At 70.8% G+C, this 53,920-nt stretch carries 59 protein-coding genes, 3 tRNA genes and 1 pseudogene (2 of these 63 running past the window's edge); 26 read left to right on the top strand and 37 right to left on the bottom strand.

The annotated features are described in order from the left end of the window. The 3 genes in view from GT755_RS34880 to GT755_RS34870 are tightly spaced (at most 11 nt apart) and all read right to left on the bottom strand, a layout consistent with a single transcriptional unit that may run on beyond the window. A protein-coding gene (locus GT755_RS34880; protein WP_202610891.1) for an NUDIX hydrolase family protein crosses the window boundary here: on the bottom strand, nt 1–454 show its 5' portion. The gene continues 83 nt to the left of window position 1, outside the view; the window shows 454 of its 537 coding nt (coding positions 1–454); its start codon is at nt 452–454; its stop codon lies beyond the left edge, outside the window. After that, on the bottom strand, nt 451–654 hold the full coding sequence (locus tag GT755_RS34875; RefSeq protein ID WP_161483834.1) for a helix-hairpin-helix domain-containing protein: 204 nt from the start codon (nt 652–654) through the stop codon (nt 451–453). The genes GT755_RS34880 and GT755_RS34875 overlap by 4 nt, the downstream gene beginning before the upstream one ends. Before the next feature lie 11 nt (nt 655–665). After that, complete coding sequence (locus GT755_RS34870; protein ID WP_161483833.1) at nt 666–1,655, bottom strand: hypothetical protein; 990 nt, start codon at nt 1,653–1,655, stop codon at nt 666–668. Between the two features lie 19 nt (nt 1,656–1,674). Between GT755_RS34870 and GT755_RS34865 the strand changes: the two genes are divergently transcribed. Beyond that, complete coding sequence (locus tag GT755_RS34865) at nt 1,675–2,094, top strand: protein-tyrosine phosphatase family protein (RefSeq protein WP_161483832.1); 420 nt, start codon at nt 1,675–1,677, stop codon at nt 2,092–2,094. Here GT755_RS34865 and GT755_RS34860 read toward each other — a convergent pair. From GT755_RS34860 to GT755_RS34845, 4 genes are all read right to left on the bottom strand, one after another. After that, a complete protein-coding gene (locus GT755_RS34860) occupies nt 2,089–2,670 on the bottom strand; it encodes a GNAT family N-acyltransferase (RefSeq protein WP_161483831.1) in 582 nt (193 codons plus the stop codon). The two genes, GT755_RS34865 and GT755_RS34860, sit on opposite strands and share 6 nt — an antisense overlap. Next, nucleotides 2,667–3,365 (bottom strand): methyltransferase domain-containing protein, encoded by a 699-nt coding sequence (locus GT755_RS34855; RefSeq protein ID WP_161483830.1) that lies wholly within the window; start codon nt 3,363–3,365, stop codon nt 2,667–2,669. The genes GT755_RS34860 and GT755_RS34855 overlap by 4 nt, the downstream gene beginning before the upstream one ends. Before the next feature lie 150 nt (nt 3,366–3,515). After that, complete coding sequence (locus tag GT755_RS34850; protein WP_161483829.1) at nt 3,516–3,854, bottom strand: DUF5713 family protein; 339 nt, start codon at nt 3,852–3,854, stop codon at nt 3,516–3,518. 72 nt (nt 3,855–3,926) lie between these two features. Continuing rightward, entirely contained in the window at nt 3,927–4,805 is an 879-nt protein-coding gene (locus GT755_RS34845) for a DNA-3-methyladenine glycosylase family protein (RefSeq protein ID WP_161483828.1), read from the bottom strand. Between the two features lie 106 nt (nt 4,806–4,911). Here GT755_RS34845 and GT755_RS34840 point away from each other — a divergent pair, with 106 nt between their 5' ends. Both GT755_RS34840 and GT755_RS34835 read left to right on the top strand, forming a co-directional pair. Continuing rightward, nucleotides 4,912–6,942 (top strand): hypothetical protein, encoded by a 2,031-nt coding sequence (locus GT755_RS34840; RefSeq protein WP_161483827.1) that lies wholly within the window; start codon nt 4,912–4,914, stop codon nt 6,940–6,942. A 9-nt stretch (nt 6,943–6,951) separates the two neighbouring features. Continuing rightward, nucleotides 6,952–7,242 (top strand): hypothetical protein, encoded by a 291-nt coding sequence (locus GT755_RS34835; RefSeq protein ID WP_161483826.1) that lies wholly within the window; start codon nt 6,952–6,954, stop codon nt 7,240–7,242. Here the strand turns inward: GT755_RS34835 and GT755_RS34830 are convergent. Next, complete coding sequence (locus tag GT755_RS34830) at nt 7,229–7,714, bottom strand: carboxymuconolactone decarboxylase family protein (protein ID WP_161483825.1); 486 nt, start codon at nt 7,712–7,714, stop codon at nt 7,229–7,231. The genes GT755_RS34835 and GT755_RS34830 overlap by 14 nt on opposite strands. 84 nt (nt 7,715–7,798) lie before the next feature. Here GT755_RS34830 and sigJ point away from each other — a divergent pair, with 84 nt between their 5' ends. Beyond that, the gene (gene sigJ, locus GT755_RS34825) at nt 7,799–8,638 is read left to right on the top strand and encodes an RNA polymerase sigma factor SigJ (protein ID WP_328794724.1); all 840 of its coding nucleotides are present in this window, start codon (nt 7,799–7,801) and stop codon (nt 8,636–8,638) included. Then, nucleotides 8,632–9,000, top strand: coding sequence for a hypothetical protein (locus tag GT755_RS34820; RefSeq protein WP_161483824.1), 369 nt, complete (start codon nt 8,632–8,634; stop codon nt 8,998–9,000). The genes sigJ and GT755_RS34820 overlap by 7 nt, the downstream gene beginning before the upstream one ends. Here the strand turns inward: GT755_RS34820 and GT755_RS34815 are convergent. From GT755_RS34815 to GT755_RS34805, 3 genes are read right to left on the bottom strand one after another with little or no spacing between them, the layout of a single operon-like run. Further along, nucleotides 8,948–9,346, bottom strand: a complete 399-nt coding sequence (locus GT755_RS34815; protein WP_161483823.1) for a hypothetical protein — start codon at nt 9,344–9,346, stop codon at nt 8,948–8,950. The two genes, GT755_RS34820 and GT755_RS34815, sit on opposite strands and share 53 nt — an antisense overlap. A gap of 48 nt (nt 9,347–9,394) precedes the next feature. Then, complete coding sequence (locus tag GT755_RS34810; protein WP_161483822.1) at nt 9,395–10,786, bottom strand: LVIVD repeat-containing protein; 1,392 nt, start codon at nt 10,784–10,786, stop codon at nt 9,395–9,397. A 53-nt stretch (nt 10,787–10,839) separates the two neighbouring features. Next, complete coding sequence (locus GT755_RS34805; RefSeq protein ID WP_030455469.1) at nt 10,840–11,256, bottom strand: SsgA family sporulation/cell division regulator; 417 nt, start codon at nt 11,254–11,256, stop codon at nt 10,840–10,842. Nucleotides 11,257–11,713: 457 nt separating this feature from the next. Here GT755_RS34805 and GT755_RS34800 point away from each other — a divergent pair. Further along, a tRNA-Val gene (locus GT755_RS34800) sits at nt 11,714–11,785 on the top strand. A gap of 306 nt (nt 11,786–12,091) precedes the next feature. On the opposite strand, the gene GT755_RS34795 is transcribed toward GT755_RS34800, so the two are convergent. Then, nucleotides 12,092–12,544, bottom strand: a complete 453-nt coding sequence (locus tag GT755_RS34795; protein ID WP_161483821.1) for an SRPBCC family protein — start codon at nt 12,542–12,544, stop codon at nt 12,092–12,094. Continuing rightward, nucleotides 12,541–12,783, bottom strand: coding sequence for a hypothetical protein (locus GT755_RS34790; RefSeq protein ID WP_161483820.1), 243 nt, complete (start codon nt 12,781–12,783; stop codon nt 12,541–12,543). Before GT755_RS34790 ends, GT755_RS34795 begins: the two co-directional genes overlap by 4 nt. Nucleotides 12,784–12,893: 110 nt before the next feature. Between GT755_RS34790 and GT755_RS40220 the strand changes: the two genes are divergently transcribed. Together GT755_RS40220 and GT755_RS34780 are read left to right on the top strand one after the other, a co-directional pair. Next, nucleotides 12,894–13,886, top strand: coding sequence for a hypothetical protein (locus tag GT755_RS40220; protein ID WP_161483819.1), 993 nt, complete (start codon nt 12,894–12,896; stop codon nt 13,884–13,886). Nucleotides 13,887–13,956: 70 nt separating this feature from the next. After that, nucleotides 13,957–14,661, top strand: a complete 705-nt coding sequence (locus tag GT755_RS34780; RefSeq protein WP_161483818.1) for a sulfotransferase family protein — start codon at nt 13,957–13,959, stop codon at nt 14,659–14,661. On the opposite strand, the gene GT755_RS34775 is transcribed toward GT755_RS34780, so the two are convergent. The 7 genes from GT755_RS34775 to GT755_RS34745 all read right to left on the bottom strand — a co-directional run bounded on the left by GT755_RS34775 (nt 14,594) and on the right by GT755_RS34745 (nt 22,934). Then, entirely contained in the window at nt 14,594–15,790 is a 1,197-nt protein-coding gene (locus GT755_RS34775; RefSeq protein ID WP_161483817.1) for a sensor histidine kinase, read from the bottom strand. The genes GT755_RS34780 and GT755_RS34775 overlap by 68 nt on opposite strands. Then, entirely contained in the window at nt 15,787–16,446 is a 660-nt protein-coding gene (locus GT755_RS34770) for a response regulator transcription factor (protein ID WP_202610890.1), read from the bottom strand. The genes GT755_RS34775 and GT755_RS34770 overlap by 4 nt, the downstream gene beginning before the upstream one ends. Nucleotides 16,447–16,527: 81 nt before the next feature. Further along, complete coding sequence (locus tag GT755_RS34765) at nt 16,528–17,799, bottom strand: cation:proton antiporter (protein WP_161483816.1); 1,272 nt, start codon at nt 17,797–17,799, stop codon at nt 16,528–16,530. Nucleotides 17,800–17,803: 4 nt separating this feature from the next. Continuing rightward, nucleotides 17,804–19,057 carry a cytochrome P450 gene (locus GT755_RS34760; RefSeq protein ID WP_161483815.1) on the bottom strand — a complete coding sequence of 418 codons (1,254 nt, stop codon included), beginning with the start codon at nt 19,055–19,057 and terminating at the stop codon, nt 17,804–17,806. Continuing rightward, nucleotides 19,051–20,055, bottom strand: a complete 1,005-nt coding sequence (locus GT755_RS34755) for an alpha-hydroxy acid oxidase (protein WP_161483814.1) — start codon at nt 20,053–20,055, stop codon at nt 19,051–19,053. The genes GT755_RS34760 and GT755_RS34755 overlap by 7 nt, the downstream gene beginning before the upstream one ends. Beyond that, nucleotides 20,055–21,560: an NAD(P)-binding domain-containing protein gene (locus GT755_RS34750; RefSeq protein WP_161483813.1), complete on the bottom strand. Its 1,506-nt coding sequence runs from the start codon at nt 21,558–21,560 to the stop codon at nt 20,055–20,057. The genes GT755_RS34755 and GT755_RS34750 overlap by 1 nt, the downstream gene beginning before the upstream one ends. 24 nt (nt 21,561–21,584) lie before the next feature. Continuing rightward, complete coding sequence (locus tag GT755_RS34745) at nt 21,585–22,934, bottom strand: class I adenylate-forming enzyme family protein (RefSeq protein WP_161483812.1); 1,350 nt, start codon at nt 22,932–22,934, stop codon at nt 21,585–21,587. A gap of 90 nt (nt 22,935–23,024) precedes the next feature. Between GT755_RS34745 and GT755_RS34740 the strand changes: the two genes are divergently transcribed. Continuing rightward, a complete protein-coding gene (locus GT755_RS34740; RefSeq protein WP_161483811.1) occupies nt 23,025–23,714 on the top strand; it encodes a sulfotransferase family protein in 690 nt (229 codons plus the stop codon). Nucleotides 23,715–23,718: 4 nt separating this feature from the next. Here the strand turns inward: GT755_RS34740 and GT755_RS34735 are convergent, their stop codons facing one another. The 4 genes from GT755_RS34735 to GT755_RS34720 are packed head-to-tail and all read right to left on the bottom strand — an operon-like array spanning nt 23,719 to nt 27,076. Next, the gene (locus GT755_RS34735; protein WP_161483810.1) at nt 23,719–24,345 is read right to left on the bottom strand and encodes a DUF305 domain-containing protein; all 627 of its coding nucleotides are present in this window, start codon (nt 24,343–24,345) and stop codon (nt 23,719–23,721) included. Then, entirely contained in the window at nt 24,342–25,175 is an 834-nt protein-coding gene (locus GT755_RS34730) for an aminotransferase class IV (RefSeq protein ID WP_161483809.1), read from the bottom strand. Before GT755_RS34730 ends, GT755_RS34735 begins: the two co-directional genes overlap by 4 nt. Before the next feature lie 9 nt (nt 25,176–25,184). After that, nucleotides 25,185–26,183 carry a chorismate-binding protein gene (locus tag GT755_RS34725; protein WP_161483808.1) on the bottom strand — a complete coding sequence of 333 codons (999 nt, stop codon included), beginning with the start codon at nt 26,181–26,183 and terminating at the stop codon, nt 25,185–25,187. Further along, nucleotides 26,135–27,076: a LysR family transcriptional regulator gene (locus tag GT755_RS34720; RefSeq protein WP_161483807.1), complete on the bottom strand. Its 942-nt coding sequence runs from the start codon at nt 27,074–27,076 to the stop codon at nt 26,135–26,137. Before GT755_RS34720 ends, GT755_RS34725 begins: the two co-directional genes overlap by 49 nt. Before the next feature lie 127 nt (nt 27,077–27,203). Between GT755_RS34720 and GT755_RS34715 the strand changes: the two genes are divergently transcribed. Further along, on the top strand, nt 27,204–27,998 hold the full coding sequence (locus GT755_RS34715) for an NAD(P)-dependent oxidoreductase (protein WP_235968070.1): 795 nt from the start codon (nt 27,204–27,206) through the stop codon (nt 27,996–27,998). Further along, on the top strand, nt 27,995–28,384 hold the full coding sequence (locus GT755_RS40215; RefSeq protein WP_328794723.1) for a RidA family protein: 390 nt from the start codon (nt 27,995–27,997) through the stop codon (nt 28,382–28,384). The genes GT755_RS34715 and GT755_RS40215 overlap by 4 nt, the downstream gene beginning before the upstream one ends. A 60-nt stretch (nt 28,385–28,444) precedes the next feature. Here GT755_RS40215 and hutH read toward each other — a convergent pair whose 3' ends face one another. Next, on the bottom strand, nt 28,445–29,980 hold the full coding sequence (gene hutH / locus GT755_RS34710; protein WP_161483806.1) for a histidine ammonia-lyase: 1,536 nt from the start codon (nt 29,978–29,980) through the stop codon (nt 28,445–28,447). Nucleotides 29,981–30,102: 122 nt separating this feature from the next. On the opposite strand from hutH, the gene GT755_RS34705 reads away from it, so the two are divergent. The 3 genes from GT755_RS34705 (at nt 30,103) to GT755_RS34695 (ending at nt 31,880) form a co-directional block, all read left to right on the top strand. Then, nucleotides 30,103–30,174 (top strand) — tRNA-Gly (locus GT755_RS34705). A gap of 13 nt (nt 30,175–30,187) precedes the next feature. Continuing rightward, nucleotides 30,188–30,262: transfer RNA gene (locus GT755_RS34700), tRNA-Val, on the top strand. A 550-nt stretch (nt 30,263–30,812) separates the two neighbouring features. Next, complete coding sequence (locus GT755_RS34695) at nt 30,813–31,880, top strand: DUF6461 domain-containing protein (RefSeq protein ID WP_161483805.1); 1,068 nt, start codon at nt 30,813–30,815, stop codon at nt 31,878–31,880. A 3-nt stretch (nt 31,881–31,883) separates the two neighbouring features. Here the strand turns inward: GT755_RS34695 and GT755_RS38895 are convergent, their stop codons facing one another. Further along, complete coding sequence (locus GT755_RS38895) at nt 31,884–32,186, bottom strand: WS/DGAT domain-containing protein (protein WP_202610925.1); 303 nt, start codon at nt 32,184–32,186, stop codon at nt 31,884–31,886. After that, entirely contained in the window at nt 32,171–32,602 is a 432-nt protein-coding gene (locus GT755_RS34685) for a wax ester/triacylglycerol synthase domain-containing protein (protein WP_161483803.1), read from the bottom strand. The genes GT755_RS38895 and GT755_RS34685 overlap by 16 nt, the downstream gene beginning before the upstream one ends. 463 nt (nt 32,603–33,065) lie before the next feature. Between GT755_RS34685 and GT755_RS34680 the strand changes: the two genes are divergently transcribed. The 3 genes from GT755_RS34680 to GT755_RS34670 all read left to right on the top strand — a co-directional run bounded on the left by GT755_RS34680 (nt 33,066) and on the right by GT755_RS34670 (nt 36,037). Continuing rightward, entirely contained in the window at nt 33,066–33,971 is a 906-nt protein-coding gene (locus GT755_RS34680; protein ID WP_161483802.1) for an alpha/beta fold hydrolase, read from the top strand. A 3-nt stretch (nt 33,972–33,974) separates the two neighbouring features. Continuing rightward, nucleotides 33,975–34,589 (top strand): TetR/AcrR family transcriptional regulator, encoded by a 615-nt coding sequence (locus GT755_RS34675; RefSeq protein WP_161483801.1) that lies wholly within the window; start codon nt 33,975–33,977, stop codon nt 34,587–34,589. 242 nt (nt 34,590–34,831) lie between these two features. Then, the gene (locus GT755_RS34670; RefSeq protein WP_161483800.1) at nt 34,832–36,037 is read left to right on the top strand and encodes a cysteine desulfurase-like protein; all 1,206 of its coding nucleotides are present in this window, start codon (nt 34,832–34,834) and stop codon (nt 36,035–36,037) included. A 460-nt stretch (nt 36,038–36,497) separates the two neighbouring features. Here the strand turns inward: GT755_RS34670 and GT755_RS34665 are convergent, their stop codons facing one another. After that, nucleotides 36,498–36,728: a hypothetical protein gene (locus GT755_RS34665; protein WP_235968068.1), complete on the bottom strand. Its 231-nt coding sequence runs from the start codon at nt 36,726–36,728 to the stop codon at nt 36,498–36,500. 407 nt (nt 36,729–37,135) lie between these two features. Between GT755_RS34665 and GT755_RS34660 the strand changes: the two genes are divergently transcribed. Continuing rightward, entirely contained in the window at nt 37,136–37,447 is a 312-nt protein-coding gene (locus tag GT755_RS34660) for a hypothetical protein (protein WP_161483798.1), read from the top strand. A gap of 14 nt (nt 37,448–37,461) precedes the next feature. Here the strand turns inward: GT755_RS34660 and GT755_RS34655 are convergent, their stop codons facing one another. Genes GT755_RS34655 through GT755_RS34635 form a run of 5 tightly spaced genes read right to left on the bottom strand, consistent with a single transcriptional unit; the run spans nt 37,462 to nt 42,432 of the window. Beyond that, a complete protein-coding gene (locus GT755_RS34655; protein ID WP_161483797.1) occupies nt 37,462–38,523 on the bottom strand; it encodes a DUF6461 domain-containing protein in 1,062 nt (353 codons plus the stop codon). 25 nt (nt 38,524–38,548) lie between these two features. After that, nucleotides 38,549–38,866, bottom strand: a complete 318-nt coding sequence (locus GT755_RS34650) for a DUF4387 domain-containing protein (RefSeq protein WP_161483796.1) — start codon at nt 38,864–38,866, stop codon at nt 38,549–38,551. Beyond that, entirely contained in the window at nt 38,863–40,221 is a 1,359-nt protein-coding gene (locus GT755_RS34645; RefSeq protein WP_202610889.1) for an acyclic terpene utilization AtuA family protein, read from the bottom strand. Before GT755_RS34645 ends, GT755_RS34650 begins: the two co-directional genes overlap by 4 nt. A 7-nt stretch (nt 40,222–40,228) precedes the next feature. Beyond that, entirely contained in the window at nt 40,229–41,194 is a 966-nt protein-coding gene (locus GT755_RS34640; protein WP_161483795.1) for a phosphoglycerate dehydrogenase, read from the bottom strand. Beyond that, complete coding sequence (locus tag GT755_RS34635) at nt 41,191–42,432, bottom strand: MFS transporter (protein WP_161483794.1); 1,242 nt, start codon at nt 42,430–42,432, stop codon at nt 41,191–41,193. The genes GT755_RS34640 and GT755_RS34635 overlap by 4 nt, the downstream gene beginning before the upstream one ends. Nucleotides 42,433–42,532: 100 nt before the next feature. Between GT755_RS34635 and GT755_RS34630 the strand changes: the two genes are divergently transcribed. The 3 genes from GT755_RS34630 to GT755_RS34620 are packed head-to-tail and all read left to right on the top strand — an operon-like array spanning nt 42,533 to nt 45,984. Beyond that, complete coding sequence (locus tag GT755_RS34630) at nt 42,533–43,219, top strand: GntR family transcriptional regulator (protein WP_161483793.1); 687 nt, start codon at nt 42,533–42,535, stop codon at nt 43,217–43,219. Continuing rightward, a complete protein-coding gene (locus GT755_RS34625; protein ID WP_161483792.1) occupies nt 43,216–44,298 on the top strand; it encodes a tartrate dehydrogenase in 1,083 nt (360 codons plus the stop codon). Before GT755_RS34630 ends, GT755_RS34625 begins: the two co-directional genes overlap by 4 nt. A 12-nt stretch (nt 44,299–44,310) precedes the next feature. After that, on the top strand, nt 44,311–45,984 hold the full coding sequence (locus GT755_RS34620) for an FAD-binding dehydrogenase (protein ID WP_161483791.1): 1,674 nt from the start codon (nt 44,311–44,313) through the stop codon (nt 45,982–45,984). Nucleotides 45,985–45,997: 13 nt separating this feature from the next. Here GT755_RS34620 and GT755_RS34615 read toward each other — a convergent pair whose 3' ends face one another. From GT755_RS34615 to mmsA, 3 genes are all read right to left on the bottom strand, one after another. After that, nucleotides 45,998–47,119, bottom strand: a complete 1,122-nt coding sequence (locus tag GT755_RS34615; RefSeq protein WP_161483790.1) for a substrate-binding domain-containing protein — start codon at nt 47,117–47,119, stop codon at nt 45,998–46,000. Between the two features lie 63 nt (nt 47,120–47,182). Then, nucleotides 47,183–48,481 (bottom strand): multiple monosaccharide ABC transporter permease, encoded by a 1,299-nt coding sequence (mmsB, locus tag GT755_RS34610; protein ID WP_161483789.1) that lies wholly within the window; start codon nt 48,479–48,481, stop codon nt 47,183–47,185. After that, nucleotides 48,478–50,025, bottom strand: coding sequence for a multiple monosaccharide ABC transporter ATP-binding protein (mmsA, locus tag GT755_RS34605; protein ID WP_161483788.1), 1,548 nt, complete (start codon nt 50,023–50,025; stop codon nt 48,478–48,480). The genes mmsB and mmsA overlap by 4 nt, the downstream gene beginning before the upstream one ends. Before the next feature lie 197 nt (nt 50,026–50,222). Between mmsA and GT755_RS34600 the strand changes: the two genes are divergently transcribed. From GT755_RS34600 to GT755_RS38885, 4 genes and pseudogenes are all read left to right on the top strand, one after another. After that, nucleotides 50,223–51,410, top strand: a complete 1,188-nt coding sequence (locus GT755_RS34600; RefSeq protein WP_202610888.1) for an ROK family transcriptional regulator — start codon at nt 50,223–50,225, stop codon at nt 51,408–51,410. A 363-nt stretch (nt 51,411–51,773) separates the two neighbouring features. Next, the gene (gene budA, locus GT755_RS34590) at nt 51,774–52,586 is read left to right on the top strand and encodes an acetolactate decarboxylase (protein WP_202610887.1); all 813 of its coding nucleotides are present in this window, start codon (nt 51,774–51,776) and stop codon (nt 52,584–52,586) included. Nucleotides 52,587–52,590: 4 nt separating this feature from the next. Then, nucleotides 52,591–52,827 (top strand): annotated as a pseudogene (locus GT755_RS41705) (thiamine pyrophosphate-binding protein); the annotation flags it as partial. A 56-nt stretch (nt 52,828–52,883) separates the two neighbouring features. Next, entirely contained in the window at nt 52,884–53,387 is a 504-nt protein-coding gene (locus GT755_RS38885) for a thiamine pyrophosphate-binding protein (protein ID WP_202610886.1), read from the top strand. A gap of 65 nt (nt 53,388–53,452) precedes the next feature. Here the strand turns inward: GT755_RS38885 and GT755_RS40825 are convergent, their stop codons facing one another. After that, on the bottom strand, nt 53,453–53,578 hold the full coding sequence (locus GT755_RS40825) for a hypothetical protein (RefSeq protein ID WP_268903620.1): 126 nt from the start codon (nt 53,576–53,578) through the stop codon (nt 53,453–53,455). Nucleotides 53,579–53,803: 225 nt separating this feature from the next. Here GT755_RS40825 and GT755_RS34580 point away from each other — a divergent pair, with 225 nt between their 5' ends. After that, nucleotides 53,804–53,920, top strand: partial view of a TerC family protein gene (locus tag GT755_RS34580; RefSeq protein ID WP_161483786.1) — the beginning only. Its footprint extends 891 nt past the window's final position; the window shows 117 of its 1,008 coding nt (coding positions 1–117); its start codon is at nt 53,804–53,806; its stop codon lies off the right edge, out of view.

The following is a 53,920-nucleotide window of genomic DNA, read 5'->3' as shown; positions in this document are numbered from 1 at the left end:
AGGCCGCCTCCTCGGGGGTGAACCACTCCAGGTCGAGGGCGTCCTGGCGGGGGGCGCAGTCGCCGGCGACCGGGACGATGTAGGCCAGCGACACCGCGTGCTGGCGCGGGTCGTGGTAGGGGGTCACGCCCGGGGTGGGGAAGTATTCGGCGATGGTGAACGGCTGGGGCGACAGCGGCACCCTGGGCAGCGCGACCGGGCCGAGGTCCTTCTCCAGGTGCCGCAGCAGCGCGTCGCGCACCCGCTCGCCGTAGAGGACCCGTCCGGAGACCAGCGCGCGGCTGACGGTGCCGTCGGCGCCGATGCGCAGCAGCAGGCCGACGTGGGTGACCACGCCGTTGTCGTCGGCGCGGACCGGCACGGCGTCGACGTAGAGGATCGGAAGGCGCTCGCGCATGAGCGAGAGCTCCTCGGGTGACAGCCAGCCCGCCGCGGTTTCGGTCATTTCGGTCATCGCTCGATCTTATCCGGGTCGTGGAACGACAACCCGGCGGCGGTCAGCGCCTCGGTGAGGACGCGGATGCCCTTGGGCCCCATCCCGTGCACCGCCAGCAGCTCCTTGGCCGTGAACCGGGTGACGTCTTCCAGGGTGCGGCAGCCGGCCCGGGCCAGCGCCCCGTTCGCGGGGCGGCTGATCGTGGGGAGTTCGGTCATGGTCGCCGATCCTAGGAGACGCGCCAGAGCGTGGCGTTGGCTCCGGGGTCGTCGGGGTCCCCTTCCGGCGAGGTGAACCCGGCGCCCCACACCTGCGAGGTGCCCGGCCGGCGCGCCACGGCGGCCAGCGACGCGTCATACCCCTTGGGCCTGGGCAGCGGTGTGCTCTCCCAGCTCGTGCCCCTGACCTGCCAGAAACGCGGGTTCCAGCCGCCCTGCGCGATCCAGACGCCGCCCTTGCCGTCCGGCTCCGCCTCCGTGTACGGCTGCCCCTGCGCCGCCCCGAGCGACATCCGCCACCGGGAGCCGTTCCAGTGCATGGCCAGCGGCCGGGTGAAGGTGACGTCGTCGCCCTCGGCGTCGGCCCCCTCCCAGGTGACCCCGCCGACGGCCCACACGTTGCGCGCGCTGACGACGGCGACGTCGATGAAGGTGGCGGTGGCGTCCTCGGTGGGCAGCGGGATCGCGGGCAGCGGCACCTTGCGCCAGGCCTTGCCCGACCACTGGAAGACGCCGCTCCCCGCGGCCCAGACCTGACCGCCTCCGGCGTCCACGGCCTGGGCGGTGCCGGGGACGGGGTGGCGTTTCCACGACGACCCCGTCCAGCGCCGCGAGGTGTTCCCGCCGACGGCCCAGACCTCGCGGGCGGAGACGGTCTCGGCGTCGGCGGCCAGGAACGTGCCAAGCGACCACGACGTCCAGGCGCGCCCGTTCCAGGCGTAGGCCCGGTTGGGCCCGAAGGCCCAGACCCGGCTCGCGGAGGCGGTGACCGCCGACAGTTCGGGCAGCCGTCCGGGCAGCGTCTTGCGTACCTTGCCCTTGAGCGACTGCACGAACCCCTGACGGCGCCCGTTCACGGACCGGTGACCGGCCGCCCAGACGGTGCCGTCGGCCGTGACCGCGACGTCGGCGAACACGTCGTCTCCCGGGGAGTGGACGACCTGGGCGACCTGCCAGGGAGAGGCGGAGGCCGCCAATAAGACCGCGATGATTGCGCGCATCCGTCCACAATATTTCCCCATGACCCTGAACGGTGCTCTTCTCCTGCCGGACGGCACCCCGGTCCGCGGCCGCGGACTCCGCCGCCCGCTGCCCCCGGGCCCGCTCCCCGACTTCGGCCTGTACGTCGTGGGCCGCCCCCCGCAGGTGCCCTGGCCCTCCGAATGGGTGCGCTGGCCCGACTTCTGGTTGCCCTCCGACCCCGCCCGCGCCGCCACGGCGATCCGCGGCCTGTACGACCGCGCCGCCGCCGGAGCCGACGTCGAGGTGGCGTGCGGCGGCGGGGTGGGACGCACGGGGACGGTGCTGGCCTGCCTGGCCACGCTGACGGGCCTGGGCCCGGACGAGGCGGTGGCGTGGGTGCGGGCCAACCACCACCGGAAGGCGGTGGAGACCCCGTGGCAACGCCGCTGGATCCACCGCTTCGCCGCCTCCCTATAGGAAGACGACCTCGGGCTCCTCCCGGCCGTGCAGCAGGCGATCGGGACGGACCGTCAGCAGCCGGACCGGGTACCCCAGGTCAGGCATCTCGTGGACACGGCCGGAAGGGGCGTGGAAGCCCATTCTCATGAGGAGCGTGTCCTGGCCGTGGGCCGTACCGGCCAGCACCCAGGCGAGTTTGCGGCCCAGCCGGACCGCCACGACCGCTCCGGCCAGCACCAGCCGGCTGCCCACGCCAGCGTGCCGGTGCTCCGCGCCGACCAGCCAGCGTCCGCCTTCGAGCACATCGGCGGCGGTGAGGCCCGCCTCGGTCAGGATGTCGGCCGAGCGCGGTTCGAGGGTGAGCACCCGGCTCGGGTTCAGGTCCTCCAGCGGGGCGAGCCGGGCGCAACCGGCGAGCCCGCCGTCGGGGGTGCGGGCCAGCAGGTGGTGGGCGGGCCCGTCGTGGACGTCGCGGTCGAGCCCGGTCGGCAGCCCGAAGGACCTGAGCACCCCGCTGCGGAACCCGACCAGCTCCCGCTGCCAGGGCCGTCCGCCGAACTCGCCGTCGGGCGGGTGGACCTCGAAGGTCATCATGCCGACCCCACGGCGAGGTAGACGGGCAGGGCCATGAGGAACTCGCCCCTGCCGGCGGCCTCGCGCTGCGCCGAGAACCACGCGCCGGGGGCCGGGACGAGCCGTTCGTCGAGCACGGGGATGACCGCCGCCGCGTCCGCCAGGTCGGTCGACACGCCGAGGAACGCCGTGACCTCGACGGTCGTGAGGCCCTGGCGCACGAGGCGGCGGCGGAGGGTACGTCCCATCGACGGGTGGGGCACCACCGTGCGGAAGACACCGAGCACCTGGTCGGCGAGGTCGTCGTCGACCCCGTCGACCACCAGGCCGGTCCAGTCGACGTCGACCAGGCAGATCCGGCCGCCGGGGGCCAGCGCCCGCACCAGGTTGCCGACGACCCGGTCGGGGTCGGGGACGTGCTGGAGCACCCGTTCGGCCCACACGACGTCGAAGACGCCAGGCCGGTGGAGAGCCGCGAGGTCCCCCGTCTGTGCCGTGATGCCGGGGATCTCGGCGGCCACCGCGACCATCGCCGGGTCGGCGTCGATCGCGGTGACGTGCGCGCCGAGGCCGGCGAACCGGGCGGCCATGTCGCCGGGGCCGCAGCCGGCGTCGAGCACCCGCTCCCCCGGGCACACCTTGACCAGCTCGACGCCCCGTTCCCGGATCGTCCTGACCAGGGCGTGCCGGGAGACCCGGGCCAGATAGTCGCGCATGTCCCGACCGTGAAACACCGCCATGTGGCGCTCCCGTGGCTGTATCCGGCTGACGAGTCGAGCGTGACAACGGGAGCACCAACCGGCAAGGACCGTTCCAGTCAGGCATTCCTCTCTAAAAACGACAAATCGGTAACTGTGCGCCCCGCGTCACCAGTCGCGGGTGGCGATGAGTTCCTCGACGTCGGCGTCGTCGAAGCCGTAGGCGGAGGCGACGATCCAGAAGTCGTCCGCGATCCACTCCCGCGCGGCGGTCTCGATCTCGCTGCCCGCTTCGTGGAACTCCTCGTCGAGCGTGTTGAACTCGTCGGTCGCCGCGTGGGTCAGCGCGTAGAGGGCGGCCAGGTCGGCGGGCCGCTCGGCCTCGATGCGGTCGCACAACCGCAGCAGGATCGCCCTGCCCCTGTCGACGAGGTGATCGGGGAAGTAGTCGTCGCGGTACATGCCCGCGAGGAACGGGTGGGCGGCGATCTTCGGGTTGACGGGCATGCGGGCTCTCCTGCTCCGGACGCATCGATCAGGCGGTGCAGATCCTGCCGCGCGCCACCGACAATTCCGGCGTCACTCGCTCTCGCGGTAGGTCGCCGCCCGGAACAGGAACGACGCCCACGACCGGAACGGACGCCACGTGTCGGCCAGCCTCTTGAACTCCTTCGGCGGCGTGTCCTCCGGCAGCCCGTAGGCCTCTCGGAGCAGCGCGAACAACCTCGGCTCGTCGCCGGGGAAGGCGTCGGGGGCGCCCGCGCCCCGGATCAGGATGAGCCCGGCGGAGAACGGCCCCACCCCCGCCAGCGCGCGCAGCTCCGCCAGGGCCTCCTCCGGCGGCACGCTCCGCAGGTACTCGGTGGTCAGCACCCCGTCGAGGGCCGCCCTCGCCAGCCCCCTGATCCACTCCTCCTTCTGGGCGGGCAGCCCGAACCCCTCGGCGTCGACCAGGCTGATCGGCGGCGGGAAGACGGCGTGCTCGGCGTCGTCCACGACGATCCGCGCGCCGAACCTGTCGGCGATCCGCCCCTTCAGGCTCCGCGCGACGACCATCGACGACCGCTGCACGATCACCGCCCAGACGGCCGCCTCCCACGGCGTCCAGAAACACACCGGCCGCAGGCCCGGATGGGCGGCCCGCAGGTCCTTCAGCACGGGGTCGGCGTCCGCCACCCGCTCGAAGCCGGTCCCGTCGACGTCGAGCGACAGGATTCTCGCCACCTCGCCGCGCAGGGCGGGCCCGGCGGGCCGGGTGGTCTCGGCCCGCACACCGCCGGGGGCGGCGGTGACGGCGACCCCCACGGGCAGCCAGTCGTGTTCGGCGCAGTAGGCGAAGCGCAGGGTCCCGGGGCCGGACGGAAGCGTGCTCGCCGCCGGCCACTCCTCGACGAACCGCAGCGTGGCGGCGAAGTCGAAGGCGCCGCGGGCGGTCAGCGTGAAACCGTGCGTGGTCATCTGCGCATCGTAGGGGCACGGCGAATGTGCATTTCTCCATGTTCGCCGGGGCCTCCCGGCGCGATGATGCGGTGCGTCGGGAGTGGGGCGTACAAGAGGAGCGGCCATGGCCGTGGCGTGGGGACCTGTCCGGGGCCGGGTCGTGTTCGACAGCAGCGTCCACCCCCAGGCCCGGGAGCAGCAGTCCGGCGGCTTCTCCTGGACGGGCGCCCGGTCCCTGCTCGTGACCGACTGGCCGGCGGTCTACGTCCACGACACCGGCGGGTTCGGGACCGCGGCCGTCACCGCCCTCGACCCGGCGTCGGAGCCCGACGCCTCGGTCGCGCTGGCCGACCGCAGCACCCGGCTGGTCGCCGACGTGCGGTTGCCGGGCGGGCGGGCGCTGCGGTTGTCCTCAGGGCCGCTCGACCCGGCGGCGCTGCACGCGCTGACCCTCCTGGGCGGGCGGCTGCTGCCCGACGCGGCGGCGCTCGACTTCGTCAGCCCGTGCGCGGTGTCGGTCACGCCCTGCTACGAGGAGGGCGGAGAGCCGGCGGAGCTGACCGCCCATGTCGTGCTCTCGGGCGGGCGGCTGCGGGTGCGCGACCGGGGTGCGGTGCCGGTGGAGTGGCCGGTCAACCGGATCGTGGTCACGCCCCATGGGCCGAGCGCGGTGGAGATCCGGGGCGGGGCGCTGCTCGACGGGCGGTTCCTGAGCGGCGCGGTCGCCCATCTGGTGACGCCGCAGGTCCGCGACGCCTTCCTCAAGGTGTTCCGGTCGATCGCCGCCGCCACACCCGGCACGGTCGGCACGTCGGCGCCCGTGACGGTCCGGGGGCTGGCCGCGCCGGCGGCCGACTGCGTGCTGGGCGAGGACACGCTGGAGTTCCAGGCGCAGGACTCGCAGCGGGTGCTCGCGGCCTTCGACCTGGCCGATCCCGCGCTGCGCGTCGCCGGGTCGGCCGAACGCTTCGTGATCTTCAACCCCGTCCACGGGCCGGTCGCGGTGACCTGCGGCTCGGCCGCGTTCGGCCGCCGCCTGCACGACCACGCCGCGCTGCGCGCCGCCGCCGCGCGCACCCTCACGTCCGGCGTCTTCCCGGCCGAGTTGTCCGACGGGCGCCCGGTGGCGCTGGCGTTCGCCGCCGACGGGCTGCGGGTGCGCGGGCCGGAGGTGAGCCTGCGGGTGGCGTACACCTCGATCAGGAACGTCGAGGGCACGTCCGAGCGGCTGCGGCTGACCACCGACCGCAGCGACCTCACCGTCGTCGGCCCCGCCGAGCTGATCCAGGCGCTGCACGTCGAGCTGCGCACCCGAAGCCTCCTCGACGCGACCGCCGACCAGATCCCCGGCCTGCTCCAGGCGGCCGTCGGGCTGGAGGAGGACTACCTCCTCTACACGATCTTCGGCCCCTTCTACGAACTGCACGCCGCCCTGCTCGGCGAGGGCGCCGACCTGTCCGGCCCGGTCACCGTGCCGGACGCGGCGGTGTTCCAGGTCGGGCTGGCCGAGCTGCAACGGCACCTCGACCAGGTGGTGTACGTCCTGCCCGCCTTCATCCGCCATCGGGACGCCCAGCTGCTCGACGGGCCCGAACCCGCCTGGCTCAAGGCCGACGAGGCCGCCCTGCGGGCCGCGCTCGCCCCCGTCCAGCGCGCCGCCGCCGAGGTCGGGCAACTCGCCGCCCAGGTGTCCCGGCTGATCGACCTCGACCCGGCCGAGCTCCCGAAGGTCGACTACGGCGGGGCGGCGCTCTCGCTGGGCGCCGCCGCGCTGGTGAACCCGGTCTTCGCCGTGTCCGGCCTGTCCCAGGCCTACGCCGCCCGCAACCAGGGCGACCAGCGCAGGAACCAGGCCACCGCCCAGTCGGCGCGGGGGTGGACGACGGTGCTCGACCGCTGGAACGGCCTCGTCGGCGGCGGCCTGCCGGTGTTGTCCTACGTCGTCACCGAGAACGTCTTCCCCCTGCGCTGGTCGGCCGCCCGCCGCCTGGCCGGCACCGCCAGCCTGCCGGGGGTGGCCCGCCGCCTCGCCACCCTGGACGTGCTGCGCCGCCACCCCTCGGGACCCGGCATCCGGCTGCGCCGGGGCGAGATCGCCGACCACCTGCGCCGGACCCGCGACACCCTGCCCACTCCCCGCTTCGCCGACTTCTGAGGACCCTCGATGAGCCTCTTCGCCAGCCAGTTCGACCGCGCCCGCCGGCTCTCCGCCGCCTACGCCGGGGAGCCGGGCGAGACCCGGTTCTGGACCCCGGCCACCGTCGGCGTCGCCGCCGGACTGGGCGCCGCCGCCGTCGTCGCCGCCGACTGGGGCGACGTCGCTCCCGAGGACCCGGGTCAGGGCGGCGACGACGGCCCCTGGTCGGTTCACTCGGACTGGTCGGACGCGTCCATCGGCGGCGACGGCGACTTCATGTACTTCTCCGACGGCGACGTCAGCTTCACCGTCGGCTGACCTGGTTGTAGTTCTGCCCGACGGGCCTTCCCGGGATGGGCCGGGCGATCAGCGCGACCGGGATGAAGAAGCAGATCTGGCCGATCGCGACCGTGAGCGTCCAGAGGGCGTGCTCGTCGTAGAGTTCGGCCGCCCGCGCGAACAGCTCGTCCGGCACGAAGGGGCGGGGCGCGAGCACCGCCTCGACGAGTTCCAGCGCGACCCTTTCCGCGTCGGTGAAGCAGGGCGCGTCACGCCACGACGCCACGGCGGTGATGCGCTCCTCCGTCTCCCCCGCCTCACGGAGGTTCTGCGTCTGCCGGACGGCGTGATAGGTGCTCCCGGCCAGTTGCCCGGCACGGAGATGCACCAGGTAGACGGTACTGTCGGGGATCGTGCCGTTGTGGACGGCCTTCGACATGCCGGCGGCGATCGCCCCCATACCGGGGAAGTACCGCATCGGATCGGGCAGTCGGGACTGAAGTTCGTTCATGGTCACCTCGACGACGTGACGACGCCGAATGTGAGGCCTCACATTCCGGGCCGCTGTCTCGTCGAGTGGGGTGAAGGGGGCGACGTGACAGAACTGAACGAACGACGACATCTGATCAACCTCTCCTACCGGCTCCTCGGCTCCCTGGCGGACGCGGAGGATGTCGTACAGGAGACCTATGCGCGCTGGTACGCGCTGCCACCCGACCGGCAGCGGGCCATCGTGTCACCGGGGGCGTGGCTGACCACCGTGGCCAGCCGCATCTGCCTCGACCTGCTGGGCTCGGCCCGGGTCCGGCGCGAGCGCTACGTGGGCGAGTGGATCCCGGAACCGGTGCCCGAGCAGCCCGGCGACCCGGCCGACCGGGTCACCCTGGACGAGTCGGTCAGCATGGCCTTCCTCGTCGTGCTCGAATCGATGACCCCGGCCGAACGGGTCGCGTTCATCCTGCACGACGTGTTCTGCCACTCCTTCGCCGAAGTGGCGGAGATCGTCGGCCGCAGCCCGGCCGCCTGCCGCCAGCTGGCCTCCTCGGCCCGCCGCCGCGTCGCCGACGTGCCCTCGGTGCCGGCGACGGACCGCGCCGACGTGGTCAGGGCCTTCAAGCGGGCGTGGGAGGCCCACGACATCGAGGCCCTCATCGCCCTGCTCGACCCCGGCGTGACGGTCACCGCCGACGGCGGCGGCCTGGCCGACGCGGTGCTGCGCCCGATCGAGGGCGTCGACCAGGTCGTCCGCTACGCCGCCGAACTCGCCGGGAAGCTGCCCGACCTGACCCTCCTGGAGCGCACCGTGAACGGCCAGCCCGGCCTGGTGATGCGCCAGGACGGCGTGACGGTGACGGTCCTGGCCTTCGACGTGGCCGGAGACCTGATCACCCGCATCTGGGCGGTCCGCAACCCGGAGAAGCTGCGGCCATGGTGACGAACGTCCTGATCGCCGTGCGGACACTGGTGCTCTTCATCGCGCCGATCACCGCCGGCCTGCTGCTGACCACACCGAGCGGGCTCGCCCTGCACAGCGCGTCGGCGTACACGATGTTCACCGTCGCGGTCGTGCACGTGATCGTGACGATCGTGCAGTGGCGACCGCTCGGGGGCTCGCCACAGCCGATCCTGTACGCCGCCCTCTTCCTCGCCCTGACACTGGTTCAGGTGGCCCTGGGGATCGCGGGGGTGGCGGTGGCCCACGTGCCGCTGGGGGTGCTGATGTTCGGCCTGAGCCTCGTCCAGCTCAGCCGGGCCAGAACTGAACCAGGTAGGCCTCGTCCGGAGCGTCCGGCCTGAGGATCCGGAAGCTCCAGCGGCTCTCCGTCCGGCCCAGATAGAGGTAGGCGACGCACTCCAGCCCGTAGACGCTGCTCACGCAGATCTCGGCCGACTCGAAATAGACGACGCCGGCACCCGCCTCCCACCAGTCGTCGGGCCATTCGGGGACCTCGTCCCAGCACTCCAGCCGGACGGAGGCGGTCACGGCCCGGCTGGAGGCGGGGACCTGGATGCAGTTGTCGATCACGCCGGGCCAGGAGTCGTCCGCCGGATACTCCTGGCCGTCGAACCCGTCCACGTCCTGGACGTAGAACATGCCCTCATCGAGCCCGATCAGATCTTCGCCACTGTCGAGAAGGGGCATCAAAGGTCCTTCGATGAATGCCTGGTGGCGGGGGCTGGAATCCGGGTATCAGTAACTCCGCTGGCTCTGCACGTTGAGTTCGGTCATCTTGACGCTCTTGGCCGGGTCGGTCAGCGGGTCGTTGATCTCCAGGATGTCGAGCCCCTTGGTGATGTCGCTCGAATAGATGAACCCGTTGTAGTAATAGGCCGACCACGACCCGCCCAGGCTGAGCCCCGCCCGCAGCGGCCCCCGCTCGAAATAGCCGATCTCCCGCGCGTTCTCCGAATCGGTGAAGTCCCACACCGAGACGCCGCCCTGATACCAGCCCTGGACCATGATGTCCTTGCCCTTGACCGGAATCAGCGATCCGTTGTGCGCGACGCAGTTCTCCTCGCCCGTCTGCACCCGCGGGATTTTGAAATAGCCGCGCCGCTCCAGGGTGTTCTCGGCCGTCAGGTCGTAAATGGCGTTCGCGCCCTCCTGCACACCGGTCGCCTTGTCGCACGTCGCCGAGGTCCCGCCGCCGAGTTCGTCGCTGAAGACCAGTTTGGTGCCGTCGTTGTTGAAGGTGGCCGAATGCCAGACGGCGAAATTCGGGTCCTGTACGACCTGGAGGACCCGCGGCAACAAGGGATTGGAGATGTCCATCAGCACGCCGTCGCCGAAACAGGCCCCCGCGGCGAGTTTCCGCTCCGGATAGACGGTGACGTCGTGGCAACCGCGCGGCTCCTCGTACTCCGAGCCCTCGGTGACGGGCCGTTCCCCGAACACCAGCGGCCGGGCGGCCACCCGGGCGGTCTGGGGGGCGTCCACGGGCACCTCGATGACGTCCATGGCGGAGTGTGGCGGCGGGCAGGTCGTGGAGTCGGGGACGGGCCCGGAGGAGGCGACGTAGACGTACACGGTCTTCTCGCCCGGCAGCACCGCATGGGTGTGCGATCCGCATTCGGTACGAATTGAGGTCACATACTTCGGTCGCTTCTTGTCGGAGACGTCGAAGATGCGCACGCCCTCCCACGCCCCGGCGGCGCCTTCGTCCGAGTCCTTGGAAACGCACGATTCGTTGTCTCGGGGGAAGTCGACGGAAAGGAACAGCAGATCCCCGGTGACCGAGATGTCGTTCTGGCCGCCTTCGCAGACCGTACGGGAGACGACCGAGGGTTTCTCCGGGTCGGAGATGTCGACGATCGTGAACCCGGCATAGTTTCCGACGAACGCGTATTCGCCCTGAAAGGCGAGATCGGTCCCCCACGCCTCGTCGCCGTCGAAAGGCGCCTCAAGAGGGACGTTGGCGACGACCCGGATGTTGTCGCTGTGATCGATCTCGTCGACCGCCAGCACGGGCGCCGCCGAGGAGGCCGCCGCCTGCGGGGACGCCTTGGGAGGCGGAGTGTCACCGCCAGGAGAACACCCGCTCGCTAAGAGGGCCACCACCAGGACGCAGAAGATCCGCCTCATGGGGGAACGCTATGGCACGGATGGCCCGTTTACGTGGGGAATGCGTAACGGTTTCACGAGCTCCAGAGCATGTTGGACAGCTCTTCGTCGAGATCCATGAAGTCGACCTCACGCCCGGCCGGCACCAGCTCGTAGGTCCGGTGGAGGAACTCGGTCAGCGGCGCCAGCGGCACCTCGAACAACGCCTGCCCGAACGGCGAGGTCAGGCTGATGTGGAGCGTGCGCTCCCCGTCGGACCGGGCCGGCCACACCTGGACGTCGCCGTCGCCCACCCGCCGGACGATCCCCACGGTCAGCAGCTCGCGCGCGAAGATCCATTCGACCGGCTCGTCGTTCCCGACATGGAAGGCCATGCGGATGGCGTAAGGGTCTTCGGCCGTGTAGCTCAACCCCGCCAGCAGCGGGACGGTCGTGCGGTCTGGGACGACAAGCCGAAGGCCCAGCTCGGCAGAGACGGTGGTGCTGTTCATCGTCAGCCAAACCTTTTCGTCGTCGGGACCCCCTGCGGGGCTTTCACTGCTCAGACGGACCACGTCCCGAGCTATGACGCGGAACGAAGAAACCTTGCAGGGAAGATTCCGCCGTCCGGCCGTTCTGTAACGCACAGCACAGCCAGACATTTTGGCATCTACCTGCACAAACACCATAACCGACCCGGTGTTTGCGATGGTTTTGCGTGTCCTCCGAGACGTGGATGGGCTTCAGGTGGTGCTTATTGGTCGAGTGTGGAGCATCACGATGCTATGCCAACAGACCGCCACGCCGCCCGTTCCTGGAGAACCTTTCGATGACGATGCGGGGACAGACCTGAGACACGGCGGGGACTCCAGGGGTCGGACGGGCCTCGACTCGGGCTTCGCTTCGCGTGGAGGGGGCGGAGTGCGGTATGGTTCTTGCTGTCGGACCCCGCAGGGGAACGATCATCCCGGGCGATTAGCTCAGCGGGAGAGCGCTTCGTTCACACCGAAGAGGTCACTGGTTCGATCCCAGTATCGCCCACTCTGGAGAGGGAGACCTTGGTCAGCGGCTTCGCCGCTTTCCCGGGTCTCCTTCGTCGTTTACACGGGGGGACGACCCCCCGAACCCCCCGATACGAGAGGGCTTCGCCCCCTCGCGCTCCCCCCGGTCCGCTCTCGCGGCCCTTTCGTCGCTGGCGCTCCGGGTCGCTTCGCTCCTGGCGAAGGGCTCCGCCCCTCGCGCACCCTGGAACTCCTCGCTTCGCTCGGCCCGTTGGCTCCCCGAACAAAGTTCTGGCATGAGATGGGATGGCTCGGTGGCCCTGATCGCCGTACAAGCGCGAAAGGGTCAATGGCTTTGGGGACTGAGGTGCTTCGCGATTGTGTCGTGCCAGGAGCGCATGAAGGCCGAATAGCCTTCGGCGAATGCCTCGAGTTCAGCTTGGGCGGTTTCCGTCAGAGCGGTGAGGTCGTATGTCACCGTGACTTCGGTGATCTGCGCCGAGGCAGGGGCAAGGGTGACGGTTACGGTGCCGGCGCGGTGTCCTGGGGTCAGTCGAGCGTAGGACATCATCTGGCCGCGTCGGCGCTCCAGGACGACCCAGGTGGTGGCGTCTCCGTCGGCGTGTGTCTGGAACACGGTGCCCGGGAGGGTGTCATCCGTCTCCCCTGTCGGGTCGGGGAAGACCGGATCCCAGCCATCGACCCACGCGCGCTCACCGACCGGAGTGAACAGGTGGAAGGCCTCCTCTGGCGGGAGGGCTACCTCGAAGCTGCCCGTGAGATGGCATCGCGCTTTCATTTCTCCTCCAGTTTGTGGGCGTCGGCGACGGTGAGGGTCAGTCCGTACACCGACTTCAGTTTGTCGATCTGGGCGATGGTCTCCGGCCCGAACGGCACCTTGCCCTCGAAGGCGTGCAGCACGATCCCTTCGACGAGATCCCCTAGGGAGATGTCCAGGTACTCGGCCAGTCCCTTCAGGACCTTCAAGGTGTTCCGCTCGATGCGGAGACCGGTCTGAGCGCGTTCAATTTGTACCATGGTAACAATGTACCAAGATCGAGGATATGCGGCCAGTCGTCGACGGTCCAATGCTCATCTACGCAGCGGCGGGTGTGAGCCCGGCCTCTTGGGTGGGGCACGATGGCGCGGTGGGCGGTCTCGATTTCTTCGCCGATCTGGTGATCACGGGCACGGTGCTCGGGTTGGACCATACGAGCGGGCGGGCAGCCGTGGAATCGGTGTTCGGGCGGGACTGCGTGCCTCCAGGGGCCGTATCGGACTTCGGGCTGGTCGAGTTCGGGTGGGGGCGCGGCCAACGCCGGGGCGCGTGGGAGGTCAGCTATTTCGGGGCCCAGGCTCACCGGCTGCCCTGGCTCACCGCTGAACACGAGATCGAATCGGCTCTTCTTGATCGCTATGGCGGGTTTCCCTCCCGTCTGGACGTCGGCGATCTGCTGACCGCCGTACAAACGCGTGGATTCACGCTGAGGGAGCGGTCGTCACACGACGGTGGATGTGTCGAGTACTGGGAGCCCACGTCGAAGATGGGGGTTCTTGCGGTGTCGGACTCCGATCAGTTCGGCGAACCGCGCGGAACGGTGCTGAAGGTGCTGGGGCCGACGGCCTTCCTCGGCGATCTGGGGAAATTCACGGACTACGCCCGGCACCTCCTCACTCTGTCCGACCAGGATCTGGGGAACTGGCTGGACAGGCGTGAGCCGGACACCGAACCTGACCGGGGCGACTGGTGGTCCTGCCTCCGCGGTGTCGTCGCTCGGCGGACCGGCGGCAGGCCCGAGTGGCAGAGGTTGGGCGTCGTTCTCGACCGGTATGCGCTGGAGCGGGGGGTCGACACCCCCGACGCGGCGGCGGTCGATCTGGTTCTCTCGGTGGGGCGCCTCCAGGCGGATGATCTGTCCTCAATGGAGGAAGCGGTGGAGCGGTGGCTGGCGGCGGTGCCTCCCGTGGCCGAGGTCGCCCGGCTGTGCGCCCAGCGGCCCGTCGATCCCGGTGACATCCGGCTGGCCCGCCGGCTTCGTAACCAGATCCACGCCGTCGAGCCGTTCCTGGGTCTTGTCATGCCCGCGAACGAGGTCGGCGCCTGGGTCGAGGTCAAGGCCGCCCTGCTCAGCCAGGGGTGAACGGCGTGGCGTCCCGGTGGCCTCCCTCGGGTCGGCGACGATCTTGGGGAACCCATCATGGAGGCTGCTCGTGGACGTCATCGGCGCCGGTTTCGGGCGGACCTGCACCCTTTCCCTCAAAGCGGCCCTCGAACAACTGGGCTTCGGCCCCTGTTACCACATGGCCGACGTCGTCGAAGATCCCCGCCGGATCCGCCAATGGCTGGAAGTGGGCGACGGCAGGACCACGGACTGGGACGCGATCTTCCAGGGATTCAAGTCGGCCGTCGACTTCCCCGCCGTCTCCTACTGGAGGGAGCTGATCAGCCACTATCCCGAGGCCAAGGTCGTGCTGACCGTCCGCGATCCCGACCGGTGGTACGAGAGCGCCCGGGACACGATCTTCCATCGGGCGGTCGAGAACGACGAGCCCGGTTCACGGTGGCAGCGGTGGGTGCACCGGATGATGTTGCGGCGGGTGCCTGAGATGGCGCTGTTTCCCCAGATGGCCAAGGCCACGGTCGCCGATCGGGTGTTCGGGGGGCGGCTGGACGACCGGGAGCACTGCATCGAGGTCTTCCTGCGGCACAACGAGGCGGTCAAGGCGGCGATCCCGGCCGATCGGCTGCTCGTGTACGAGTGCCGGGAGGGGTGGGGGCCGCTGTGCCGGTTCCTCGGGGTGCCGGTTCCCGACGTGCCCTTTCCGCACGTCAACGATCGCACCCAGTTCAACCGCCGGCGGCCCTGGCTGGAACTGAGGCGGCTCGTCCTCGGGCGGCGTCGGTTGGGAGCGTGATGGTGAAGACCGCTCCCTCGCCGGGGGCGCCGCCGACCGTGAGGATTCCGTCGTGGCCGTCGACGACCTCTTTCACCAGGGCCAGGCCCAGGCCGTAGCCGGTGCCTCCCGTCACGTGGCGGATGAACAGCCGGGCCGGGTCTCCGGGTGCCAGGCCCTCGCCGTCGTCGGCGACCGTCAGGCTGACGCGGTCGGCGGCCGAGGCCAGGGTGATGGTGATGTGGCCGCCGGGGGCGGTGTGGGTCAGGGCGTTGTCGACCAGGGCGGACAGGACGCGGCGGAGGGCGGGGGCGGCGCCGCTGACGACCGCCGGGGCGGGGTCGCGGTGGACTTCGATCGTGACGCCGCGGGCCTGGGCGCGGGGTGACTCGGCCTCGGCGAGTTCCTGGGCCAGCAGGGCCAGGTCGACCGGGCGACGGAGGCGGTCGCTGAGCAGCAGGTCGTCGACGACCTCGCCCAGTTCGCGGGTGCCGTTGACGAGGCGGTCGACGTCCTCCACCGGGAGTTCGCCGCGTCTGAGGCGGATCGAGACGAGCTGGGCCCTGGTGTGCAGGCGGGCCAGGGGGGTGCGCAGTTCGTGGCTGACGTCTTCGGTGAAGCGGCGCTGGCGGGCCAGGGCCTCGCCGAGCGGGGCGATGGCACGGCAGGCGATCAGGTGGGCGATCAGCACGGCGGCGAGCAGCGCCACGATCTCGGCGGCGATCAGGGTGTGCAGCAGGCGCCGGCGTTCGGAGACCTGGTAGCGCAGGTCGAGCGCGGCCTGGCGGATGACGTCGCCGCGGCGTTCGGTCTGGATCAGGTACTCGAGGCCGCCCAGTTCGACCCGGTCGACGCGGACGCCGCCGTCGCGGGCGACGGACCTGATCCCGGCACGCCACGGGAGGGCCTCGGGCGCGCCCGGGGAGCGGCGGATGACCTCTCCCTCGGCCTCGATCAGCCACAGGCAGGGCGGTGGGCTGGTGAGCAGGGCGCGTTCGACTCCGGCGCGGACCTCGCGGCGGGCCGCGGCGTCCTGCTGGCCGACCATCACGCTGTAGACGAGGGCGCCCATGATGAGCAGCAGTACGGAGATCGCCCCGGCGGTCCGCAGGGTCACCCTGCGGCGGGCACGGGTCAGCAGCGCGTTCACAGGCTGCCCAGCCGGTAGCCGACGCCGCGGACCGTGCGGACCACGCCCGAGCCCAGTTTGCCGCGCAGGTAGTAGACGTAGGTGTCGACGATCGACTCCGTGGTGGCGCCGTCGAAGACGCCGCGGCGCAGCGACGCCCTCGTGTGGACGTGGCGGGGGCGGACGGCCAGGGCGCGCAGCAGGCGGCACTCCTGGCCCGAGAGGGGCACCTGCGCGCCGTCGGGCAGGTGCACCGCCTGGGCGCCCAGGTCGAGCCAGGCGCGGCCGAGCGGGAGCAGTTCGGCGTGGTCGGCGTGGCGGCGGTGCAGGGCGCGCACACGGGCCAGGAGTTCGTCCACCTCGAAGGGTTTGACCAGGTAGTCCTCCGCGCCGGCGTCGAGGCCCGTCACGCGGTCGTGCACGGTGCCGAAGGCGGTGAGGAAGAGCGCCGGGACGGTGACGGCCCGGCGCCGGAGACGGCGGAGCAGGTCGAGGCCGTCGAGGGCGGGCAGCCCCCGGTCGACGACCATGACGTCGTAGGCCCGGCTGAGCGCCAGGTGGAGGCCGCGTTGTCCCTCCAGCGCGTGGTCCACCTCGTAGCCGTGGTCGGTGAGGATCTCGACGAGGAGCGCGCCGAGTTCTCGGTCGTCTTCGATGAGCAGCAGCCGACGTGCCACGGAACCAAGTTGTCACTCCAGCCTCCGAAACGCCAGAGGGTGGCAGATCCCACCTGCGGTTCCGCTGAAAGTAGATGAAATTTACACCAACTCGTCCTCCCGATCCGGCTCTCTGGTCTCCAGCCGGGCGGGCAGGGCGAGCTGGTAGAGGGGCACCGCGCCGGCCGTGGTGATGACGGCGACCAGGACGAGCATCGCGAAGACCTCCTGGCCGATCATCCCGTGGGCCAGGCCGATGTTGATGAAGATGAGGATCATCAGGCCGCGGGCGTTCATCAGGGCGCCGACGGCGTACGACTCGCGCCAGGAGAAGCCCATCCCGCGCATCGACACGGCGCAGCCGAAGTACTTGCCGACGAACCCGGCCACCAGGATCAGCAGGAAGGCCAGCAGCATCGTGCCGCCCGCGATTCCGTCGAGGTGGGTGTTGAGGCCGGAGAAGGTGAAGAACACCGGCAGCAGCAGGGTGGAGACGACCTCCATCATGCGGCTGTGCAGGGCCTCGCGGAACTTCGGGTCGCGGGGCATGGCCAGGCCCGCGATGAAGCCGCCGAACACGGCGTAGACGCCGATCCAGTCGGTCAGCCAGCCGGCGGTCAGCGGGACGAGCACGACGACGTACATCATCGTGGGGGTGAAGGTGCCCGTGGCGGCGAAGCGGGCGCCGAGGGGGCGCAGCAGCGGGGCCACCAGTTTCAGCACGACCACGGCGAACAGGGCGGTCAGCGCGATCGTGCGGATCGCGCCGCCCGAACCGGTGTCGAGGTGGAGGGCGGTCAGCAGGGCCAGCAGGCACCACGCCACCGCGTCGTCGACCGAGGCGGCGAGCAGGGTGAGGCGGCCGATCGGGGAGTTCTGGAGCCCGCGTTCGTAGAGGATGCGGGCGAGCATCGGGAAGGCGGTCAGCGAGAGCGCGCCGCCGAGGAAGAGGGCGAACTCGAAGCGGCTGACCTCGCCGCCCGACAGGGTCCCGTACAGGAGCAGGCCGGCGCCGAAGCCGAGGGCCAGCGACGGCAGGAAGCCCGAGAGGGCCAGCACGCCGGCCCTCTTGACCTGGGCGCGGCTGCTCGCCTTGTGGTCGAGGCCGGCCCCGACGAGGAACATGTAGAGGGTCAGGCCGATGGTGCTCAGGACGTACAGGATCGGTTTGATCTCGGGCGGGAACAGCGACTGCTGCGCGGCCGGGAACAACCAGCCGAACAGGGTGGGCCCGAGCAGCACGCCAGCGACCATCTCCCCCAGCACGCGGGGCTGGCGCACCATCAGCGCGAGCTGACCGCAGAGCGCGGCGACGGCCAGGATGACGACCAGGGCGGGCAGCACCTTCAGGATGAGTTCGAGATTGGCGTCCATGTGATCACCTGTCTCCGAAGTGGCGGGCGCAGAGGGCCTGGCGACGGGCGTCCCAGACCATGTAGGCGCCGAGCACGAGCTGGACGAGGCTGCGCCAGACGTCCTCCCACCGGTCGCGCACGGCCATGACCCGGAGTCTCCAGGCGGGCGGTTGTGCGCCGGCGGGGGTGAGCAGGCAGGGGCCCCGGTTGGGCAGGGAGCGGGTGTGCCGCGCCGACGACGAGAGCTCCCAGCGGGAAAGGAGCTCCCGGCACGCGGCGCGCAGCGCGATCGGCGCCAGGCGCCAGGCCGGGCAGGGCCGGTTGGCGGCCATGCCGAACGGGATGTGGTTGAGGTCGCGCACGCCGTGCTCGAACCGGGCGGGGTCGAAGCGGTCGGGCTCGGGGAATCCGGCGCGGTGGAAGTCGGGATAGTTGAAGCAGAGCACCGTGCCCTCCGGGATGTCCGGCATGTCGCCCCGGGTGATGCGGTGCGCGACGCCGAACAGCGGATAGAGCCGGAAGGTCTCGTTGATGACCTGGTCGAGGAAGCGGTCGTCTCCGGTACGGGCCCGCGCCTGCGTCTCCTTGTGGTGGGCCAGCACCATGCCGAGGTGGGCGGTCGCCTCGGCCATCTGGACCACGGCCGTGTTGAAGAAGACGCCCTGCAGGTAGAGGGCCTGCTCGTGCCGGGTCAGGCCGCCGGGGAGCGGCTGCCGGACGTCGTCGAGCCGGGTTTCGAGGTAGGCGGTGAGCCGGTCGCGGCGGTCCATGTGCCGCAGGCCGGTGCACTTCAGCGCGGTCACCACGTCGTCGGCGTTGGCCACGATCAGGGCGCGGGCCTCGGGCGGGCACCGCTCGCCGAAGACGAGCTCGTAGGAGAACTCCGCCCAGACCGGCATGGCCAGGTCGCGCAGCCGGTAGGCGGGGGCGGCGCGGCGGGCGCACCGGACCGCCAGGTCCTCGATCGCGGTCTTCGAGACCGCGAGGAACCCCCGGGTGGCGGCGGCCACGGCGTCGTAGCGCTCCCCCGGTTCCAGGTGCTCCTGGTGGATGTCGGCCCCCGGGGACAACCAGTACCAGAACAGGTCCGACAGGGCCGCGCCCCGGCTGCGTCCGGAGGCGGCCGGGTGGGAGTAGACCTCGCGGAACCGTTCGACCGGCACCGCGACCGTCTCCTGGCCGTTGACCCGCTCGAACACCAGCAGCCGCAGGGCGACCACCCGGCCGGGCAGCCACCAGGGCAGGCTCAGCACGAACAAGGCCACCAGGATCAGCATCGCCGCACCACGCTCCGGTCGAGCGGGACGCCGGTCAGCGCCATGGCCACCTCGATCTCGGCCCGGAAGCGGCGCAGCACCTCGCGCACGCCCCGCTCCCCCTCGGCCGCCAGGCCCCACAGGATCGGCCGCCCGACCAGCACCGCGCGGGCCCCGAGCGCGAGCGCGGCCACGACGTCGGTGCCGCGCCGCACCCCGCCGTCGACCGTCACAGGCACCGCCCCGCCGACCGCGTCCACGATCCCCGGCAGCAGGTCGACCGCGGCGGCGACGCGGTCGAGCTGGCGGCCGCCGTGGTTGGACACCATGACCATCGCGGCCCCGTGGGCGACGGCGGTCCGCGCGTCGTCCGGGTGGGTGACGCCCTTCACGATCAGCGGCAGGCCGGTGACCTCGCGCAGCCGGTCGAGATGGGCCCAGGAGATCTCCGGGGAGAACTCGATCGGCCGCACCACGTCGCCCTCGCGGAGGTTCTCGCAGGCCAGCCCCTCGGGCAGGTCGTGGAAGCCGTTGTGGACGTCGCGCGGGCGGACGCCGAACACCGGCGAGTCGGCGGTGACGACGAGGGCCCGGCAGCCCGCCTTCTCCGCCCGCCCGGCGACGCGCTCGGTGAAGGCCATGTCGGGCTGCACGTAGAGCTGGAACCAGAGGGTCGCGCCGGTCTCCGCGATGGCCTCGACCGGGGTGGTCGAGGCCATGCTGACGATCATGACGGTGTCCTCGGCGGCGGCGGCCCGCGCGGTCGCCAGCTCGCCGTCGGGGTGCGCGAGCCGGTGGAAGGCGGTCGGGGCGACCAGCACCGGCAGAGAGGCACGGCCGCCGGGCAGGGTCACCGCCAGGTCGGGTCGCACGCCGCTGAACACGCGGGGGGCCAGCCGCAGCCGGGCGAACGCCGCCTCGTTCTCGTGGACGGCGCTCTCGTCGCCGGCCCCGCCGGCGAAGTAGTCGTAGTGGGCCTTCGGGAGGCGGTGCCTCGCGACGGCCTCGTACGAGGGCATCAGGTCCGCCGGGCGAAGAACGCCCGCAGGGGCTCCAGGTGGACGTCCGGGGAGGTCCAGTCGTTCTCCAGGTTCTCCGTCACGTGGTGGACGGCCGGTTCCTCGCCGGGGCGGTGGTGGCGGACGACCGGGTGGAGGTAGTGGCCCTCGTCGGCGCGGGCGGCGTCGCTCTGGGTAATCCGGCCCACGGTCACGTCGAAGGGGTCGACCTGGTCGTGGCCGGGGCCGTACTCCAGCGTGATCGTGTAGTGGGGGCCGTCGATCGGCAGGTCGACGGGGCGCTCCTCCAGGTAGCGGCCGTCGTGGGTGATGACGTCGGCGATCACGCCGAACTGCTGCCACAGGGCCGAGCTGCGGTTGACCCGGTCGAGCACCGCCTGCGCCATCGCCTTCGGGTCGGCGCCGACCTCCTTCGCGGGCCAGGGCACGTCGTGGTGCCGCTCCTCCAGGATCCGGTGGAGGGCGCGGGCGCCGTACCGGAAACCGTGGATGAAGCCGCTGGTCCCGCGCTTGAAGTCGCGCGACTGGGTGATGGTGCCGGCGAAGTACAGGCCGGGGACGTCGACCGACTCGTAGGCCGGGGTGAGGGCCGGGAACCGGCCGCTGGCGTGGAGGGCCGGGCGGCAGGTGTCGTCGAAGATCGACCGGTCGAACGCGAAGCCGGCGCAGACGATGACGCGGTCGTAGGGGATGTCCTTGGTGACCTCGTCGGCCCGCACGAAGGCGACGGTCACCCGGTAGGTGCCGTCGTCGAGGCGCTCGATGTGCCGCACGTCGCCGTCGAGCACGGCGTTCTGGGACTTCAGCTGGTAGGTGTCCAGGAAGTTGTTGTTGACCGCGCGCAGGTGGCCGACGTAGTGGGTGCGCCAGGCCATCTTGACCGAGTGGGGCCCGGCCACGTGGACGACGGCGGCGGTCTCGACCAGGTTGTCGGCGGTCTCGAAGGCCGAGTTGCCCTTGCCGATGATGAGCACCCGCTTGTCGATGAAGTCGGCGGGGTCGACGGAGACGGCGCCGTACTGTTCGGCCTGCTCGATTCCGGGGATGGCCGGGATGTTCTCCCTGCTCACGCCGGTGGCGACGATGACGCGCCGGGCGGTGCGCACGGTGCCGAGGTCGTCGGTGACGGCGAAGCCGCCGTCGGTTCTGGTGACGTCGCGGGCGCGGGAGCCGTACACGACGTCGAGGCCCTCGGCGAACCGGGCCAGGTAGCGCACCATGTCGTCGGCGTGCGGGAAGTAGCGGTCGCTGAAGCGGGTGAACAGCAGCTCCGGGTCGTCGGACAGCAGGCTGTTCCAGTCCATCCGCAGGTTCAGCTCGGGGTCGTCGGTGCCGTTGTACTTCTTGTTGATGGAGATGAGGGTCCGATGGCGGGGGAAGGTCGCGAAGAACGTGCCCGGCTCCGGGCCCGCCTCCATGATCGTGTACGACCTTCCGGCCGCCCTCAGGAACCATCCCATCTGCAGACCGGCCGGTCCCGCGCCGATCACCAGGTAATCCAGCATGCCCCCAGTGTTGGCGGGCGATTCTCAGAGAACGATCAGAGACAGTAAGGCCTTCTTGTCAGGTTTGCCGGACGCGGCCAGCGGCACCTCGTCGATGACCGTGATCGTGGCGGGCACGTGGTCGGCACCCAGCTCCTCCCGCACGTGGTCCTTCAGCTCCCCGATGTCCGGATCCCCGGCGACGACGAAGGCGTGGGCCGCCTCGCCGGTGGCCCGGTCGGGGGCGCCGACGACGTAGGCCTCCTCCACACTGGGGTGGCTCTCCAGGGCGCGTTCGATCGGCCCGAGGTAGACGACCATGGCGTTGACCATGACGGCCTCGCGGGCCCGCCCGACGATGTGGATGTAGCCGTCGTCGTCGACGTGGCCCAGGTCGCCGGTCCGGTACCAGCCGTCGCTGATCGGGTTCTCCTCCCCGTTCCAGTAGTCCCTCATCAGGTAGGGGCTGCTGACCAGCAGCTCACCCTCGTGGGCCCTGACCTGGACCATCGGATGGGGGCGGCCGACGGTGTCGGCCTTCGCGGGCAGGTCGCGGGGGGTGAGCATGGAGATCGACCCGGCCTCCGTCGCGCCGTACCCCTGGTAGACGACCGGCCCGAGCAGCTTCACCGCCTGCTCCAGCCGGGACGCGGAGATCGGCGAACCGCCGACCATCATGGCGCGCATGTCGGGCAGCTCGGTGCCGGTGTCGATGATCTGGGTCAGCCGCGGGACGGTGAAGATCGACCCGGTGATGCGGAGGTCGCGGTAGACGCGGGGGAACTCCGGGTCCACCGGGATCACGACGGTGCCGCCGCCGAGCAGCGCCAGGCCGAGGAACTCGAAGACGACCATGCTCGCCAGCGTGCCGAACAGCAGATACCGCTCGAACCCGGCGGCCATCTCCCGGGCGACCGGCGACCACACGCCCGGCTGCCAGGCCCAGTGCCGGTCGAGGGCGTCGTAGGTGAGGGCGCAGCCCTTCGGCCGGCCGGTGCTGCCGCTGGTGAACGCCAGCATTGCGACGTCGCCGGGACGGCCCAGCGGGGTCAGGTGACTGCCCGCCCCGGCCTCCGGCAGGGTCGCGTCGTCGACGACGTGGTCGACGTCCATGGCGAGGACGTGCTCCAGCTGCGCCTTGGAGTAGCCCGGCCGCACGCCCACCACCCGGCAGCCCAGGACGTGCGCGGCCATCTGGGCCGCGAACGCCTCCGGCGTGACCGAGGTCCGGAACGCGACGGCCCTGCCGCGCAGGCCCTTCGCGTCCAGGGCGCCCGCCATCGAGCCGATCATGGCGAGCAGCTCCGCGCGGGTGACGACGCGCGGGCCGTGCTCGAAGACGGGCCGGCGCGGTTCCTCCCGCAGGAGGTCCAGCAGCGGTGCGGGGAAGACCATGACGCGTCTCCTTCGGGTCTGGGAAAGCGGCGACGGACGCGATACAACCACCCTGAGATCAGAACCCGATCAGACCCGCGGAGGCCGCTCGTGGACGTCATCGGCGCAGGATTCGGCCGGACCGGCACCAGATCGCTGAAGGCGGCCCTCGAACTGCTGGGATTCGGCCCGTGCTACCACATGGCCTCCGTCATCGCCGAACCCCGCAGAGTCAGGCAGTGGCTCGACGTGGGCGAGGGCCGCTCCGCCGACTGGGACACGATCTTCGCGGGCCACCGGTCGGCGGTCGACTTCCCGGCGGCCTCGTACTGGCGCGAGCTCGCCGCCCACTACCCAGCGGCGAAGGTGATCCTGACGGTCCGCGACCCCGGCCGCTGGTACGACAGCGCCCGCGAGACCATCTTCCGCCGCGAGATCGAGGCCGGCGCGCCCAAGCCGTGGCCGCAGCGGGTGAGGACCCGGCTGATCGCATGGCGGGCGCCCGACTTCGCGCTCTACCCGCGGATGGCGAGGGCCACGATCTTCGACCGGGTCTTCGACGGGCGGGTGGCCGACCGCGACCACTGCGTGGCGGTGTTCCGGCGGCACGTCGAGGAGGTGCGGGCGGCGATCCCGGCCGACCGGCTGCTGGTGTTCGAATGCCGGGAGGGGTGGGAGCCGCTGTGCCGGTTTCTGGGAGTGCCGGTGCCGGACGTGCCGTTTCCGCAGGCCAACGAGCGGGCGGCGTTCCAGGCGAAGAGGCCGGGGCGGGCGCTGCGCCTGATCGTGCGGGGCCGCTGAGGTCTCAGCCCGCCAGCATCGTGCGCATCCGGCCGATCTCGATCTGCTGGCCCGTCACGATGTCGAGGGCCAGCGTCCGCATCAGCTGGTCGCGGCCGCCCTTCAGCTGCTCCCCCGCCATCGTCACCGCTCCCTCGTGGTGGCGGATCATCAGCGTCAGGAACAGGCGGTCGAACGCGGCTCCGCGCGCCGACCGCAGGTCGTTCATCTCCTCCAGCGAGGCCATGCCGTAGCCGGTGGTGTGGGCGTGGCCCGCGGGGACCTCGCGGCCGAGGCGGGTCAGCCAGCCGGACAGGACGCCGATCTCGGGGCGTTGGGCGGCCGTGATGCGGTCGGCCAGGGCTCTGACCTGATGGTCTTCGGCGCGGTCGGGGACCAGGCCGGTCATCTCCAGGGCCTGCCGGTGGTGGCCGATCATGCCCTCGGCGAACCGCACGTCGGCGGCGGCCACGTCGGCGGCGTAGGTGCCGAGGGTCTGGCCGGGGGTCGCGACGGCGCCGCTCTCGCCGGGGGCGCCGGGCAGCACCACCGGCGGGCCCGATCCGGCCACCACCGGGCGCGGGTCGTCCGCGCCGGGGGTGCAGGCGGCCACCGTCGCCAGGGCGATGGCCGCTAAGACGGCACGTCTCACGGGTCGAGGTCGTCGGCCGAGCGGGCCGCGAAGGCCTCCATCGCCGCGCGGGTGACCGGGCCGGGGCCGACCGGCAGGGCCTTGCCGTCGACGAGGCCGATCGGCTGGATGTCGCGGGTCGTCGAGGTGAGGAAGGCCTCTTCGGCGTCGTAGAGGGCGGCGAGCGGGACGTCTTCCTCGACGGCGTCGGGGTACCACTCCAGGGCCAGGGCGCGGGTGACGCCGGCCAGGCAGCCCGACGACAGGGTCGGCGTGATCAGGCGGCCGCCGCTGACGATGAAGATGTTGCTGCCGGTGCCCTCGCAGAGGTTGCCGGCCAGGTTCTCGAAGATGGCCTCGCCGCCGCCGCGCTCCTTGGCGTAGGCCAGGGCCTTGGCGTTGTCGCCGTACGACGTCGACTTCACGCCGGTCAGCGCGCCGCGCTCGTTTCGGGGCCACGGGACGACGACCACGTCGGCGGTGGCCGGGAACGGCTTCTGCTCGCCGACGATGATGATCGTGTTGGTGCCCTCGGAGCCGCGGTCGCTGCCCAGCGGGCCGGGACCGCTGGTGTAGGTGATGCGGATGCGGCCCAGCGACCACTTCGGCGCCGCCGCGACGGTCTCCCGTACGCCGTCGGCGATGGCCTTCGTGTCGGGTTCGGGGAGGTCCATGCGCTTGGCCGAGAGGGCGAGGCGGTCGAGGTGGCGGGTGAGGGCGAAGACCTCGCCGTTCGTCACCTTGATCGTCTCGAAGACGCCGTCGCCGACCATGAGCCCGTGGTCGAAGACGGACACGACCGCCTTCTCCGGAGCGATCAGGTCGCCGTTGACCCAGATGGGAACCGCCATGTGAGACTTCTACCCTTCGTCTGAGCGGGATGCGAGCGCGATGAGCCGGGACGCCTTCAGCTCCGTCTCGCGCCATTCGTGCCCGGGGTCGGAGCCCCATGTGATGCCGGCACCGGTGCCGAAGCGGATCTCCTCACCGGTGATCCAGAAGGTGCGGATGCCCACCGCCAGGGCGGCCTCGCGCCGATCGGCGTCGACCCAGCCCACCGCCCCACAGTATGGCCCCCGGGGCGCTGGTTCGAGCGCATTGATGATGCTCAGCGCGGACGATTTCGGCGCACCCGTGACGGAACCGGGCGGGAACGTCGCGGCGAATATCTCCGGCCACGATCTCCGGGTGGTCGCCTGGACGGTCGACACGAGGTGCACCAGCCCCGGATGCTCCTCCACGGCCAGCAGCTCGGGCACCGTCACCGAGCCGACGTCGGCGACGATCCCGAGGTCGTTGCGGACCAGGTCGACGATCATCACGTTCTCGGCGTAGTCCTTCTCCAGCAGGTCGGCGTAGGTCTCACCAGTGCCCTTGATCGGCCGCGAGGTGATCACCGGGCCGCTGCGCCCCAGGTAGAGCTCCGGCGAGGCCGACACCACGGTCAGCCCCGGCACGTGGATCACCGCCGAGTGGGGGGCCGGGTTGCCCTCGGCCAGCAGCCCGGCCAGCGCCAGCGGGTCGCTGCGGTGGGTGAGCGGCGCCGACAACACCCGGCAGAGGTTGGCCTGGTAGACCTCGCCCCGCTCGATGTGGTCGCGGATGGCCCGCACGCCCGCCTCGTAGCCGGCCCGGTCGAGGGAGGAGCGCCACTCGGAGCGGCGCGGGCCGATCCAGGGGCCGCTGGGGGCGGGCAGCGGGGCGGGGCGGACGTCGTCGAAGCGGGCCAGGGTGACCTTGCCCTCGAACTCCACCACGACCGCCCACCAGCCGCCCTCGTCGAGGGCGGCCAGATCGGTGGCGACGTCGCTCAGGCCGGTGGCCAGACGGCCCGCGACGTGGGCGAAGGCGTCGTGCATCCGGCCATTCTCCCAGCGGCCTCCGCGAGCACTCGCGTCAGCTCCCGCGCCGCGGGCAGCGCCACGCGGGGCAGCGCCGCGAACACGGTCCGTCGTGGCGCGTTCGCGGCGATCGGGCGCAGCACCAGGTCGGGCCGCATGCCCTGGGTGGCGAGGGCCGGGACGAGCGTCACGCCCAGCCCGGCGGCGACGAAGCCGAGCTTGGCCGTCCACTCCCCCACGCGCATGCCGACCCTCGGGGTGAACCCGGCGGCGGCGCACGCGGCGGCGAGCATGAGGCCCTGCCCCGGGCGGGCGCCCTCGATCCAGTTGTCGTCGCGCAGGTCGCGCAGGTCGATCTCGGGCCGGCCGGCGAGCCGGTGGCCGGCGGGCAGGCCGACGAGGAACTCCTCCTCCAGCAGCGGTTCGAGCGTGATCGAGGGCGGCGCGTCGAGCCCGGCCGGGTAGTCGCTGACCACGGCCACGTCGATGGCGCCCTGGTCGAGCCGCTCGACGAGGTGACCGGTCATGCCCTCGATGAGGGTGGTGTCGACGCCGGGGAAGGCGGCCCGGTAGTCCTTCAGCGCCGCCGGGACCAGCGCGGCGTTCGCGGTCGCGAACGCGCCCACGCGCAACCGCCCGCCGGTCCCCCGGTGCACGGCGGCCAACTCCTCCTCGGCCCGCTGGAGGCGTTCGAGCACCTCACGGGTGTGCCGGTGGAGGGTGGCGCCGGCGGGAGTGAGCCGCACACCCCGGGGCAGCCGCTCGAAGAGCGGGCCGCCCGCCCGGGACTCCAGCGCCGCGACCCGCCGTGAGACGGCCGACTGCGTGTACTGGAGCTCCACGGCCGCGGCCGTGAAGGAACCCAGCCGGGCCACCGCGTCGATCAGGCGCAGGGCGTCGGTGTCGAACACTCAAGCTCCTGTTCTTCGGGCTTTGGCATTCCATGACCGCATGCCTTCCATGAAATGTACGCGCTGGTGGAATGCCTTGAGCAGGGGCTAGGGTCGAAATGTGATCGCTTTTCTGGGATTGGGGAACATGGGTTCCCCCATGGCCCGCCGCCTCGTCGCCGCGGGCCAGAAGGTGACCGTGTGGAACCGCACGCGCAAGGAGCTCGACGGCGCGGCCGTGGCGGACTCGCCCGCCGAGGCGGTGGCGGGCGCCCCGATCGTCATCTCGATGCTGGCCGACCCCGCCGCCGTGGCCGAGGTCGTCGAGGCCGCGAAGCCGGGCCTGTCGGCCGGGACGATCTGGGTGGAGATGTCCACCATCGGGCCCGACGCCGTGGCGGAGGTGCGCGCCCAGTTGCCCGACGACGTCCGGCTCGTGGACGCGCCCGTGCTCGGCACGGTCGGCCCCGCCACCGAGGGCAAGCTGCGCGTGATCGCCGGGGGCGACGCCGCCGACGTCGAGCGGGTCAGGGACGTGCTGGGGGTGTTCGGCGTCGTCCACCACTACGGGGAGCTGGGCTCCGGCGCGAAGATGAAGCTCGCCGTGATGGCCGGGCAGCTCTCGGTTCAGGTCCTGCTGGCCGAGAACCTCGCCTACGTGCGGCGGCTGGGCCTGTCTGCCGACGACTACTTCGACCTGCTCGACGCGACCCTGCTGGGCGCCGCCGGCGAACGGCTGCGCCCGGTGGTCGAGGAGGGCGTGCCGGAGACCCGGTTCAAGCTGGCCCTCGCCGCCAAGGACCTCACGCTCGCGACCGAAGGGCCCGGCGAGGTGCAGACCCTGGCCGCCGCCGCCCGCGACCGCTACGCCCAGGCCGCCGAGGCCGGGCACGGCGAGGGCGACGTCACCGGCATCGTGCCCGCCCTGCTGGAACTGCCGTGAAGCTCAACCCGCCCACCGTCCCGCCCACCAACGGCCGCTACTCCCACGCGGCCCGGACCGGTGACCTGCTGTTCGTCTCCGGCCAGGTCGCCGTCGACGCCTCCGGCGAGGTCGTCGGGCCCGGCGACATGACCCGACAGTCCGAGGTCGTGTACGAACACCTCCGGCTGATCCTCGAAGATCAAGGGGGCACCTTCGAGGACGTCGTGCACATCCGGACCTTCCTCACCGACATGGACGGCCTGCTCGACCACGCCGCCGTACGGGGGCGCTACATGCCGTCTCCCCCGCCCGCCAGCACGACCGTCGAGGTGTCGCGGTTGTTCATGCCGGGCCTCGTGGTCGAGGTCGAACTCGTCGCCGACCTCGCCGGAAGCGGCCGGTGAGCGCCTTCTCGCCGTGAGGAGCGGAGACGGCGGGAGGGGCCGGGGCGGGCGGAGCCGTAACTAGGAAAGTGGGCCGGTGACCTTCTCCACCGCCTCGACCAGCGCGCCCGAGGAGATCAGCCGCACGACCGCCTCGATCTCCGGCGCGAGGAACCGGTCGGGACCGGGCCCCGCCACCGACTCCCGCAGCAGCGCCAGCGCCGCGCCGGTCCCCGGCGCGGGCCGGTGCGGCGCGCGCAGGTCGAGCGCGCGGGCGGCGGTGAGCGTCTCGATGGCGAGCACCCGGGTCAGCCCGTCGATCGCCGTGCGCAGCTTCCGCGCGGCCGACCAGCCCATGGAGACGTGGTCCTCCTGCATCGCCGACGACGGGATCGAGTCGACGCTCGCCGGCACGGCCAGCCGCTTCAGCTCGGAGACGATGGCCGCCTGGGTGTACTGGGCGATCATGTGCCCGGAGTCGACGCCCGGGTCGTGGGCCAGGAACGCGGGCAGCCCGTGGTTGCGCGCGACGTCGAGCATGCGGTCGGTCCGCCGCTCGGCCATCGACGCGACGTCGGCCACCGCGATCGCGAGGAAGTCGAGGACGTAGCCGACGGGCGCGCCGTGGAAGTTCCCGTTCGACTCGACCCGCCCGTCGCGGAGGACGACCGGGTTGTCGATGGCCGACTGGAGCTCCCTCCCGGCGACGAGCGCGGCGTGGTCGGCGGTGTCCCGCGCGGCACCGGCGACCTGGGGCGCGCAGCGGAGCGAGTAGGCGTCCTGGACGCGGGTGCAGGACCCGTCGCGGTGGGACGCCATGATCCCCGAGTCCCGGAGCAGCGCCCGGAGGTTGGCGGCGGAGGCCCGCTGGCCCGGGTGGGGCCGCAGTCTCTGCAGGTCGTCAGCGAAGACGGCGTCGGTGCCGAGCAGCGCCTCGACGGACATCGCGGCGGAGACGTCGGCGGTCTTGAGCAGGTTGCGCAGGTCGGCCAGGGCGAGGATGAGCATGCCGAGCATGCCGTCGGTGCCGTTGATGAGCGCCAGGCCCTCCTTGGCGGCAAGCTCGATCGGCTCGATGCCGGCCTCCTTGAGGGCCTCGCCGGTGGGCCTGAGCGTGCCCTTCGCGTCTCTGACCTGGCCTTCGCCCATGATCGTGAGGGCGACGTGGGAGAGCGGTGCGAGGTCGCCGGAGCAGCCGAGAGAGCCGTGTTCGTGGACGACCGGGGTGATGTGGGCGTTGAGGAGGTCTTCGAGGACCTTGGCCGTCTCAGGGCGGACTCCCGTGTGGCCGGTGGCGAGGGTGCGCAGCCTCAGCAGCATGAGGGCCCTGACGACCTCGGTCTCGACCTCGGGGCCGTTGCCGGCGGCGTGGGAGCGGATCAGGCTGCGCTGGAGCTGGGCCCGGAGTTCGGGGTCGATGTGCCTCGTGGCCAGGGCGCCGAAGCCCGTGGAGACGCCGTAGGCAGGGGTGTCTCCCTCTGCGAGCTCTTCGATGCGGCCTCTTGCTGCGGCCATCTCGGCTATGGCGTCCTCGGTCAGAGTGACCTGGGCGCCTTGACGGGCTACGTGGACGACGTCCTCGAAGGTCAGGTCTCCGATCGGCACGACTTCGCTCATGGTGCTCCCTCAGGATGTCACTATCGTGGAGCATGTTAGCTCCTTACGTGTCCTATCGATTTGGGGGTCGGGCGAAGATTCGCTAATGTTCTCTGCGTGGCCCGGGGAACCGGGAAGCACACGCGGAAGTGGCTCAGGGGTAGAGCATCACCTTGCCAAGGTGAGGGTCGCGGGTTCGAATCCCGTCTTCCGCTCGGAAGTTTGCTTGGACGATTAGCTCAGCGGGAGAGCGCTTCCCTGACACGGAAGAGGTCACAGGTTCAATCCCTGTATCGTCCACCAGGAGACGGGAGACCTGCGGTCGGCGCTTTGGCGCCTTCGGCGGGTCTCCTTCGTTTATACGGGGGGACGACCCCCCGAACCCCCCGCTGTCAGGGGGCTTCGCCCCCTCACGCTCCCCCCGGCCCGCTTCGCGGTCCCGGCGTCGCTTTCGCTCCGGGTCGCTTCGCTCCTTGCGAAGGGCTCCGCCCCTCGCGCTCCCCGGACAGGCCTCGCTTCGCTCGGATTCCGCTTCGTCCTGCTGGAAATGATAGCGCCCACGACATCGTCAGCGTTAGTCATGGCTTATAGGATAAGGCTTATCGCAACATCCGGCCCGTGGCTGGAATATGGGGGAAGATCATCAGCGATTCGCGATGATATTTCCGAGCGACGGCTCACATATCCTTGTGATCTCTTCGGGAGCCTTTCGCTTATCAGTTCAAGCGAACCGATAAGGTTCTCAATTTCTGATTTTACGTCTCCATGCCTTCTTTCATTGTCCGCAGGACGCCTCCTGCCTTGGGCGCTTTGTTCGAGCGCCCTCACCCCTCCTATTCCCGGAGCATTTCCCATGACCAAGATCGACGCCGACACCGCCTGTCTCACCTGGATCAGGACCGGCGACCTCGACCAGGTGGTCCGGGTGTTCGGCGGGCACCCCCTCGTGGCGGAACCGGAAACCCTCGACGGCCTGTTCTCCATCGCCCCGGAGGACCTGCCCGACGACGCCACCGGCGTGGCCCTGGTGGCCCGCCACGGGGACTGGGCCGTGCTGATCGAGCCGTTCGCGTTCCGTGGCCTGAGCCAGACGTTGTTGTGCGAGGCGGCCGCCAAGGGAGAGGCGTACCGGGTGGCCTGGACCGTCAACAGGTCCACGTTCGTCAGTTACGTCAGAGACGGCGAGATCGTGGCGAGTTTCGACGCCCTGGACCTGGAGGGAGCCCACGGCCGGGACTGGATCGACGCCCTCCCGGTGAGCGCGGCCGACTGGGACGCCGACTGGATGGCCGCCGCGTTCGCCGTGGCCGGGCACCTGTCCGGCATCGTGATCGACGACGACTGGCTGGCCGACTCCCACTCTCTCCACTGGTTGCGCCCGATGACCGTCCGGCGGGCCCCCGCCCTGCGGATCGACGCGAGAATGCGCTCCATCGCCGAGACCGACCCCCGCATCGCCCGAATCATCGCCGAACCCACGCCCGCCAGGCTTCCAGAGATCATCCTCATCGCCGCCACCATGGCCGTGGCCACCGCGGGCATCGAAGGACCCGCCGTCGAGGAGGCCCTGGCCCTGATCGCGAACCGGGGGCATTCGGCCGAGGTGGCAACCCGTCTTCGCGCACTCCAGGACGACTGCACGGCACGCATGTGGGAGGCCTACGAGTCCTGGCCCGAGGAGACCAGGGAGGACAGTCCGTACCCCGGCCATGACACCACCTACGGCCGGTGGAGGATCAAGGCGACGGCGGCGGAGATCCTGATCCTGGCGCTGACTCCCGGCGACAACCTCGCCGAGCAGGCACTGGAGATCACCAACAGGACCGGCGGCACCTACCTCAGCGAGGAGAACGGCGACATCGCCCGCCACCACGCCCTCGGCTCGGTCGCCTACTTCCTGGCCACGGGCGAGAACGCGTGAGGATCAGAGCTCCGCGAGCGCGTCCCGCATGTAGTCGATGAAGTCCCACACGTCCGGCACCATGTCGCGGTCCACGACGATTCCCACGTCGAGGAACCCGTCGTACGAGAAGAGCGTGATGTTGACGCCGCCGCTGACGTGGGTGATCACCGACAGCGGGTAGTGGGCGACGATGCGCGACCCCAGGATGTAGAGCGGCAGCCGCGGTCCCGGCACGTTGGAGACCATCAGATTCATGGCCGACACCGTGCCGGAGGCCAGCCGGAACGCCGCCCGGTCCGCCAGGCCGCTCAGCGCCGTCGGCATCGCCTGGGAGAAGTCGAGCAGCCATTGCGCCGGGGCGACGGAGAAACGTTCCTCACCGCCGCCATGCCGACGCTGATCATCCGGAGCCGGGTCTTGGCGTCGGACACGTTGATGGGCAACGTCGTGGTCGCGAGCAGGACCTGGTTGCCGAGTGGCTCGACCGGGAGTTCGTCGCGTTGGGACAACCAGCGGCACAGCGCGGTGGCGGCCAGGGCCATGACGACGTCCTTGATGGTGGTGCCGTGCTCGATCTTGACCTTCTTCACGTCGCCCAGCGGCAGCCGCCCCAACGCGAAGCGCCGGCGGGGCGAGATGGGGCCGGGGCAGGTCGGGCAGGACCGAGCCGGTGTCGCCGGGCCGGCCCACTCCTCGGATGAAACGGGCCAGCATGCCCGCTCCGGGATCTGCGCGATCACCGGGATCTCGTCCAGCCTCGGGGCCGTGCTGGAGAGGAAGCTCCCCCGCCCGGCTGCGCGGATCGGGAGAACGCGCGAACGCCCAGCTCAAAAGCTGGCGCATCCTGCAGAAATTATGATGCAGCCCGTCCAATGGCGGTCATCTGATCAAAGCCATCGCGGTCCTTCATAAGCCCCCGATCGCCCGATGATAAGACAGGTTCAATGAGCGCTGACGTCATCGACAGGCACATCAAGGATCAGGACGACAACCACCGATGACCCCTGCGAAATACCAAAGCCCAGGCTCCAGATCCACGGTTAGGGAATTGAACCCGGCTTGGGAAGTCTTCAACAGTATGAGGCTTGAGCTGCGGAAATCGAGACCTGGCGTACGCCGACCGTACAGGCACCCACACCCTCTCGCGCCCACGCTGTTCGCTCGTTAGGATACAACTGTATCCATACGGGAAACGGGGTCACCATGCGCGTTCCTGACCGGCCCTCCGCCTTCACCAGCGACTCTGCCCGTGACAGGTACTACGCGGTCTATGACCGGGCGTTCGGCGAGTTGTGGCCGGTGCCGGTTGACGCCATCGACGTGGAAACCCGGGCCGGCAGTGTGCGGACCTACCGGGCCGGGCCCGCCGGGGGAGATCCTGTGGTTCTCGTGGCCGGTGCGGGCGGGAACGCGCTGGCCTGGTATCGCTACATCGAGCCGCTGGCGCGCACACGTCCGGTCCTTGCCGTCGATCCTCTCGGCGAGGCCGGCCGCTCGGTCCAGACGCGGACGCTCGCGACGGGTGCCGTGGTCGGCGGCTGGCTCACCGACGTCCTGGCCGCGGTCGGAGCCGAGCGCGCACACGTGGCGGGTTTCTCGTCCGGCAGCATGATCGCGGTGGAACAACAACTCGGCGGGGGCGGCAGAGTCGCGGCGCTGACGCTGGTTGATCCGGGCGGCTTCGCGCCGATCACGGGACGGTTCATCCGGTGGGCCACAGCCGGTGCTGTGGGTTCCACGCTTCCCCGTACGTTGCGACACCGCCTGGCCGGCGTGGTGGGCAACGGGGTACTGCGCGACGATGGCCTGGTGAGCCTGATGCGGGCCGGATGGTCCTTCCGGCGGCGTGTGCTCATCACGCCCCCCTACACCGACGAGCAGATACGCGAGCTGTCCGTGCCCGTACAGGTGCTGCTGGGAGCCCGCAGCGCGCTGCTCGACGCGCAGGCGGTGGCCGCGCGGCTGGCCGACGTCGTGCCGTCCTGGCGTGTGGAGATCGTGCCCGGCACCGGACACTCACTGCCCGTCGAAGCCCCGGAGCTGGTCGCCGAGCGGATCCTCACCTTTCCCGGCCAGGCGCTGCCCGAGCACGACACGGACAACGGGTAGGGCATGCCTCGACAGGTGGACCATGATGAGCGGCGGCGCCAGTTGACCGAGGCGCTGCTGCGCATCGCCGGCACCCGCGGCCTGCAGGCGGTGTCGATGCGTGAGATCGCCGCCGAGGCAGGGGTTTCGCTGCGGGTCGTCCAGTACTACTTCACCAACAAACAGGCCCTGCTCGAGTCCGGCCTCACCGAGCTGGGCGCCCGCATGGACCGCCGGGTCAAGCGACGGGTCGCCGCTGTCGCGGGCGAGCTGACACCGCGAGACGTGTTCGCCGCCGTCCTCGGCGTGATCGTTCCCTTCGACGAGCAGAGCCGCCTGGACGCCATGGCCTGGACCGCCTACTACACCGCCGCCCTCACCGACCCGGTGCTCGCCGCAGCCGGGCTCGCCCTGCCCGACGCACTGGAAAACTTCCTCACTGTACGGTTGACCGCCGCCCAGCAGGCCGGGGACATCGCCCCCGATCGCGACCCGCGTACCGAGGTCGCCGGCCTTCTGGCTCTCGCCAACGGCCTGACCTCCAGCGTCCTCAGCCGACAGCGCACCCACGAGGCCGCCACCGAGATCATCGACTATCACCTGGACCGGCTGTTCGGGCCGGACCTCGCGCCCACATGAGACGGTTGTCCTGGAGGCATATGAACTGCCGGACACCTCTGGGCGCTTACACGGCTGGGATGAGATCCTTGCCGACCTCCAGGTCCATGACGACGAGCGTGGCATCTGCCAGATAGCTCTCCCCGACCACTCCCTCGGCGCGTCGTCCAGGGGCCTTTGCCGGTGGCGCCCAGCTCATCGGCGTGGCCTCGGTGCCGAGGGGCCCTTACCGTCCGGCGGGTGATTCGGGAGACTTTGGTGGCATGAGCCTCGACATCGCGCGGATTCGCGCGCTTTATCCTGCCCTCTCTGACGGATACGCCTGGCTGGACGCCGCCGCGGGCACTCAGGTGCCCCGACCGGTGATCGAGGCCATCGCCGCCGCCTACGCCGAGGGCATCGGCAACACGCACGGCGCCTTCCCGGCCAGCGCCCGGTCGGACGAGATCGTCGTGCGGGCGCGGCAGGCCGTGGCGGACCTGGTCGGCGGTGATGCGGGTGGTGTGGTGTTCGGGCCGAACATGACCACTTTGACCTACCGGTTCGCCTACGCCCTGGCGAAGGACTGGGGGCCGGACGACGAGATCGTGGTGTCCCGGCTCGATCATGACGCGAACGTGCGGCCCTGGGTGCAGGCCGCCGCCCGGGCCGGGGCGCGGGTCCGGTGGGCGGACGTCGAGGTGCCGAGCGGGGAACTGCCGGCCGGGCAGTACGACGAACTGGTGACCGACCGGACGAAGCTGGTGGCCGTCACCGCGGCCAGCAACATCCTGGGCACCATGCCCGACGTCCGGCGGATCACCGCGCGGGCCCACGCCGTCGGGGCGCTGACCTACGTCGACGGTGTGCACGCCACCCCGCACGGCCCGATCGACATGGTCGCCCTCGGTGCGGACTTCTACGCGACGAGCGCCTACAAGTGGTCCGGGCCGCACATCGGCGCTGTCGCCGCCCGCCCTGAGCTGCTCGAACGGCTCTCGCCGGACAAGCTCGCCTCCTCGCCGGCGCAGGTGCCGGACCGGTTCGAAACAGGCACGCTGCCCTTCGCCGACCTGGCGGGGGTGGCCGCGGCGGTCGACCATCTGGCCGGGCTGGACCCGGACGCGACCGGCACCCGGCGCGAGCGGCTGCTCGCGTCGATGGCGGCGGTCGAAGCGCACGAGCAGGCCGAGCTCGCCCACCTGCTCAAGGGGTTGTCCGCGCTGCCCGGCGTCGGGCTGGTCGGCTCGCCCGGGCGGCGGACGGCCACCGCGTTCTTCACGGTCGCCGGATACACGCCGCGCCAGGTGGCCGAGCATCTGGCCGCCCGCGAGGTCAACGTGTGGGATGGGCACTGCTACGCCTGGGAGCTCACCCAGGCCTTCGGCATCCGTGACGCCGGGTCGGGCGTGCGGGCCGGGCTGGTGCACTACAACGACAGGTCGGACGTGGACCGCCTGCTCAACGCCCTGGAAGGCCTGACCGCCTGACTCTCGCTCCGCTCAACAGCTGGCGCCTGTTCGGCGTCGAGCCATCCGCTACGGTCACCGCGGTCCTCCGGCAAGCCGTTCACCCGGGCGATCGGGAGCCAGATGAGCGGTTGCGCCACCACGGTGGGACGCCCCAGTAAGGATCGCCCCTTCCGTGGTGCACATAGTTCCGTCTCCTGCGACTACGTACAAGGCTTTCTGCTTCGCTCAATGGCTTCAGGGCCCCCGTTTACCGCCGGCTTTCGCATGGACGGCACGCCGGCCTCTGCTGGCTCAAAAGCCGTCGGATGCTCTTCGCATTGAAGCGTGGTGCAGCGGCGAATTCCATCATGAACGTGAATACCCGGCACCATGTCGTTTCCTCGCATGTACGAGGTCGGGTCTCCCGTGCACGACGCACCGGGGTTTTGCTCCCCTGCGGGTAGCGGGGCTTCCCTGCCCCGCTGCCCGGCAGACCGAATCAGTCGACGCACATCGCCTGGTGAGTGGACTGGAAGACCCACGTGCCGCCACCCGGGGAGGCGTAGGTCAACAGGGCGCTGTAGGTCCCAGCGTCACAGTCATGGCCGACCGCGAGAACAGCCGCCCGCGACCGCTGATGGGCCGCCGCGAGCCCGGCCGCGTAGGTGCTGCCCGCCCCTACGGCGGTGGCGCTGCGGGGGGTGTCATAGCCGTCGGCGTGTGCGGCCATGGGCGTGGTTGCGAGGCCGGCCGCCACTACCGCTGAGACGAGGCCGAGCCGACGGAGCCGAGTACCTTTTTTCATGCTTCTCCTACAGGACGGATCATTCGATCGCCTGAGGATAAATTTCAAACGGACCGAGGCGAAGGCGCTATTGACCTGTCGGTCACCCGAATCCGGCTCACCATGCTGTTTCTTCGTGGCGGAGCATGTAATTTACAGCCGAACGAAGCTTTCACCCGGTCGAAACAAGGGACAAAGATCGAATCCGGTTCCAGCCCGACCTCGCCGATCGAGGGCATCGCTGGGTGCGGCTGCGGCCCATCCACCTCCCCGCACCTCGACCCGGCCAACCCCTTCTTCAGCAAGCCCGAATTCTCACGGCTGGAATTGCGGGCTGGTGACATGTCACCTCGGTGGTCGACGAACTCACCCCCGACGACGTGTCGCCGCAGCCTTCTCCGGGGCACGCGCCGCCGGGGTCATCGAGCCGATCGCCGAGATGGCCGCCGCCTGTCCCGAGCGCCGCGATGGTGCGCCTCGCGCATGCCCTGGCCTCGGCGGACGGCGAGGCGCTCCGCGCCCGCTACTCCGAAGCGATCGCGGGCACACCCGTCATGCTGACCGGCATTCCCAGTCCCGTCGCACCGGCCACCGCCGCCGGCCTGCACATCCTGCACCTGATGCTCGAATCGGAGACCGATCTCATCCTGAAGGCCGGCGCGTAGGGGGCCGAAACCGGTCAGCGGCGCAGTTCACGCCGGATGCGCTCGCTCACGTTGCGCAGCACGGTCAGGCGCATGCGGTCGGTTCTGTTCGGCACCTTCATGAGGAGGACCTCACTCGAGGCCGCGCTCGCCGCCTCGGCGGGCTCGGGCCACAGGCTCCGGTAGAGGACGCGCAGGGCGTGAGCGGTCAGCGCCACCCGGTCGGCCTCGGGTCCGCCTCCGAGCGACCTCGCCTGGTCGATGGTCGCCTCGGCCTGCTGGATCACCCGGTCTCTCAGTTTCTGGCGCTCCCCGGGGAACCGTTCGCCGGTGTCGAGCAGGCGCAGGGCCTCGCCCGCGATCGGGTCGTCGATTCCGGCGATCGCGATGACGGTGGTCGCGATCTGCCGGTTGACGGCCGGTGCCATCGCGGGTGAGGGATCGGCGAGGATGCGGGCGATCTCCGGTTCGTCCAGGAAGGGCGCTCGGGGGTTGAGGTAGGCGGGCGGGACGATCGCGTCGGGCAGCGGGTCGACGATCTTGAAGACGTGGCGGGGAGAGCGCAGCCATCCGGGTGGGACGAGGGCTCCGCTGAGCCTCTCCCCCATGGCCAGGCAGCGGGCCTGGAGCTCGGGCAGGCTCAGCTCATCGCTCACGCCCAGCTCCGCCAGGAGCGGGTCGAGCGCCGAGGGGTCGGCGCCGGTCCGCTCGTCCACCTCGGCGAGGTCGAACTCGGTCTGGACCACGCCGTCGACGGCGTACATGACGGCACTGTCCATCGCGGCGCTCCAGTAGACGCTGAAGGCCCGCCCCTGGGCTGACAGGGACTCCATGACCTCGCTCCTGGATCCCTGGTAGCCGTTGGGTGCGAGTGCGAGCGTCCAGTCGCCGACCGTGACGAGGTGGATCAGCTCGGCCCGGTAGTCCTCCTCGAGGTCCGCGATGCGGTCGTCGTCGGCCCACTCCTTCGACGTGAGGTCGGCGCCGAAGCGGCGGGCGACCTCGTCGATGTCGGGTTCCCGGACCCAGGTGAGGCAGAGCTGGTCCGGGAGACCGGCGTCCATCAGCTCGGCGTACTTCATGTCGTATGCACACATTTCGAGCCACGATGGTAGCCGCACGTCACGGCGGGACCAGCGACGCCAGCGGCACGTGGTGCTGGCCCGCGTGGATGTCGCGGTCGCGCAGGCTCCCCTGGGCCACCGGGCGGGGGAAGGAGATCTTGACCACGTTGAGCGCGGGGATGCGGAAGATCTGCACGGTCGCCGGGTCGACCCCGTACAGGCCGCCGACGACCTGCTCGTTGATGAAGTGTTCGTCGGCGACGGTCGTGTAGTCCTCCGCCGTGCGCATGAACAGCTCCATCGTCACCCAGAACGGTCCGGCGTTCTTGGACCGCACCTCAAGGGCCAGTTCGCCCAGCGTGGGCCTGCTGCTCATCGGGGGGCTCCCTCGATCTCGACGCGGAACAGGGCGGTCGGGTCGTCGACGTCCACGACGTGGTTGAGCACGAACTCGTAGGTGGCCCCGCGTTCGGTCTCGGCCGGGGAGGTGGCGAAGGCGAGGCTCGGGAGGTAGTCCATGTCGGGGGTCGGCAGGTGCAGCATCAGCGGGTTGGCGATCTTGGCGATGGCGGTGGCGGTCGCCTGGTCGGGGGCGTTGACCAGCAGCATCACGCCGACCTCCCGGGGCGGGCCGGAGGCGGGGTCGAGGTCGCTCAGCACGGCGTTGTACCCGTACGGCCGGAGGTCCACGGCGTAGTCGCCGGGGCCGAGGTCCAGGGTCTGCCGGACCCGGGCCGCGAGGATCTCGTGCATCAGCGCGAGCCAGTCGTCGATCCGGGCGAGGATGTGGGGGTCGCGGATGGCGGTGAACGACATGGTCTCGTAGCCGGTGACCCGGGCGCCTTCGAGCTTGACCGTGTACTGGTCGGCGACCTCGAAGCGGGAGCCTTCGACGCGCACCCGCCGGTCGTCGAGCGCCGTGTAGACGGCGTCGGTGACGACCAGGGTGCCCGCGGGTTCGCGCATCTCGAAGGGGTTGACGGTCTCGTAGAGCATGTGGGCCGCCACCGACGTCGTCGTGCACGCCGCCGCCGGGTCGAGCGGTTCGATGACGAAGCCGTCGTGGTCGATGGTGGCGAGCACGCCGCCCGCGCGCGGGTTGGTGGTGCACTGGCCGCCGCATTCGATGATCTTGGACGCGTGCCAGGTGGGGCCGGGCGGCATGCCCTTCATCAGCGGGTAGGCGGCGGCGACGGCGGTGTCGGTGGCGCGGCCGGCGAGCACGACGTCGGCCCCGGCGGACAGGGCCGCCTCGATGGGTTCGTGGCCCATCATGCCGACGATGTGGGTACACGCGTCCAGCGTGGCGGCGTCCAGGGCCTCCATCGGCGCGAGCGGGTGGACGCGGCCTTCGCCGAGCCGTTCCTTCAGGTCGGCGGCGGTCTGCTCGCTGTAGATCCGGGCCACCCGCAGAGCCAGGTCCTCCTCCCGCAGGATCGTGTCGGCGATCGCGGCGACCCAGTCGACGCCGGAGTCGGTGCCGCTCGTGCCGCACGAGCCCACGATCAGCGGGATGCCCGCCCCGGCCGAGGCGCGCAGCAGGAGGCGCAGGTCGCGGGCGACGGCGGCGGCGCTCGTCTTGGCCGTGCCCGAGCCGAGGTAGTACGGCCCGGAATCCGTCGACCCCCCGTCGACGGCGATCACGTCGGCTCCGAGGGCGAGGCCCCGGTCGATCGTCTCCGGCGGGAAGCCGGCCCCGAGCATTCCGCTGGGGACCAGGATCCTGATCACATCGTCCTCATCTCTCTAGCAGGTGGGCGTTGAGCGAGGATCGTGGACGTCCCCGCAGTGCGGCGATCAGTTCGCGCGCGCCCTCCAGACCGGCGGCCCGCCTGGCCTCGGCCGTCTGCCCGGCCAGGTGGGAGTAGACGGTGATGCCGGGCACGTCCCGCAGCGGGCTGACGGCCGGGAGGGGTTCGACGCCGGTCACGTCGAGGGCGGCGCCGGCGAGGCGGCCCGCGCGCACGGCGGCGGCCAGGGCGGTCTCGTCGACGATCGCGCCCCGGGCGGTGTTGATCAGGTGTGCCGTCGGCTTCATGCGGGCGAGCGCGGCGGCGTCGATCAGGTGCCGGGTGTCCGGTCGAAGGGCGGTGTGCACGGAGAGGAAGTCGGCCGTGGCCAGCAGTTCCGGCAACTCGACGAAGCGCACGCCGGGGTCGTGGCGGTGGTCTTCCGGTACGCCGGTCGTACAGAGCACGGAGAGGCCGAAGGCGCGGGCCAGAGGCACCACCGCGCGTGCCGCCGCGCCGTAGCCGAGCAGACCCAGTGTCTTTCCGCGCAGTTCCGCACCGTCGTCGCGGGGCCAGTGACCGGCCCGGACCCCTTCGGCGACCGGCACGAGGCGGCGGGCCTGGGCCAGCAGCAGGGCCATCGTGTACTCCGCCACCGCGTTGGCGTTGACGCCGGGCAGGTTGCTCACCGAGACGCCCGCGCGGGTGGCGGCGGCGACGTCGACGGAGTCGTATCCCACGCCGGTGCGCACGACCGCGCGGAGCGCCGGGGCCTCGGCGAACACCTCGGCCGTCATCGGCTCGTTGGCGATGAGCGCGCCCGCGCAGCCGTGCAGGACGGCGACGAGCTCGCCGGGGTCGCGGACGCCACGCAGCGGGTGGTGGCGGGTGGTGAGACCGGCCTCGCGCAGGAGCACGTCGACCTCGTCGCCGGGCGTCAGGTAGTCGGTGGTGACCAGGACGGTGGTGGTCATCGGGCGGCCCGCAGCCGGTCGACGCGGAGGACCAGCACGACGGCGGCGACGGCCAGGACCGCGATGTGCAGGAGCATCAGCCGCCATCCGGTGAGGTCGACCGCCAGGCCGACGAGGGCCGGTCCGGCGAATCCCCCGCCGGCCCAGCCGACCGTGTACAGGCCGGTGTAGGTGCCCAGCACGCGGCTCGACGGGGCCAGGTTCCACAACACGACGACCGCGTTGACGATGAAGGCCGCGGCGCCGGCCGTGCCCAGGCACAACGCCACGACGGTGACCGCGGTGACCGGGACGGCGGCGCCGAGCAGCAGGCCCGCGGCGAACACCGTGATCCCGGCGGCCATGACCCGGAGCCGCCCGAACCGCTCGGCCAGCAGCGCGGCGGGGAAGGCGGCCAGGATGAAGACGACGCCGCTCGGCAGCGTCAGCCCGCCCGCCTCGCCGTCGGACAGGCCGAGCACCTCGACGCCGTAGGGGGTCATCAGCGAGCGTGAGGCGAACCACGCTCCCCCGAAGACGAAGACGGCGACGATCAGCAACAACCGGCTCCGGTCGGCGGCGAGAACCAGCTCGCCGATGACGGCCCGGGTCGTGACCTTCGCGTCGTGGGGGCGCGGGCCGGTCGCGTCCTCGGCGAGGGCGGCCTGGTAGGCCGGGGAGCGGCTGTCGCGCACCCCGGTGACCAGTACCGCGGCGGCCACCAGCATGAGGGCGGCGGGCACGGCGAAGGCCAGCTCCGGATGGTCGTCCACCAGCAGCAGGCTCACCAGGGCGGCGACGACCGTGGTGAGCGCGGAGGCGATCTTCACGACGGCGTTGGCGCGGCTGCGGCGGTCGGGCCCGATGAAGTCGGGCATGAGCGACTCGCTGACGGGCTTGAAGCTGTTCATCACCAGCGCGTACAGGAAGATGACCAGGATCAGCGGGCCCAGCGACCCGGCCAGCGGGATGAGCAGGAACAGCACCGCCCCCAGCGGCATCATGACCGCCAGGTAGGGGATTCGCCGGCCCCAGGCGGTGCGGGTGTTGTCGGACCGGTTGCCCATGTAGGGCTGGACGAAGATGCCCAGCAGGTTGTCCATGCCCATGAGCAGGCCGATGACGGCGGCGCTGGCGATGTGATCGCGCAGCAGTTCGGGCACGCGGTTGTCGTAGAAGTTCCAGGTCGACTCCTGGGCGAACACCGCCAGGGCCACGTAGAACGTGATCCTTCGGGTGCCCTGGGTCGTGCTCGCCATGGCGTCCTCCTCGCTGTGACAGCAGTCACACTATTTGCCATAGCAAAATTGTCAACAGATAGCATCGAGTGATGCCATTGCGGCTGTTATCGTGATCGGCATGATGGTCAAGCGCGCCGACGCCGTCTACGAGGCCCTCCGCGAGGAGATCGGCACCCGGTCGCTCCGGCCGGGCCAGAAGGTGACCGAGCGAGGCCTGGCCGAGCGGCTCACGGTCAGCCCGACCCCGGTACGCGAGGCGCTGGTGCGGCTCGAACACGAGGGGCTCATCGAGCGCACCGGCCCCCGCACGGTCGTGGTGGCCGACATCGCCGAACGCGCCATCGACGACCTGGCCGAGGTCGAGATCGGCCTGCGCGGCCTGGTCGCCAGGTTCGCCGCCCGCAACGCCACCCCCGAACAGCTCGACGCGCTCGACACGATCCTCGACGCCGCCGACGACCTGCTGATCGTCATCGTCAACCGGCACCGCAACGGCGAGAACGTCGACCGCCACGTCAGCGCGCTGCTCGACCGCATGGAGGAGTTCAACGACGCGGTCAACGCGTGCGCGGCCAACCCGGTGCTGATCCGGCTCCTCGAACAGTCCCGGGTCTTCTCCCGGCCCGAACGCCGGGCGCTGCGCCTGGAGAAGATCGCCGAGGACGAGAGATTCGGGCTCGACCGCTACGCCGGTCACCGCGCCCTGGTCCGCGCCCTCCGCCAGGGCGACCCGGTGACCGCCGAACGGCTGGTCATCGACGACGCCCAGGGCGGCCTGGACGCGTTGCGCCGGGGCGACCGATGACGGCCCACCGGATCGCCGTGATCCCCGGCGACGGGATCGGCACGGAGGTCGTGCCGGAAGGACTGCGAGCCCTGGAGGCGACGGCCGGGGTGTTCGGCCTCGACCTGCGGTTCGACCACTTCGACTTCGCCAGCGCCGCCTACTGGCGGCGGCACGGCACGATGCTGCCGCCCGGCTGGCAGGAGACCCTCGGCTCCTACGACGCGATCTTCTTCGGCGCCGTCGGGTGGCCGGAGGTCGTGCCCGACCACGTCTCGTTGTGGGGCAGCCTCCTGCTGTTCCGGCGCGTCTTCGACCAGTACGTCAACCTGCGCCCCTGCCGGCTGATGCCCGGCGTGCGCAGTCCGCTGGCCGGGCGCGGGCCGGGTGACGTCGACTTCGTGGTCGTCCGGGAGAACACCGAGGGCGAGTACTCCAGCGTCGGCGGACGGATCTTCGAGGGCACCGAGCGCGAGACCGTGCTGCAGGAGACGGTGATGACCCGCGTGGGCGTCGACCGCGTGCTCCGCTACGCCTTCGAGCTGGCCGAACGGCGGCCGGCCCGGCACCTCACCTCGGCGACGAAGAGCAACGGCATCTCGATCTCGATGCCCTACTGGGACGAACGCGTCGAGGAGATGGCGACGCGCTTCCCCGGCGTCGCCTGGGACAAGAAGCACATCGACGCGCTGGCGGCCGACTTCGTGCTGCACCCCGACCGCTACGACGTCGTGGTGGCCAGCAACCTGTTCGGCGACATCCTGTCCGACCTGGGCCCGGCCTGCACCGGCACGATCGGCATCGCCCCGAGCGCGAACATCAACCCCGACCGCACCCATCCGAGCCTCTTCGAGCCGGTGCACGGCTCCGCGCCCGACATCGCCGGTCGCGGCGTCGCCAACCCGATCGGGCAGATCTGGTGCGCCTCGATGATGCTCGACCACCTCGGCCACCCCGACGCGGCGGCCCACCTGCTGGGCGCGATCGAGGACGTGCTCGCGGCGGGCCCCGGCGAGGCCCCGCTCACCCCCGACCTGCACGGCCGGGGCACCACCACGGAACTCGGCCGGGCGATCGCCGCCCGCGCCGGACGGCGTTAGAGGAGCACGACCATGGACGCGGACGTCATCATCGTGGGCGCGGGCCTGGCCGGGCTGGTCGCCGCGCACGAGCTGACCACCCGGGGCAGGAAGGTGGCGCTGGTCGACCAGGAGAACGCCGCCAACCTGGGCGGGCAGGCGTACTGGTCGTTCGGCGGGCTCTTCCTGGTGAACTCGCCCGAGCAGCGCCGCCTGCGGGTGCGCGACTCCTTCGAGCTGGCCTGGAGCGACTGGCAGGCGAGCGCGGGGTTCGACCGCCTCGACGACGAGGACCGCTGGGCGGTGCGCTGGGCCCGCGCCTACGTCGAGTTCGCCGCGGGTGAGAAGCGGTCCTACCTCGACGCCCACGGCATCAGGCTGACGCCGGTCGTCGGGTGGGCGGAGCGCGGCACGCTGCGGGCCGACGGCCACGGCAACTCCGTCCCCCGCTTCCACGTGGCCTGGGGCACCGGCACGGGCGTGGTGGGCCCGTTCACCCGCAGCGCCCACGCGGCGGCCGCGGCGGGGCTGCTGACCTTCCACCACCGCCACCGGGTCGACGAGCTCGTCGTCCACGACGGCGCCGTCACCGGGGTGCGCGGGAGCGTGCTGGCGGCGGACGAGTCACCGCGCGGGGTGAGCTCCAGCCGCGAGGTGACCGGCACGTTCGAGCTGACCGCGCAGGCGGTCATCGTCAGCAGCGGCGGCATCGGCGGCGACCACGACCTGGTGCGCCGCTACTGGCCCGACCGGCTGGGCAGCCCTCCCCAGCACATGATCACCGGCGTGCCGGCCCACGTCGACGGCCGCATGCTGGCCATCAGCGAGAAGGCCGGGGCGCGGATCGTCAACCCGGACCGGATGTGGCACTACACCGAGGGCGTGCAGAACTGGGACCCGGTGTGGCCCGGCCACGCGATCCGCATCCTGCCAGGCCCGTCGTCGATGTGGTTCGACGCGCTGGGCCGCCGCCTGCCCGAACCCTGCCTGCCCGGTTACGACACCCTCGGCACCCTCAAGCACCTGCGCACCGATCCTGACATCGCACGCTACGACCACTCGTGGTTCGTGCTCACCCAGACGATCCTGGAGAAGGAGTTCGCGTTGTCGGGCTCGGAGCAGAACCCCGACATCACCAGCGGCGACCGGAAGGCGGTGCTGCGCAGCCGGATCTTCGGCCGGGGCGCCCCCGCGCCGGTGGACGCCTTCAAACGGCGCGGCGCGGACTTCGTCGTCGCGGGCACCCTGGACGAACTGGTGGCGAAGATGAACGGCCTGACCGGCGAGGCCCTGCTCGACGCCGACACGATGCGCCGCCAGATCGTGGCCCGCGACCTGCAGGTCGCCAACCCCTACAGCAAGGACGCCCAGATCCAGGGCATCCACAACTCGCGGCGCTTCCTGGGCGACCGGCTCAGCCGCACCGCCGTCCCCCACCGCCTGCTCGACCCGCTGGCCGGTCCGCTGATCGGCGTCCGGCTGCACGTCCTGACCAGGAAGAGCCTCGGCGGCCTCCAGACCGACCTCGACTCCCGCGCCCTCGGCCCGGACGGCCGGCCCGTCCCCGGCCTGTACGCGGCGGGCGAGGCCGCCGGTTTCGGGGGCGGCGGCCTGCACGGCTACAACGCCCTGGAGGGCACCTTCCTCGGCGGCTGCCTGCTGTCCGGCCGTCAGGCCGGGCGGGCCGCCGCCGAGGCGACCGGCTGAACGCGGCGCGGCGTCAGCCCTGGGTGAGCGGGGCCAGCTTCGGGTCGTTGGCGTACGACTCGGCGGCGTTGTCCTTGGTCACGATGACCGGCGGGAGGAGGTAGGCCGGGACGACCTTCTGGCCGTTGTCGTAGGAGTCCTTGTCGTTGATGGTCGGCTCGTTGCCGGCCTGGAGCGACTTGACCATGTTGATCGTCTCGGCCACCAGCTTGCGGGTGTCCTTGTTGATCGTCGAGTACTGCTCACCGGCCATGATCGACTTGACCGACTCGACCTCGGAGTCCTGGCCGGTCACGACCGGGATGTCCTTGCCGGCGCCCTTGACCGAGGTGATGATCGCGCGGGCGAGGGTGTCGTTCGGCGACAGGACGCCGTCGAGCTTCTTGTCGCCGTTGTAGGTGGAGGTCAGCAGCGAGTCCATGCGCTGCTGGGCGTTCTCGGCCTTCCAGCCCTGGATGGCGGTCTGCTTGATGTCGGTCTGGCCGGAGCCCACGACGACGTCGCCGCTGTCGATCAGCGGCTTGAGCACGTCCATCGCGCCGTTGAAGAACACGCCCGAGTTGTTGTCGTCGGGCGAGCCGGAGAACAGCTCGATCGTCCACGGGCCCTCGGGCTTCTTGGCCTTCATGCCGTCCAGGAGCGCCTGGCCCTGGAGCTGGCCGACCTTGAAGTTGTCGAAGGCGATGTAGTAGTCGACGTCGGGGGTGTTGGTGATCAGCCGGTCGTAGGCGATGACCACCGCGCCGGCCTCCTTGGCCTGCTTGACCTGGGTGGTGAGCTGCGCGGCGTCGGTGGCGCCGATCACGATGACCTTGGCGCCCTTGGTGACCATGGCGGAGATCTGGGCCTGCTGGTCGGCGACGGTGGTGGAGGCGCCCGCGTACTGGACATCGGAGGTGAAGCCGGCCTCCTTGAGCCCGTTGGTGAACAGGTCACCGGCGAGCACCCAGTTCTCGGAGGTCTTGGACGGCAGGGCTACCCCGATGAGGGCGTCGGCGGCGAAGCCCTTGGCCGGCGCGGCGCCGGCGCCGGTGTCCGCGGCCGGGGCGCCCTCCCGCTCGTTGGAGCAGGCGCCCAGCGTGAGCAGCGCCACGGCGCCGATCAACGCGACGCTCCTGGTCAGATATTTCCGCATGGTGAAACTAGCCCTTCTGGGGATGGTGATGTCACGGGCGTGTGGGGAACGCGCCCGGGGAGGTCAACCGGCGACCGGAGCCTTGTCGGCGTCCGACGACGGGGAAGGTCGATTGGCCGGTGGGGCCGGATCGTCCCGGCGGAAGGGGCGCATCAGCGACCCGATGATCGAGAAGCGGCCCTGGCTCTTGTTGTAGACGTCGAAGGCCACCGCGAGCAGCAGGACCAGGCCCTTGATGATCTGGACCATGTCGGAGCCGACGCCTTCGAGCTGCAGGCCGTTGTTCAGCAGGGCCATGACCAGGCCGCCGACGATGGACCCGCTGATGGTGCCGAGGCCGCCGGAGACGGCCGCGCCACCGATGAAGACCGCCGCGATGGCGTCGAGCTCCCAGCTCAGGCCGTCTTGGGGGCCGGAGGCCGACGACCGCGCCACGAAGATCATCCCGGCCAGCGCGGCCAGGACGGACATGTTCATCATGACGAGGAAGTTGACCCGCTTCAGCTTCACGCCGGACAGTTCGGCGGCGCGGGAGTTGCCGCCCACCGCGTAGATGTGCCGGCCGCCGATGGTGTTGCGGGTGTAGTGGGAGTACGCCAGCACCAGGGCGATCAGGATGATGCCGGAGATCGGCAGGCTGGTGCCGACCCGGCCGCCGGCGAAGCGCAGCGTGGCGAACACGATGACGCCGACCATGACGGCCATCCGGAGCACCGAGATCCACATCGGCGCGACGTCGGCGTTCATCTCGCGCCGGGTCTGGCGAGCCTTCAGCTCCCGCCAGATCACGCCCGCGCACGCGGCCAGGCCGAGCAGCAGCGTCAGGTTGTTGTAGCCGGTGTTCGGGCCCACCTCGGGCAGGAACCCGGCGCCGATCGTACGGAAGCCCTCCGACACCGGGACGGTGTCGGCGTTGCCGATGTACTGGTTGCCGCCGCGGAACAGCAGCATGCCGGCCAGCGTCACGATGAACGCCGGCACGCCGACGTAGGCGACCCAGAAGCCCTGCCAGGCGCCGATCAGCGCGCCGACGGCCAGCCCGAGCAGGATGCCCACCGGCCACGGCAGGGAGAACTCCTGCATGGCCTTGGCCACCACGATGCCGGTGAAGGCGGCGACCGAGCCGACCGACAGGTCGATGTGCCCGGCCACGATCACCATCAGCATGCCGATGGCCAGGATGAGGATGTAGGAGTACTGGCTGACGACGGCGATGAGGTTGCCCGAGGTCAGCGTCAGGCCGTCGGTCCAGATCTGGAACAGCAGCACGATGGCCACGAGCGTGAAGATCATGCCGAACTGGCGGGCGTTGGAGGTGGTGCCCCCGAACAGGTTCTTCTGGAGGTCTTTGATTCGGCTCATCGGATCGGGGTCTTCTTGGTAGAGGTCATCTGTTTCATGAGGAGTTCCGGGTCGGCCTCGGCGCGGGGGACCTCGCCGGTGACCGTGCCCTCGAAGACCGTGTAGATGCGGTCGCACAGGCCGATGAGCTCGGGCAGCTCGGAGGAGATGACGATGACGCCCTTGCCCTGGTCGGCCAGCCGCTGGATGATCCCGTAGATCTCGTACTTGGCGCCCACGTCGATGCCCCGGGTGGGCTCGTCGAGGATCAGCAGGTCGGGGTCGGTGAACATCCATTTGGCCAGCACGACCTTCTGCTGGTTGCCGCCCGACAACTTGGTCACGCCCTCGTCGACGCTGGGCGTCTTGACCCGCAGGCTCTGCCGGTACTCCTCGGCGTAGCGGTACTCGCGCACCGGGTCGATGACGCCGTGGTGGGCGACCTTCGACAACTTGGCCGCGACCATCGAGGTCTTGATGTCGTCGAGCAGATTGAGGCCGATCGCCTTGCGGTCCTCGCTGACGTAGGCCAGGCCGTGGTCGATGGCGTCGGACACCGTGCGGAGCTGGACCTCCTCGCCGTCCTTGAAGACGCGGCCGCTCAGGTAGACCCCGTAGGAGCGGCCGAACAGGCTCATCGCCAGCTCGGTGCGCCCGGCGCCCATGAGCCCGGCGAACCCGACGATCTCCCCGCGCCGGACGTTGAAGCTCGACCCCTTGCACACCAGCCGGTCGGCCGAGATCGGGTGGCGCACCGTCCAGTCGCGCACCTCGAAGAAGACCTCGCCGATGTTCGGCGTGTGCTCGGGGAAGCGGCTGTGCAGCTCGCGGCCGACCATGCCGCGCACGATGCGGTCCTCGTTGACGCCGTCGGCCTTGACGTCGAGGCTCTCGATCGTGCGGCCGTCGCGCAGGATCGTGATGGTGTCGGCGATGGCCTCGATCTCGTTCAGCTTGTGGGAGATGATGATCGAGGTCACCCCCCGGTCGCGGATGCCCCGCAGCAGGTCGAGCAGGTGCCGGGAGTCGGCCTCGTTGAGCGCGGCGGTCGGCTCGTCCAGGATGAGCAGCTTGACGTCCTTGGCGAACGCCTTGGCGATCTCGACGAGCTGCTGCTTGCCGACGCCGATGTCCTTGATGAGGGTGTCGGGGTCCTCACGGAGGCCGACCTCCTCCATCAGTTCCAGCGCCCGGCGCTGCGCGGCCTTCCAGTCGATGCCGCCCCGCTTGCGCGGCTCGTTGCCGAGGAAGATGTTCTCGGTTATCGACATGCCGGGCACCAGCGCGAGCTCCTGGTGGATGATCACGATGCCCGCGTTCTCGCTCGCCCGGATGTCGGAGAAGCGCACCTGCTCGCCCTGGTAGACGATGTCACCGGTGTAGGTCCCGTGGGGATGGACGCCGCTGAGCACCTTCATGAGCGTCGACTTGCCGGCGCCGTTCTCCCCGCAGATCGCGTGGATCTCGCCCTGCCGCACCTCGAGGTTCACGTCGGCCAGCGCGGTGACACCGGGAAACGTCTTGGTGATCGACCGCATCTCCAGCAGGACCGGCGCGCTCGTCATGGACGAGTCTCCGTGGTCACAACATGCCTCACTTGTTTCATGACTTAGTTGTTAGAACTATCCGAAGGACCATAAATCCATTGGATTTACTAAGTCAACGCTCTGGTGCAGACTGTGACCCGACAGACGAGCAGGAAGGACCCTGAGTGCGACAGGCGGGTACAAATCTTCCCAAAGTGGGACGATACAACCAAGCTGTGGTGCTGGACCAAATCCAGCTCGCCGACGGCATCAGCCGCGTCGAGATCGCCGAACGCACCGGGCTCACCCCGCAGACCGTCTCCGGCATCGTCCGCCGGCTCATCGACGAGGGCATGGTGCGGGAGGACGGCGCCAGCCGCGTGCTCAACGGCGGCAAGCCGCGCACCACGCTCCGCCTCAATCCCGACGCGCGCGCGGCGGTCGGGGTGCACTTCGACCCCGTGAAGCTCACCTGCACGGTCGTCGACCTCCTCGGCCGGCCGCTGGCCGTCCGGCGGCGGCCGGTCAGCTCGGGGACCGACCCGGCCGACGTCGTCGCCGCGATGGCCGCGCTCGTCGGTGAGGTGCTGGCCGAGTCGCAGGTCCCGTCCGACCGGGTGCTCGGCGTCGGCCTGGCCGCGCCGGGGCCGCTCGACCAGAACCGCGGCCTGATCGTGGCCCCGCCCCAGCTCTCGAACTGGACGCGGGTGCCGGTACAGCGCATGCTCGCCGAGGCCACCGGGCTGCCCGTGACGCTCGACAACGACGCCACCGCCGCCGCCGTCGCCGAACGCTGGTCGGGCGCGGGCAAGGGGGTGGCCCACTTCGCCTACCTCTACTTCGGCACCGGCATCGGCGGCGGGCTCATCCTCAACCACCAGGTCTACCGGGGCGGTTCGCTGAACGCCGGCGAGTTCGGCCACTCCACCGTGCTCGCCGACGGGCCCGCGTGCTACTGCGGCAACCACGGCTGCCTCGAACGTCTGGTCAACCCGTCGGCCCTCGTGGAGCAGGCCCACGCGCGCCTCGCCTCCGGCGGTCGCGGCGTGCTCGCCGAACCGTTCGCCGCCGACCCGGCCGCCGTCGACCACGCGGCGGTCCTGCGCGCGGCGGCGGACGGAGACCCGCTCGCGGTGGGGATCATCGAGGAGGCGGCCGGCCACGTGGCCTCGGTCGCCGTCAGCGTCGCCAACTTCGTCGACGTCGACCTCATCGTGCTGGGCGGCCACGGCATCGAGCACGTCGAAGACCGGTTCGCCGCGGCCGTCGCCGCCGCCCTGTCCACCCGGCCGCTGTCGCGGCACATCCGGGTGGTCGAGGTGGCCGCCTCCCCCCTGGGCGCCGACGCCGCCGTGGTGGGAGCGGCGACGCTGGTCCTGCACACCACGTACTCGCCGCAGTTGTCGGCCTTCCTGTCGCACTGACCCCGTCGCCGGATGGGCGGCCGGCCGGTGAGTAGCATGCGGCCCATGTCCGGTCTCGAGCCCTTCACCCAGCAGACCGGCGCCGCCCGATTCGTTCTGGCGCTACCAGAAGGTCATCCCGCTCCTGACCGACCCCGGCGCGCACGGCGCCGACCCCGCCGACGCGTTCGACGTCGTCGTGCCGGACATGCCGGGCTACGGCTACTCCGACATCCCGAAGGGCCCGGCCCTCGACTCCGTCGCCGTGGCCGGGTTGTGGGCCGAGCTCATGGACCTGCTCGGCCACCGGACGTTGAGCGCCCCTACCGGGCCGCGACGACGGGCTGAGCCCCCGAAGATCACAACGATGCGGTTTTGTTATCGTTGAAATGGATCACAGCCGGAGAGCGGGGGCTCGGCATGGAGGTGTTCCAGGGATGGGTGCGCAACCTGCTCGCCCACGTCAGCGGGGCCGGAGACGCTCGGCGATCACGGGAGATCTACCAGACCTCCACCATGAGCGCGCTCCTCGAAGGGGTCTGCGAGGGCGACGTGACCATCGGTGAGCTGCTGAAACACGGGGACTTCGGCCTCGGGACCTTCAACCGGCTCGACGGCGAGATGCTGATCCTCGACGGCGTCTGCCACCATCTGCGCGCCGACGGCAGCGCCCACGTCGCGGCCATGGACGAGAAGACGCCCTTCGCGGTGGTCACCCGCTTCCGGCCCGACATGACCATCCCGGTCACGTCGGGCGGCGACCACGCCGCCGTGACCAAGCTGATCGACAACTCCGTCAGCAGCGTCAACGTGATCTACGCCATCCGCATCACCGGGACGTTCGGCCAGGTCCACACCCGGACCGTCATGGAGCAGACACCGCCGTTCCCGCCGCTGACCGAGGCGACGAAAGGACAGCGGGAGACGACGTTCACCGACGTCACGGGGACGCTGGCCGGTTTCCGCACGCCCGACTTCGAGCAGGGCATCTCGGTGGCCGGCTACCACCTGCACTTCGTCGACAAGAGCGGGCGGCGCGGCGGGCACTCGCTGGGCTTCCGGCTGGAGCGCGGCACGATCGAGTTGAGCGTCCGGTCGGAGATCCATCTGAGCCTCCCCCGGACCCGGCAGTTCCTCGACTCCAACCTGACCAGCGGCGACGTCGCCGCGCGGATCCACCAGGCGGAAGGCGGCTGAGCACATGAGCCACGACGACGGATCTGTGCGGTCGGCCCGACGTGCGGTGGAGACGCTGTCGGCGTTCGGGGTCCGCTACGTCTTCGGCGTGCCGGGAGCGAAGATCGACGAGCTGTACGACGCCCTGGTCGACGGCGGCCCCCAGCTGGTGGTGTGCCGCCACGAGCAGAACGCCGCGTTCATGGCGGCGGCCGTGGGCCGGCTGACCGGGGTGCCGGGCTGCGCCCTGGTCACCTCCGGGCCCGGCACGACCAACCTGGTCACCGGCCTGATCACCGCCACCAGGAGCAGTTCCCCATGCTCGCGATCTGCGGCGCGGTCGCCCGGCGCGACCGGCTCAAGCGCACCCACCAGACGATGGACGCCTCCGCCGCGCTCAGGCCCGTCACCAAGTACGTCGGCGAGGTCGACGATCCTGACGACGTCACCGAGGCGGTCGCCAACGCCCTGCGGGCCGCCGTGACCGAGCCGCGCGGCGCGGCGACGGTGATCCTTCCGATGGACGTGGCCGCCGCGCCGACCGGCGCGCGGATCCGGGGCCCGATGCCGGTGCCCTCACTCGGCCCCGCTCCCCGTGACCGGATCCGGCGGGCGGTGGAGCTGATCCGCGACGCCGAGCGGCCGGTGGTGCTCGCCGGGCTGCGGTCGTCCGGCCCGGACGCCTGCGCCGCCCTGCGCGAGCTCCTCGCCGGCACCGATCTGCCGGTGGTGGAGACCTTCCAGGCGGCCGGCGTGGTCTCGCGGAAGCTGGAGGACCGGACTCGGCCTGAATCCGGCGGCCGTCATCCTCAAGATCCGTGAGCTGGTGGACGACGACGCCACGGTCGTGGCCGACGTCGGCTCGAACTACATCTACACCGCGCTTGTCACCGCCTGCGGGCGTCGGGGGTGTGAGATCGCCGCGTGGTCGGCCACAGGGCGGCGTTGGTGATGACCGCGCAGATCAGCACCAGAACAGCCAGCAGGATCTCCAGGATCAAGGTGCCCGACATGAAATCCCCTCCTCGGCCGCCAGGTGCTCTTTTCACTATCCGTCCAGGGCACAGACCTGGTCAAATGCCTGGAGTCACCCCCGAGGAGCCCCGTAACCTGGGATGACGGGGGGAGTACTTCCCAAGAGCCGATCCGGTCAGTACGGACGTGACCGAACGTTCCCGGATGGCCGCCCGCGCGAGCGCGGGCGAAGGAGACCTCGAACATAGGTTCGAGGGGGTTTCATGCCAGCCGATCTGCAGACGATCGGTTCACCGGCCCTGTGGGCGATCACCGTCGCCGCCCTGGCCCTGCTGCTGACCGTGGACTTCATCCTGACCCGGCGCCCGCACGAGGTGCGG

This window comes from Herbidospora solisilvae, assembly GCF_009901565.1.
GTDB classification, from domain to species: domain Bacteria; phylum Actinomycetota; class Actinomycetes; order Streptosporangiales; family Streptosporangiaceae; genus Herbidospora; species Herbidospora solisilvae.
Note: the sequence above shows the minus strand (reverse complement) of the source record. Positions and strands in the feature narration are given on the sequence as shown.

Excerpts from the sequence above, each read along its gene's own strand:
- GT755_RS34875 (WP_161483834.1), bottom strand. The coding sequence starts at position 654 with ATGACCGAACTCCCCACGATCAGCCGCCCCGCGAACGGGGCGCTGGCC.
- GT755_RS34870 (WP_161483833.1), bottom strand. The coding sequence starts at position 1,655 with ATGCGCGCAATCATCGCGGTCTTATTGGCGGCCTCCGCCTCTCCCTGG.
- GT755_RS34865 (WP_161483832.1), top strand. The coding sequence starts at position 1,675 with ATGACCCTGAACGGTGCTCTTCTCCTGCCGGACGGCACCCCGGTCCGC.
- GT755_RS34860 (WP_161483831.1), bottom strand. The coding sequence starts at position 2,670 with ATGATGACCTTCGAGGTCCACCCGCCCGACGGCGAGTTCGGCGGACGG.
- GT755_RS34855 (WP_161483830.1), bottom strand. The coding sequence starts at position 3,365 with ATGCGCGACTATCTGGCCCGGGTCTCCCGGCACGCCCTGGTCAGGACG.
- GT755_RS34850 (WP_161483829.1), bottom strand. The coding sequence starts at position 3,854 with ATGCCCGTCAACCCGAAGATCGCCGCCCACCCGTTCCTCGCGGGCATG.
- GT755_RS34845 (WP_161483828.1), bottom strand. The coding sequence starts at position 4,805 with ATGACCACGCACGGTTTCACGCTGACCGCCCGCGGCGCCTTCGACTTC.
- GT755_RS34840 (WP_161483827.1), top strand. The coding sequence starts at position 4,912 with ATGGCCGTGGCGTGGGGACCTGTCCGGGGCCGGGTCGTGTTCGACAGC.
- GT755_RS34835 (WP_161483826.1), top strand. The coding sequence starts at position 6,952 with ATGAGCCTCTTCGCCAGCCAGTTCGACCGCGCCCGCCGGCTCTCCGCC.
- GT755_RS34830 (WP_161483825.1), bottom strand. The coding sequence starts at position 7,714 with ATGAACGAACTTCAGTCCCGACTGCCCGATCCGATGCGGTACTTCCCC.
- GT755_RS34820 (WP_161483824.1), top strand. The coding sequence starts at position 8,632 with ATGGTGACGAACGTCCTGATCGCCGTGCGGACACTGGTGCTCTTCATC.
- GT755_RS34815 (WP_161483823.1), bottom strand. The coding sequence starts at position 9,346 with ATGCCCCTTCTCGACAGTGGCGAAGATCTGATCGGGCTCGATGAGGGC.
- GT755_RS34810 (WP_161483822.1), bottom strand. The coding sequence starts at position 10,786 with ATGAGGCGGATCTTCTGCGTCCTGGTGGTGGCCCTCTTAGCGAGCGGG.
- GT755_RS34805 (WP_030455469.1), bottom strand. The coding sequence starts at position 11,256 with ATGAACAGCACCACCGTCTCTGCCGAGCTGGGCCTTCGGCTTGTCGTC.
- GT755_RS34795 (WP_161483821.1), bottom strand. The coding sequence starts at position 12,544 with ATGAAAGCGCGATGCCATCTCACGGGCAGCTTCGAGGTAGCCCTCCCG.
- GT755_RS34790 (WP_161483820.1), bottom strand. The coding sequence starts at position 12,783 with ATGGTACAAATTGAACGCGCTCAGACCGGTCTCCGCATCGAGCGGAAC.
- GT755_RS34765 (WP_161483816.1), bottom strand. The coding sequence starts at position 17,799 with ATGGACGCCAATCTCGAACTCATCCTGAAGGTGCTGCCCGCCCTGGTC.
- GT755_RS34760 (WP_161483815.1), bottom strand. The coding sequence starts at position 19,057 with ATGCTGATCCTGGTGGCCTTGTTCGTGCTGAGCCTGCCCTGGTGGCTG.
- GT755_RS34755 (WP_161483814.1), bottom strand. The coding sequence starts at position 20,055 with ATGCCCTCGTACGAGGCCGTCGCGAGGCACCGCCTCCCGAAGGCCCAC.
- GT755_RS34750 (WP_161483813.1), bottom strand. The coding sequence starts at position 21,560 with ATGCTGGATTACCTGGTGATCGGCGCGGGACCGGCCGGTCTGCAGATG.
- GT755_RS34745 (WP_161483812.1), bottom strand. The coding sequence starts at position 22,934 with ATGGTCTTCCCCGCACCGCTGCTGGACCTCCTGCGGGAGGAACCGCGC.
- GT755_RS34730 (WP_161483809.1), bottom strand. The coding sequence starts at position 25,175 with ATGGCGGTTCCCATCTGGGTCAACGGCGACCTGATCGCTCCGGAGAAG.
- GT755_RS34725 (WP_161483808.1), bottom strand. The coding sequence starts at position 26,183 with ATGCACGACGCCTTCGCCCACGTCGCGGGCCGTCTGGCCACCGGCCTG.
- GT755_RS34715 (WP_235968070.1), top strand. The coding sequence starts at position 27,204 with ATGGGTTCCCCCATGGCCCGCCGCCTCGTCGCCGCGGGCCAGAAGGTG.
- hutH (WP_161483806.1), bottom strand. The coding sequence starts at position 29,980 with ATGAGCGAAGTCGTGCCGATCGGAGACCTGACCTTCGAGGACGTCGTC.
- GT755_RS34695 (WP_161483805.1), top strand. The coding sequence starts at position 30,813 with ATGACCAAGATCGACGCCGACACCGCCTGTCTCACCTGGATCAGGACC.
- GT755_RS38895 (WP_202610925.1), bottom strand. The coding sequence starts at position 32,186 with ATGCCGACGGCGCTGAGCGGCCTGGCGGACCGGGCGGCGTTCCGGCTG.
- GT755_RS34680 (WP_161483802.1), top strand. The coding sequence starts at position 33,066 with ATGCGCGTTCCTGACCGGCCCTCCGCCTTCACCAGCGACTCTGCCCGT.
- GT755_RS34675 (WP_161483801.1), top strand. The coding sequence starts at position 33,975 with ATGCCTCGACAGGTGGACCATGATGAGCGGCGGCGCCAGTTGACCGAG.
- GT755_RS34670 (WP_161483800.1), top strand. The coding sequence starts at position 34,832 with ATGAGCCTCGACATCGCGCGGATTCGCGCGCTTTATCCTGCCCTCTCT.
- GT755_RS34665 (WP_235968068.1), bottom strand. The coding sequence starts at position 36,728 with ATGGCCGCACACGCCGACGGCTATGACACCCCCCGCAGCGCCACCGCC.
- GT755_RS34655 (WP_161483797.1), bottom strand. The coding sequence starts at position 38,523 with ATGTGTGCATACGACATGAAGTACGCCGAGCTGATGGACGCCGGTCTC.
- GT755_RS34650 (WP_161483796.1), bottom strand. The coding sequence starts at position 38,866 with ATGAGCAGCAGGCCCACGCTGGGCGAACTGGCCCTTGAGGTGCGGTCC.
- GT755_RS34640 (WP_161483795.1), bottom strand. The coding sequence starts at position 41,194 with ATGACCACCACCGTCCTGGTCACCACCGACTACCTGACGCCCGGCGAC.
- GT755_RS34635 (WP_161483794.1), bottom strand. The coding sequence starts at position 42,432 with ATGGCGAGCACGACCCAGGGCACCCGAAGGATCACGTTCTACGTGGCC.
- GT755_RS34630 (WP_161483793.1), top strand. The coding sequence starts at position 42,533 with ATGATGGTCAAGCGCGCCGACGCCGTCTACGAGGCCCTCCGCGAGGAG.
- GT755_RS34625 (WP_161483792.1), top strand. The coding sequence starts at position 43,216 with ATGACGGCCCACCGGATCGCCGTGATCCCCGGCGACGGGATCGGCACG.
- GT755_RS34620 (WP_161483791.1), top strand. The coding sequence starts at position 44,311 with ATGGACGCGGACGTCATCATCGTGGGCGCGGGCCTGGCCGGGCTGGTC.
- GT755_RS34615 (WP_161483790.1), bottom strand. The coding sequence starts at position 47,119 with ATGCGGAAATATCTGACCAGGAGCGTCGCGTTGATCGGCGCCGTGGCG.
- mmsB (WP_161483789.1), bottom strand. The coding sequence starts at position 48,481 with ATGAGCCGAATCAAAGACCTCCAGAAGAACCTGTTCGGGGGCACCACC.
- mmsA (WP_161483788.1), bottom strand. The coding sequence starts at position 50,025 with ATGACGAGCGCGCCGGTCCTGCTGGAGATGCGGTCGATCACCAAGACG.
- GT755_RS38885 (WP_202610886.1), top strand. The coding sequence starts at position 52,884 with ATGCTCGCGATCTGCGGCGCGGTCGCCCGGCGCGACCGGCTCAAGCGC.
- GT755_RS40825 (WP_268903620.1), bottom strand. The coding sequence starts at position 53,578 with ATGTCGGGCACCTTGATCCTGGAGATCCTGCTGGCTGTTCTGGTGCTG.